Below are 57,671 nucleotides of genomic sequence, written 5' to 3' on the forward strand. Positions count from 1 at the left end.
CCCGGGTGCCACCCACCACCGTGTAGGTCATGACCAGCACGCCCACCAGCAGGATGTTGGCGTGGATGCTCCAGCCCAGAAGCACGGAGAGGACGAGGGCCGGGGCGAAGATCGTGATGCCGACCGAAAGGCTGCGCTGGATCAGGAAGAGGCCGGCGGCGAGGAGCCGGGTCTTCAGGTCGAAGCGGGCCTCGAGGATCTCGTAGGCGGTGGAGACCTTCAGCCGGTGGTAGAGCGGAAGGGCCGTCATCGACAGCACGATGGCGGCCAGCGGCAGGCCGAAGTAGAACTGCACGAACCGCATGCCATCCACGTACGCCAGGCCCGGCGTGGACAGGAAGGTGATGGCGCTCATCTGCGTCGCGATGATCGAGAGGCCGATGAGCCACCACCGATGGTCGCGCCCGCCGCCGATGTAGGCCTCGCCCGAGGTGGCGCCGCGGCCCTTGTAGAGGCCCCAGCACACGACGACCAGCAGGGCGCCGCCGAGAACGAGCCAGTCGAGCCGGCTCACGAGAAGGCCCAGGCGAGGAGGCGGAGGCCCAGGATGCAGAGCAGCAGCTCGCCGAGAACCATCAGGTAGAGGCGCTTCCAGGTTCTAAGGAGGGGCGGGGCGTCAGTCATGGGCATGCCCCAGGGCCAGCAGGTTGGCGAAGAGCCGGGTGGCGCCGGGCACGCCATCCGGCAGCTGGCGGAAGAAGGAGAGCCCCGTGTAGACGTAGTGCCCCTTCCCGTGCCGCGCCACGATCAGAGCCCCGGCGTCCTCGGCCTCGCCGGGATCCGCCATGCCCAGCAGGGGCGTGTAGCGGGCATCCCAGCCCTCGGCGTGGTAGAGGCTGCGTTCCTGCACCCAGCCATCGAAGTCCGCCGCCCTGAGCTCGTTGGGCCAGTGGAACACGGGATGGTCGGGCTTCAGGAGGCGCACGGGCACTGTCTCCACGGTGACGCGCTTCCGGCCCACCTTGAAGGGGTAGGGGCCGATGGCCTCCGTGACCATGGCGGCGTTGATCCCCGGGAAGCCGGTGTTCACCGTGTAGAGCACCAGCTCGGTCCCGCCCGCGGCGACGTAGGCGTGGAGCCGCTCCTTGAGGGTCTGGAGGGCCGGACGGGTGTTGAAGGCGCGGATGCCCAGCACGATGGCGTCGAAGCGAGCCAGGTCCTCGCGCGCCAGCGCCTCGTCCGTGAGGAGCTCCACCTCGTAGCCGATGCGGCGCAGCGCCTGGGGGATGTCGTCGCCTGCCCCCATGACATAGCCGATGCGGCGGCCGTCGTGCTTCAGGTCGAAGCGCTCCAGGCGCACCTTCGCCTCGGGGAGCAGCGTCTGCAGGGGAATGTGCGGGTGGTCCACCACCACGAGGCTGCGGGCGCCCGAGAAGCCTGCGCCCAGGTCCACCTCGGCGTGGAGCGCGCCGGACGCGGCCGCGACCGGCGGCGTGACGTGGAAGGTCAGTTCCTTCTTCTCGCCGGCATGGGCCAGGGCGAAGGTCTGCTCGGACGGGTCCACCGCCCAGCCCTCGGGCACCCGGAGGCGCACGCGCCCGGTGGCGGCCGCGCCGCCAGCCAGCACCTGCAGGCGAAGCTCCTTTGCGGCCTGCGTCTCGAAGGCCAGGACCGGGTCTGCGAAGGTCACGAGCGCGGCCGGCACCACCGCCAGCGGCTGGTACCGCTCGCCCAGGACCGGATCCCGGAACCGGTACTGCACAGGCACCGTGACCTCGAAGGAGCCGTCAGAGGTCTTCAGGCGGGCCCGGAGGCGGAAGGGCGCCGGGGATTCGGGCAGACCCGCCCAGGCCTCCGCGCCCGGCCCTCCCAGCCAGTGCGGCTGGCTCAGGGGCGTGTCCGCCGGCACGGCGAAGGAGAAGGCCACCTTCCGGGGTTCATTGTCGGGCAGGACTGCTCCCTCCCTCCGGGACTCCAGGGCCAGGCTTCCCGTCGGCGGCGCGGGGGCCTCGTCGGTGAAGAGGTAGTGGTTCCACAGCAGCCGCGTGGCCTGCCAGGGACGGAGGCCGGCCGCGATCTGTTCCGGGAAGCGGTGCGGATCGGCGGCGGCCTTGAAGGCCTCGATGGCCAGCAGGGCCGAGGCGGCGTGGTGGCCATGCCCTGCCCGCGCATCCGGCGGGAACCGCGTGAGGATGACATCCGGTCGGAAGGTGCGGATGGTCCGCACCACCTCGGCGAGGATCCGGTCGTGGCCCCACATCCGCAGGCTCTCCTCCGCCGTCTTGGAGAACCCGAAGTCCACGGACGAGGTGAAGTACTGCTCGGCGCCATCGACGCGGCGCGCAGCCAGCAGTTCCTGGGTGCGGATGGCCGCGAGGCCGTCGCCCAGCTCGGGGCCGATGAGGTTCTGCCCGCCCCCGCCCCGGGTGATGGCCAGGTAGGCCGTGCGGAGGTTGCGCCCCTTGGAGAGGGTGGCCAGCACGGCGGTGTTCTCGTCATCCGGGTGAGCCGCGAGGTAGAGGACGCTGCCCATGGTCTGGAGACGATCCAGCTGCTTCTCCAGCTCCGCCGCGTCCCGCACCGGCACCTGGGCCGAAAGTCCGGGCCCCAGTCCCACGCCCAGCGCCAGGAGGGGCGCCAGGAGGAGCGCCCGGCCCAGCGCTGAGGACGCGTTCCGCCATGCGGCGCAGTGGACAGGAAGGGTCGGGCGCAGGGCGGCAGGACGCGGCATGGGGCTCCTCGATCAGGACGGCCAGCATACCGCCGGGCCACAGAAGGGCGAGGACCCGGGGAATGGGGAGGGTGTTTTTCAGCCGAGCGACTAAACCAAGTACGACAATCTTCGTTGACAGCTACGAAACTTGTCGTATCTTTTCCGCATCCCCCTTCCGGAGCCCCTTCCCATGACCTCTGCCCCCAGGCCCACCGACGCTGAGCTCGCCATCCTCCGGGTGCTCTGGGAGCGGGGGCCCAGCACGGTGCGGCAGGTCTTCGAGGTGTTGGCGGCGGAGCGGGAGCTGGGCTATACCACCGTGCTGAAGATGCTCCAGATCATGCATGACAAGGGCCTGGTGGCGCGGGACGTCACGGACCGGACCCATGTGTTCACCGCCCGCGAGACCCAGGTCCAGACCCAGCGGCACCTGCTGGACGATCTGCTGGACAAGGCCTTCGGGGGCTCCTCCCTGAGCCTCGTCATGCAGGCCCTGGCCACCCGCCGGGCCAGCCGCGAGGAGCTGGCGGAGATGCGGAAACTGCTCGACCAGGCCGAAGGAGGGAAGCGATGAACCCCCTGCTCTCTGTCGTCCACGAGCCCTGGGCCCAGGCCCTGGGCTGGAGCCTGATCCACTTCCTGTGGCAGGGCGCCGCCCTGGGCCTGCTGGCCTGGCTGGCGCTGGCCCTGCTGCGGGGCGCCAGCGCCCGGGCCCGCTACGGCGTGGCCTGCGCCGCCCTCCTCCTGATGGCGGCCGCACCCGTGGCCACCTTCCTGGTCCTTCAGCGTCAGATCGTCCCGGCGGAGCCCCTCCGCCTGGGCGCGGAGGCCTCCGCGGTCCTGGTTTCCGAGGCGCCGCTGCCCCTGCGGCTGAAGATGGCCCTGGATCCCGCCCTGCCCTGGCTGCTGGGCGTTTGGGCCCTGGGCGTGGTCCTGCTCTCCGCCCGGTTCCTCGGCGGCTGGGCCCGCGTGCAGCGCCTGCGCCGCGAAGGGATCACACCGGCCCCTGCGGAGTGGCACCTGGTGCTGTCGCGGCTCTGCCGGGAGCTGAAGCTCTCCCGCACCGTGCGCCTGCTCCGGTCCGCGGCGGTGGAGGTGCCCACGGCCCTGGGCTGGCTGCGCCCCGTCATCCTGCTGCCCGCCTGCGCCCTGGCGGGCCTCGCGCCTCAGCAGCTGGAGGCCATCCTGACCCACGAGCTGGCCCACATCCGCCGGGGCGACTTCCTGGTGAACCTGCTCCAGTCCCTGGTGGAGGTCGCCCTCTTCTACCACCCCGCCGTGTGGTGGCTGTCGGCCCGCATCCGGCACGAGCGCGAGCTCTGCTGCGACGACGTGGCCGCCGCCCTCTGCGGCGATCCCCTGCTCCTGGCCCGCGCCCTCACCGATCTGGAGGCCTTGCGCGAGGCCGCGTCCCCCGCCCCCCACCTCGCCCTGGCCGCCAATGGAGGTTCCCTCATGCACCGCGTCCGCCACCTGCTCCAGCCCGCCCTTCCCGCCTCCAACGCCGCCCGGGCCGCGGCCCTGGCCCTGCTGGCCGCCTCGCTCCTGGGCGCCGGCGTGGTCCTCCAGGACAAGGGCAAGGAATCCAACCCCAAGGCCGAGCCGACCACCCGCATGAAGGTCATCGACGGGGACCGGAAGCTCGATCTCCAGATGAAGGGCGACGTGAAGCTCGATGCGACCGCCAAGGACCCCGTGGCCGTGCCCGGCGACGGCAGCTTCCGCGTGGAGGAGAAGAAGGCCGGAAAGACCCGTGCCTACAGCGCCTCCAAGGGCCAGCGCACCTACACCGTGGACGGCAAGGCGCAGCCCCTCGACGCCGAAGGCGAGGCCTGGCTGCGCGAGGCCGTGAAGGATGCCGCCAAGGCCCAGAAGGCCCGCGACAAGACCCACCGCATCGAGATCCAGACCCGTCGCCTGGAGGACCAGACCCGCGAGCTGGATATCCACCTGAAGGACCTGGACGCGCACCTGAAGGACCTGGACCGTCTTCCGGAGTTGAGCCCCGAGGAGCGCGCCAAGGTCCACGCCGACATCGACAAGGCGCGGGCCGAGATCGAGAAGGCCCGGGCGGAGCGCCGAAAGGTGCGGATGGAGGTGATCCGGAGGAAGTCCGAGGGGGGAAAGAACGTGGAGATCCTCACCGAGGACGTGGGCCCCGGCACCGTCGTGATCCGCAAGCGGGTGGACGGCAAGGACGTCATCGAGAAGCGCGGGAAGGTTCGAGGGGAGAAGAAGGGCGAGGGCGGCACCTGGACCTTCGTGGGCCCCGATGAGGAAGACATGGTCGTGGGAGTCCCCGGGGACATCGACATCCCCCCCATCCACATCCCCGAGATCCACATCAACCACCCGGGGGTCGAAGCTGATCCCCAGGCGGAGATCCGCGCCCTGCAGGCGGCCATGACGTCCATGCAGAAGCGCCTGGATCAGCTCCAGAAGCAGATGGCTGACGCGCCGAAGGGTGCCGCTCCCATCCCACCGCCGCCCCCTGTTGCACCGCCCGCGCCCCCGGCCCCGCCAGTACCTCCTGGGTCCTCAGCGAATTGACGCCTGAGCCCTCAGGGTGCCTCCAGCCATGCCCATGGCCGGGCAGGCCCCTCACCGTCATTTGGTGTGCAGCAAAGTCACCCCATCCCGATGGAGCCGGAGAACCTGCGCGCGATCCTGCTTCCACTCCGCCAGACCCTTTTCCCGGGCCTTGTCATCGAACAAGGCGGGCCGGAGTTCATGCGTGCACCTCAACGTCAGCTTCGAGGAGGACCCTTCTCTCTGGGCCTTCGCCGTCCAGTTGAGGGTCCGGAACGGGGAATCGAGGGTCAGCTCTGGAAGCAGCGGTTCGACCACCCATGGAAGCAGGTACGTGGCCTGGAACTCTAGCCTTCCTTGAAGGCGGGTCTGCACGGGGAGCATACGGGCCACGCCCACCTTTTGAATGATCTGGGGCACGGCGGGCAGTCCCCAGGTGACGAGGGTTTCGCCATTGGGCAGGGATCGGAGCGCCCCTGGCTGGGTGACTTTCGCAGTCACGACGAAGGGCTGGGAAAGATCGAGAGGATCCCCAGTTCGCTCGATCTCGAGGATCGCGGCCGGGACAAGCTCGAGGACGGTCGTCAGACGCTGCAGGATTCCCCTGGCTCCCTCCTTGAGCATGGCGCTCCTCAATCCGAACCGATCGCCAGTCTCCAGGAACCTCAGCTTGGCCCGGCACGTTCGTGAGGCGTCGACCTCCCCCTCCAGGAGGACCCGGGCGGAAGGAACCTCGACAGCGGATGCCGGGATGCGCACCCAGGCGGCCCCTCTCGAGGTGCAGATCATCACCCGCTGGTCCTGGAGGTAGGCCGGCAATCGGCCGAGTGGCGTGAGGCGGCTTGTCGGATCCACCAGGAGGAACCGCCCCTGGGGAGTATCCATCTCTGCCGGGAACCCGAGACTCTTCTCCAGCTTGATGGCACTGATGACATGGTCGAAGAGGTTGGGGTTCGGAACCTCACTGTCTTCGATGAACCCATGGCCGATGAGGGCCAATACCGGATGGACCTCGAGGTCCAGACCCTTGGCCTCGCTCAGCAGGCAGCAGGTGAGATCCTTGCAGTCGCCATAGCGATGACGCACGACCTCGGGCCCAGGATCGGGAAACCAGCCACGATCTGGGCTGAGGTAGACCTGCTTGTAGGTGAGCTCCTTCGCCATCCACCGGGAAATGGCCTTGAGCGCCTCCCCCGTCTCCATGCCACGGGTGTCCAGTGGCCTCGATGGTCGGAAGCGCGGCTGGTATTGCTGATCCACCCACTCGGCCAGCTTGTCCCAGTTCTCAGTGGACGGACCCTCGCGAAAATCGGGATCCTGGAAGCGGATCGTCACGGATGGAAAGGCATTCCTGGAATGGGGTGAGGCACCCTCATCCTTCGGGATGGCGGGGATGGACTCTGCCTTCACGAACCGACCCGGCATCACCTCCGGGTTCTTGAGCCAGGGATCCATATGCCGGACATCCAGCTGGACCGACACGTTCTGGGGGCTGCTGAACCACCCCCCCGGAGCAGCAGCCTCGAGTTCCCACCGACGGACCGGGTGCCTCTGCATGATCCCGGCCGTGGCCGTGGGACCCATCGGGTGCCGGAGCGATTCCTGGGATTCGAATGCCAGGACGCTACCCTTCATGACCCGGGGCAACCGGGCTCCCGTGGCGACAGCCGTGGTGATCTCTCCACCAAGGTCGGCGTCCAAGGTGACCACGGCCTCGGTGTCCAGTTGGGTGAGATCCCCGTCCGGGCGAAGGTTCCACCCCCTCAGCCGCCGAACCTTGCTCATGCCGCCTCCCAGGCCGAATAGGAAGTACGAGGCTTCTCCCAGGCCGCGATCATCCAGCACTTTGACGACCCGGAAGCGGTGGGTCCGGATCTCACCACGGCCGACATAAGAGAATTCGGTGCGATCGAGGAGTACCCACGCATCGGCCCCGGGGGGTTCAGGATCCCCCGAGACGGCCATGGCGGCGCGGGCAGCCCAGGAAGGCAGGTCCCGAAGGTCCTTCGTCAGCACACTGATCGGGAGGAGGAGGAGGAGAAGGCCAAGCCGACTCATCGAGCCTGCTCCAGACGGATGGTCTTGCCGAGCGATTCCCTGATCCAACCGCAAAAGGCCCGCAGCTCATCGTACGCATCTGCCTTCTCGAAGAACCCGGTCACATCCACCCGCAACACCACCCGCACCGAGCTAACACCATCCTGGGTCTCCAGTGCGGCGAGCCAGTTCACAGAACCAAACCGGTTCTGGCGCGTCAGGGGCGAAAGGGGCGCACATCGGTAGCCGGGGGGCATCCTGAAGCGTGAGACCGCGAGCAGGGTGCTCCGGTAAGGAAGGAGGATCGGCTCGGAACGAGACCCCGGAAACGCGTCGGGGATCTCCAATGGCTCGGGCAAGACCGGGAATGGATGGACTTCCCGCTCCCCTGTTGAATCGGATTCGCAGCGGCCTTCCACCCTCCAGGACAGGTTGTGGTAGGGATCCTGGGCATGCAGCACCTCGGTCTTCGTGAGCGCCAGATACTTGGTGGCATGCTCGAGGTCCTCCTTCAGCAGACGGTTCTGGCCCGGGCCATCGAGAGCGCGGAGCCGATTCCTGGCGAGGTAGTCTGGAAGCCCGGAGAATTCCGCCGTGGCCGAGAAGGACTCCCCCTCCTCGTCCAGGGACACCTGGTACTGGAACAGGCGCTGATTGGCCAATGCAGACTGGACTGGCAGGGTGTACGGCGAGGCCTTCCAGGTCCCAGTATCGATCAGTACGGCGCTCGTCCCCTGGTATTCGGGGGGAATGAGGCCCGGCGAGGCGAAGCGCAAGGTCGGATCCAGCCAGAGGATGCCCTTGCCGGGCTCCTCGACGCCGATCAGGTAGTGGGAATACTGATTCGTGTCCAAGATGTTGTAGTCGAACAGCAGGAGGTTCCGATCGGCCACGAGGCAGAGGAATGGTCTGATCCCCGCTTCCCTGAGCAGGTAGTAATACATGGACCGCATGCCGAACCGGGTGGTCACACCCAGCTCAGCGATCACATTCAGGTTCCAGGGTTTCCGGATGTTCCAGTAATCCAGCCAATCGCTGTAGTTATGAATCCCCTTATCTGCCGCCACTTCAGCGAATGTGCTCTGATCGAGGTTCCTGATGCGACCGTTCAGGCGCATGAGGAGGGCGCTCGCGCGGGCATGCGGCGTCGCGGGAAGATCCTTGAAGAGGGCCTCCCGGAGCGTATTGTAGACATCCCCCGTGTGCCATCGACGCTCAAAGACCGGTCGCAGGTCCTCCGTGGCGTGCTCGCTCCAGAATAGGTTCGCGCGGACACGCGGATCCTGCTCCTGCGCGGCTCCCTTCATGAGACTGCGCGCGACTTGCCGATCGAACACCACGATTCTCGGCAGGTCCAGGGCCGTTTTCAGTCCAAAGGGATCGTTCTGTTCGGGCGGAAGATCCAGGAGGACGAACTGTCTGAGCTTCGGCGCATCGATCACATTGGACCGGACTCCCTTGCCGGGCATCACCAGGTAGGAGCGGCGGACATCCTTTGCGATCTCGATCACCGCCCGTCGGACGGGAAACTTGCCTCCGAGATACTGGATGAAGCGGGAGGTGAGGAAGCCCAGCTCGGGCTCCTCCCAACGCGCCTCGAACACGCAATCGCCATTGATGCCTGGCGGGATGACCACGGTCCGTTTCGCTTCCCACCTGGTGGTCTCGATCTTCGACTTCACTTGGAAGTCCTTCAGGCTATCGAACCCGATGGACTTGCCATCCGGGTAACAGGTCCGACCTTTAATCTTCGGAGCGTCGCCCATGAACAGGGGCAGGCTGGCCGCCTCCCGGCCCCGATCGGCAAGGATCCTCACCCTATAGGTCCTGATCAGTTTCGACCTCTCGATGCCGTACTTGTCTTCGAGCACGATCGCGCCGGGTGCGCCAGCAACCGCGCCCTCCTTCATGGCCCAGACCTCGGCTGGAATGGGTTCCCAAGGTGCGGCCATGGCCCCTAGGGCAGTCAACACGGCGGCAAGCAGCAACAGAAGGTGTCGGATCAAGGAAGCCTCCTGCCAGGGCCTCCCGGGGCTTGAACCCCTTCGGCGAGGTCGCCGAAAGGGCACTTGGGATGGCCTGGTTTCATGGGATCTCGCGGGTTCGTCCCCCATGATCACCCAGGGGGCACCAGTGGGAAAGGCCTGCTGATTGGCGTTGGGCTCACACCCCCCGCAGGAACGCTTCCACCCGCTCCCAGTCCCGGGTCACCGGGAAGGGCGGGAGCGCGGCGCGGACCTGGGCGGCGTAGCGCTTCCCCAGGCGGTCCTCGCTGGGCAGCATGAGGCGCGGATCCAACACGGCCACCACGCCGCGGTCGCCTCGGGTGCGGATGAGGCGGCCGATGCCCTGCTTGAGCTTCAGCGTCATCTGGGGGACCTGGATGCCGATGAAGCCCAGGCCGTCGCGCTGGGCGTCCGCCTCGCGGATGCGCGCCTGGAGCACCGGATCGTCCGGGGGCGCGAAGGGCAGGGCCGAGACCACCACCAGGCTGAGCGCGTCGCCCGGCAGGTCCACGCCCTGCCAGAAGCTGGCCAGGCCCAGCAGCACGGCCGAGGGCGTGGCCCGGAAGCGGTCCAGCAGCTGGGTGCGGGAGAGGCCGTCGCCCTGCACGAAGAACGTGAGCTCCGGCAGTGCGTCCTCCAGCCGGGGGCGGAAGGCCGCCAGCATCTTGCGGCTGGTGAAGAGGAGGAGCGCCCGGCCCCGGCTGGCCCGCAGCATGCGCTCCATGGCGGCGAGCGAGGCCTCGATCCAGGCGGGATCGCCCACGCCGCCCCCGGAGGCCCGGCGCTCCGGCAAGTCCGGCGGGACGAAGAGCAGGCCCTGCGCCTCGAAGTCGAAGGGGCTTTCCACGTGCTCGGCCTGCTCCACCTCGGGCCGCGTGAGGCCCAGGCGCAGGCCCAGGCCGTTGAAGCCCCGGCCGTCCCGCAGGGTGGCACTGGTCAGCACCACGCTCTCGAAGCCGCGGCGCACATGCTGGTGGAAGAAGGGCCGCACGTCCACCGGGTTGGACTTGAAGTGGACGAGGTGCGAGCCCTCCCGGTTCACCGTGGACACCCAGCCCTCGGGCTGGGCGAAGATCTGCTCCATGCGCGAGAACGCCGTGCCCACGCGCTCCGCCAGGCGCATCCACAGCGGGTTCTCGGGATCGGCCCCCGCCAGGCGCCGCGCCTCCATCCAGAGGGGATGCCCCGCCTCCACCCAGGCCCCCACGGCGTCCGCCAGGGCCTTCATCTCCGGGCCCGGCGAGAGCAGGGGCAGCACGCCGCTTTCGAGGGGCACCCAGGTGAGGAGGTCCCCCCAGGCGCGTTCCCAGGGCTCCAGGAGCGCCATCAGGCCCGCACCCGATCCCTTGGCCGCGTCGCGCAGGTCCGTGAAGAGCAGCTGCATGGCGCGGCTGGACCAGGCCTCGGCGCAGCTCTCCGTGAGCTGCTCCTCCAGGTCGTGGGCCTCGTCGAGGATGAGCACCGGCGCGTCCGGCAGCACCTGGCCGAAGGCGGATTCGCGGAGCACGCGGTCCGCCAGCAGCAGCGCATGGTTGACGATGATGAGGTCGGCCTCGGCCACCTCCGCCCGCAGTTTCGTGAGGTAGCAGTCCTCGAAGCGGGGGCACTGGCGGCCCGTGCAGCGCTCGGCCCGGGCGTTGATCTTGTCCCACAGGGGCGACTCGCCCTCGCCGAAGCGGCCCAGGCCCTCCCGGTCGCCGTCCTGGGTCTCGCGGGTCCAGCGCTGGAGCGCCAGCCAGAGCTGCTGGTCGGCGCGGGTGAACTCCAGGTGTGCATCCGTGGAGACCGCCTCCCAGGCCGTGCGGCAGAGGTAGTTGGCCCGGCCCTTGGCGAGCACGGCCTTCACAGGCCGGCCCAGGATGCCCGAGGCCCGGGGCACATCCTCCTCCAGCAGCTGGCGCTGGAGCTGCTTGGTGCGGGTGGCCACCAGGATGGGGTGGCGGCCAGCGGCCAGGGCCGGCACCAGGTAGCCCAGGCTTTTGCCCGTGCCCGTGCCCGCCTCCACCGCCTGGATGACGGCCTCAGGCCGGTCCTCAGGCTCGCCGCCCTGGTTGCGCCAGGCCTGGAATCGGGCGCTGCCCTCCACCACCGCGTTGTGGACCAGCTCCGCCATGCGCCGCTGTCCGGGCCGGTCCTCGGCCCCGGGAAAGCAGGCGAAGATCCGTCCCTCCGGCGGGGCGAAGTAGCGGTCCATGGGATGCGCCATCTTCCCAGTGTCCCTCAAAGGCGGAAAAAGGGCGAATGGCCTTGCTCGTGTGGGTCGCAGGGATCGGCAATGCCTCGGCGCCCGGGACAGGCTCGCCGGGACCGGGCGCGGGGTCCAAGGGGGACGCAGAGGTGGCACAGCCGCCGGGCGGTCCCCCTTGATTATTTGTGATACTCCTTGCCGCGAAGGATCGTGAAGGCCCGGTAGAGCTGCTCCAGGAGCATCACCCGGCTCAGCTCGTGGGGGAAGGTCAGGGGCGAGAGGCTGAGCTGTTCTTTCACCTCGGCCTTGAGGGCCGGGTCGAAGCCGTGGCTGCTGCCGAGGACGAAGGCCAGGCTCTCGCCCCGGTCCATGCGCTCGCCCAGCCACCTGGCCAGGGCCTCGCTGTCCCGGAGTTTTCCTTCCGGCGTGAGCAGGACCGGACAGGTCACCGCCTTCAGCTTCGGCCGCAGGCGCTCAGCCTCCTCCCGGAGCCCCCGGACCGGATCCCCCTTCCCCTCCGCCAGTTCCGTCACCTCCATCCGGGCGTAGGGCCGCAGCATGTCCAGGTAGTGCCGCTCCAGCCCCCGGCAGGGTTCCAGGCGCAGGCGGCCGAAGGCGATGAGACCGATGGGATACACGATCCCATTGTGATGAATTTCCCTTGGCAGCGCAGTGGGAAGACTGCATCCTCACAATCATCCAGACCACCCCGTTCCGGAGGCTTATCCATGCGACGTACCCTGATGCTACCCCTTGCCAGTCTGCTCCTCGTGCCCGCGTTCATCAGCTGTGGCGGTGACGAAATCCCCACCACGCCCCCGCCCGCCGCCACCGAACCCGCCGACATCCTCTATCACCTGCAGTACCTGGCGGTGCGGAAGGACTACAAGCACGTGACCCTGATCGCGCCCATCACGCCGGACGTGGTGTTCCCCTCCGCGCGGCAGATGCACATGGACGCCAAGGCCCTGGGCCTCACGCTCACCCCCGAGGAGCTGAAGGGCCTGGGCGTCGAGCACCTGGCCGACAAGCTCGATTCCCTGCCGGGCGGTCCCGACCCCGTCAACTTCCCGGACTACACCATCAAGGACGCACGGCTGGCCTACAACGCCGGCATCTACCGCCTGACCAAGGGCCTCACCGCCAAGTCCTGGGGCAAGATGCGGCACATGGGCATCGTGGACAACACGGCCGCCCGCCAGTTCGGCTCCCAGACCATCGTGAAGGACATGTCCCTGGGCTTTGACGGCAACAAGATCCTCTCCGTCAGCTGCCTCAAGAAGCCCGATGGCACCTACGGCGTCTCCTTCATGCGCTACCTGGTCTCCCTCCAGGGCCTGAAGCAGTAGCCCCTGCGCCGGTCCCTTTCGCGCGGCCCCGGTCCCCCGGGGCCGCGCTATGCTTGGGGCGGCCCGGCGTCGGCCGGGCGCGAGAGGGGCACCCATGGCCGGGCAGACCAACCTCTTCGAGAACGTGAACCGGCAGTTCGACGAGGCCGCGGACATCCTGGGCTTCTCGCACGAGCTCCGCGAGCTCCTCAAGACGCCCTACCGGGAGATCACCGTGGCCATGCCCATCCGCATGGAGGACGGGACGCTGCGCGTGTTCAAGGGCTACCGCGTGCAGCACAACGGCGTGCGCGGCCCCCAGAAGGGCGGCATCCGCTTCCACCCGGACCTGGCCCTGGACGACGTGCGGGCCCTGGCCAGCCTCAACACCTGGAAGACCGCCGTGGTGAACATCCCCTTCGGCGGCGCCAAGGGGGGCATCCAGTGCGACCCCTCGAAGATGTCCCCGCACGAGCTGGAGATGCTCACGCGCCGCTACATCTCCAAGATCTCCATGGTGCTGGGCCCCACCCGGGACATCATCTCCCCCGACCTGAACACCAACGCCCAGATCATGGCCTGGGTCATGGACGAGTACGGCCGGAAGAACGGCCACCAGCCCGCCTGTGTCACCGGCAAGCCCCTGGAGCTGGGCGGCAGCCAGGGCCGCGAGGCCGCCACCGGCCGCGGCGTGGCCCTCTGCGCACGGGAAGCCTGGACGCGCGTGCTGGGCCGCGACCTGAGGGGCGCCCGGGTGACCCTCCAGGGCTTCGGCAACGTGGGGGGCCACAGCGCACGCTTCCTGCACGAGATGGGCGCCCGCGTGGTGGCCGTGGCCGATCTCGGCGGCGCGGTCCGGCGCCAGGAGGGCCTGGACGTGCCGGCCCTCCTGGCCCACGCACGGCAGAACCGGGGCACCGTGGCAGGCTTCCCGGGCGGCGAACCCTTCGATCCCGCCGAGATCTGGGCCCAGGAGGGCGACATCCTCGTCCCCGCGGCCCTCGGCGGGGTGCTCACCGAAACCACAGCCCCGACCGTGAAGGCCAGCCTCGTCGTCGAGGGCGCGAACGCCCCCACCACCCCGGAGGCCGACCGGATCTTCCGCGAGCGGGGCATCCTGCTGATGCCCGACATCCTGGCCAATGCCGGCGGGGCCACGGTGTCCTACTTCGAGTGGGTCCAGAACCTCCAGCACCTCTTCTGGGAGGAGGCCGAGATCTTCGAGAAGGAAGAAAAGGTCCTCCTCCAGGCCTTCCGCGACGTCGAGGAGCAGGTGCGCCGACACCACTGCACCTGGCGCACCGGGGCCCTGGTCCTGGCCCTGGACCGCGTGCGGAAGGCCAACGAATTGAGGGGATGGTAGGGATTCCCCGTCACAAGGGATCCGCATCCGGCGTTTGCGGGTGGCTTTTCCTTCGGCCGCCTGGGAAAATCCTCAGTTGGGCCGGGGGGCGTCCCGAACATCCGGCCAGGGAGGACCCATGTCCAAGAAGAACATCGTGCACGTGGTCGGCACGGGCACCATCGGCGAGCCGCTGATCGGCCTGCTGACCGAGTACAAGAAGGAGCTGGGCATCGATGACGTGACGTTCCACAAGAACAGCGTCAGCGACCGGCCCAAGGTGAAGGCCCTGCTCCGCCGCGGCGCGAAGCTGGTGGTGGACCCCGACAAGGCGGAGGGCTTCAAGGCCTGGGGCATCGAGCCCGCCATGTTCCACGACCAGGCCCTGAACGAGGCCACGGTCGTCATCGACTGCAGCCCCAAGGGCCTGGACATGAAGGAGAAGTTCTACACGCACTACGAGCACAACACCAAGGGCTTCATCGCCCAGGGCAGCGAGTTCGGCTTCGGCACCATGTACGCCCGCGGCATCAACGACGAGGTGCTCAAGCAGAGCGGCCAGTACGTGCAGGTCGTGAGCTGCAACACCCACAACCTCTCCTGCATCATCGACACCCTGGCCCTGGCCGAGGGCGATGACAACCTGCTGGAAGGCAGCTTCGTCTGCATGCGCCGCGCCAACGACATCAGCCAGGTGAAGGACTTCTGCCCCGCGCCCCAGGTGGGCACCCACAAGGACGGCAAGTTCGGCACGCACCACGCCCGCGACGCCTACCACCTGTTCCAGACCAAGGGCCTCGAGCTGAACCTCTTCAGCAGCGCCATCAAGCTCTCCACCCAGTACATGCACAGCCTCTGGTTCGACCTGCGCCTCAAGCGCCCCACCACGCTGGAGAGCCTCAAGGCCCGCATCAAGGCCAACGACCGCATCGCCATCACCGAGAAGAAGGACGCCAACACCGTGTTCTCCTTCGGCCGCGACCAGGGCCACTACGGCCGCATCCTCAACCAGACCGTGATCCCCCTCAGCACCCTCACCATGCCCAGCGAGACCCGCGTGGTGGGCTTCTGCTTCACGCCCCAGGACGGCAACAGCCTGCTGTCCAGCGTGGCCGCCGCCCTGCACTTCATCCACCCGGACGACTTCGAGGAGCGCATCCAGGTGCTGAAGCCGTACTTCTTCGATGAAGTCTGATTCGATGCGGGTCGCGCAGTGAAGCCCGGGGGGCTTCACGAAGCGGGGCCCCGCACGGATCAGAATCATGCCGGCGTGGGTCGCCACGCCCGCAGCCTCGAATCACTTCGCGGTTCGACTAAGGGAGAAAGGGCCCGCTTGCGGGCCCTTTCTCGTGGAATCCTTTTTCTGCTCGGGCCGCGCAGCGCCCCGAGCCTTCCGGGGCGCCCATGCAGATCACGGCCACCTACACCCTGACGCCCGATGAGGCCCTGCGGGGCACCCGCGCCTTCAAGCGCCTCTGGTACGCCCTGTCGGTCCTGTGCGGCGCCCTGCTGCTGATGGGGGGCCTCGGCCGGATCGGGCTCGCGCCCGGACAGCCGGGCCCAGGCCTCTTCCTGGCCTTCAACGGCCTGCTCCTGATCGCCCTTCCGGAGGCGGTGCTCCGCTGGGGACGCCGGCGCCGCGGCAGCCAGCCCTACCCGCCCATGGAGGTGCGCCTGGACGACGAAGGCCTCTCCCTGAGCACGGCGGCCACCGAGGGCGGCCTGCCCTGGGGCGCCTTCACCCGGGTCGTCCGCCGCAGCGGATTCTGGATCTTCCGGGTTGGCCCCTCCCAGGCCGTGCTTGTGCCCGAGCGGGCCCTGGAGGCCCCAGCCGCCGCAGACCTGGAGGCCTTCCTCAGGGGCCGCGGCCTGATGGGGCGATGAACCTCGCCGGCCCTGTCCAGGACGCGGCGCCCGGCCTCCTGGGCGCGCACCTCGCCCGTGAAGGCGTCGTCCTGCGCATCACGGAAGTGGAGGCCTATGGCGGGCCCGGGGACAGCGCCAGCCACGCCCGCCACGGGCGCACGCCCCGCAACGCGCCCATGTGGGGGCCACCGGGTCGGGCCTACCTCTACTTCTGCTACGGCATGCACTGGATGCTGAACGTGGTGACGGGCCCCGAAGGCGAGGCTTCCGCCGTGCTCATCCGCGGGGCGGAGGTGGTCTCCGGGCTCGGGACCGTGCTGGCGCGGCGTCGGACGGCCAAGGCCTCGCCCCAGCTCTGCGCGGGGCCCGGCAAGGTGGCCCAGGCCCTGGGCCTCGACCGCGCCTTCGACGGCCACGACCTCCTGGCCCCGGGCGGCCTGGAGCTGCGGCCCGGCCCGGCCCCTGCGGCCATCCTCGCGGGCCCGCGCCTGGGCATCGCCTTCGCCACCCCCGAGGACCGGGCCCGGCCCTGGCGCTTCGCCGACGGGGACAGCCGGGCCGTGCTGCAGCGGGCCGCCCTCCTCCCCCGCTGAGGCGCCTATCTTGGAGACGTCCAGGAGGCCGCCATGCCCTACGTGAACATCCGCATCACCCGCGAAGGCGCCACCGCCGACCAGAAGGCCCGGCTCATCCAGGGCGCCACCCAGCTCCTCGTGGACGTGCTGGGCAAGAATCCCCAGACCACCGTCGTCGTCATCGACGAGGTGGAAACGGACAACTGGGGCGTCGGCGGCGAGACCGTCACCGCCCGGCGGAAGCAGGGACACTGAAGCGGAGCCTTGTGCAGGCGCTCTCCCGCCCCCATACTCAGGATCCGCCCGATTCGCACCCTTGAGGGGGAACGAGACGACGGCACAGCCCTTCCTCGGGAGGTGATCACCACACACGGGGGTGACCGGTTTCGACAGGTCCCGACCATGTGGGTCGCGCAGCAAAGCCCGGTGGGCTTCGCGAAGCGGGGCCCCACAGGGAGGGAATCATGCTGGGAGCAGTCGCATCCGAGTTGAAGCAATCAGAACACACGGGGGTGACCGGTTTCGACAGGTCGTGATCCGGGTGCCTGGTGCAGGCGGGGGTTGGACGGCTGGCCCCCTCATCAAGCCGCCCAAAACAAACTGCCAACGATAACTTCGAACTGGCTCTCGCTGCCTAGGGCAACCTAGGTTCCGAGCGAGTCCCCGGGATCTCTGGGTACCGGGCTCGTTAAACCTCTGAAAGGGTGGCTTCGGCCTGCCGGACAGCGGCACCAGATGGGCCGCCGCGACGCCCCCTGACGGCGGCCGAGACCAGGGGGCACACGTCCCGAGCGGCTCGTCCGTTCCCCGCCGGGAGGTTCCAAGAGCGGACCAAGCCTGTGGAAGAGCCGCCATCCGGCATGTCTTGGACGTGGGTTCGAGTCCCACCACCTCCACCACAAAATGAGGCCCCATTCGGGGCCTCATTGTGTTTTGAACCATAACTTGGCCGAACGGACAGGTAATGGTTCAAAACACGAGTGGCCATTTTATGGTTCATAAACCCGGCTTCGCCGCCATTGGGGCATCCGGCGCTGAAGCTTCCAGAACTCGAACGATCCAGGTGACCCTCCGAAGGCCAGGAGGTCCATTCCTATCAGGCGCGAATGGTAGGCCGACTCCTTTGGGCAGATCCCGGCACTTTGGAGGGAGAGGAGATTCCTTCTCCCGACAGAGAGGATGTTGGTAAAATTCAGCTCACATCAATCCAATTCGTGATTTGTGAGGGATCTGCAGCGATGGACGGTCGGTTACAGCTTTACCGGGTTCTCGACCTTCAAGCATTGCTGTGTAGGGGGTTACATCATGCTTAGCCTCCTTGAACTTCGACATCTTTTCGAAACTCTTGGGACGCCTCCAGCCGGCAGAGCTCTCATTGAAGAAGCTCGCCGGAACGCACCGGTACGAAAGGTCCGCTCCAATAGCAACAACGTCATCACCCGCTTCGCGAGTCGAAAGATGGGCTGCTTCATCGACACCGAGAGTCGGACGGTGGAGTACCCGGCCGTAGTCATGTACGAGCATGACGACAAGGTCCTGGAGTACTACGCCCAGCCCGTGAAGCTCGATTTGAAGTGGCAAGCGCCTAGTGCCAAGAAGCCTTTCAGGGTCCAGCACACCCCAGACATGCTCGTGATCCGGAAGGATGGCTTTTGGATCGAGGAATGGAAGGAGGAGAGGAAGCTTCAAGAACTGCAGAAGAAGAGCCCGGAGCGGATCTTCAAGGAAAGCGGGGAATGGCGGTACCCGGCAGTTGAAGAGAAATTCCGAGATCTGGGCATCAGCTATCGCATTCGCACAGCGGATGAGCATCCCCGAACCTACATCCAGAATTTGACGTTCCTATCTGACTACCTCGACACGAGGTGGCCTAGCGTAGACGACAAAAAGCTGGCGGCGATCCTCGCTCAATTTCAGGACCAAGCCGCCATCCCGCTACTTCACCTTATCGAGAGGGGGAAAGCAGCAAGTTCAAACCTCGGCGAAGAGATCCTCTATACGTCGGATGAGATTTATAAAGCCATCGCAGATGGGGCCCTGAGCTTCGATCTGATGGGAGATCTCTTGTCCGATACGCACCGTGCCATGGTTTATCGAGACCCGAAGGCCCTGGAGCTGGGCCTCACGATCATCGATGTAGAGGTGATTGATGAACATCCAGCTGACCGAAGGGACGTCTCAATTGATTCCGGCTGCCAGGTGGACTACGACGGAGTGACCTACACCGTCGTCAGGGTAGGCGCTAAAACCGCCACCTTGCAGAGTCAGGACACAACCTTTGACCATGACGTATCCGCACTGGTGGACAAGCACCAGCGCGGGATCCTGACGGTCCATTCAGTCAACGCTGTCCCTTACAAGACGCTGGCTTCATTCGAACAGCTCACTCCAGCTCGAGTGGAGGAGATTTTGAAGAGACAGGCGATCCTCGATCAGGCTGACCAGGGCATTGTTCCGGTTGGCGTGTCGGAACGCACCCTCCGTCGTTACCGGGCCATGGTCCGAAAAGCAGGCGAGCACCCGGTGGATCAACGGATCGCGCTCGCATCGCGGGTCGGAGAGCGTGGATATCGTGACCGGAGACTCTCTGACCGAATGATTGAACTCGTGGCCGAGGTGGCACGCGATCACTACAACAACGCCAGGAATATGAATAAGACCACGGCGTATAAGTTCTTCGTGCTGGCGTGTGAACGCGAAAACCAGACTCCGTGCTCTATGAACACGTTCAACAAGGAGCTTGAACGGCTTAAGTCCGATAAGGCCCGAATGGGCAAGCGCCTGGCGTATCAGAACGAGCCCATCGTATGGTACTTGCAGCTCACGGAGCCCGTGCACGGCGTGCGTCCGTTCCAATATGTCCATCTTGACCACACTCAATTGGACCTACAGCTGGTGGGATCCGAGTCGCGAAAGAACCTCGGGAAGCCCTGGCTCTCGCTCGCCATTGACGCCGAGTCGCGGGCAATCCTCGGCTTCTACGTCACCTTCGAGGCGCCTTCGTACCGCTCCTGCATGATGGTCATCCGCGACATCGTGAGGCGCCATGGACAGATGCCAGCGATGCTCGTGTTGGACAATGGGAAGGAGTTCCATTCGAGGGCCCTTACCAGGTTGTGTGAGCTGTACGGATGCAGCATCAGGTACCGGCCTGGTGGGAAGCCCAGGTACGGATCCGTCATGGAGCGGATCTTTGGGACGACCAACACGCAGTTCATTCACTCGCTCGAGGGCAATACCCAGCTGATGAAGAACCCGCGTTCGCTAACGAAGGCGGTGCTCCCAGAAAACTTTGCGGCCTGGAACCTCTCCCAGATCCATGGTGCGTTTGAAAAGTTCTTCTTCTCGCTTTACGGCACCACGGAACATCCGGCCCACGGCATGACGCCTGAGGAGTACCTCAGGCGGAGGTTGGAAGAGACAGGAGAACGGCAACATCGCCTGGTTCGGTTCGACGATTTGTTCCGGATCGAAACCTGCCCGCCGCCTTATGACCGCCCCACCCGAGTTGTCGATCACCAACGAGGGATCAAGATCCGGAGCCTCTATTTCTGGAATGACATATTCCGGAGGCCTGACCTGAAGAACAAAGAGGTGGCGGTACGCATGGATCCATGGGACCCAGGTACCGCCTACGTCCTTGCCAAGGGGCAATGGGTGATCTGCGTGTCCAAGATCCAACCCATGCTCAGCAAATACACGGAGGTCGAGCGCCGCTACCTCTTCGAGGAGATTGCCAAGCGATCCGGCAGCCGGGTTGGCTCTTTGACCCCTCACCGTCTGAGCGAGTGGGTCAGCATCCTTGACCCGAAGAATTTCAACCCTGAACTCTCAGACCGGCAGGAGGAAAGCAAGGCCTTATACGGCGCATTGGGAATGACCAAAGCCGTACCAACGCTCCCGCCGCCCAAGCCAGAACCTGAGCCGGTCGCGGTTGTGCCCTTTAAGGCATTAAAACCTAGGCCGGTCGCTACAACCAAAGCCAGCGAGAACGTCACAAAACGTAGGCCTGCTGCCCCACCTGAGGAAGAGTTCGATGACTACTCACTTCTCTAACCAGGACATCGAGTCTCTCAACAAGGAGCAGGTTCTCCGCTTGTCTGAGGAAGATCGGCTAGCCTATTTCCATGCCGTGCGACTGAATCACCAAAAAGTCAGCCATGCGATTTCGGACCTCAAGCTGATGGCCAGGCCTGGGGCTGGCTCAGACATCACGCTCCTGGTCGGTCCAACTGGCGTGGGGAAGTCCACGGTTGTTAACGTGCTCCGTGAGCATGTCCTCAAGGAGAACCAGGCACGTATGAAGGAGGATCGTGCGTTGATCCCCATCGCCGTGGCAGAGGCGCCGGCATCGGGTGAGCGAGCCTTTTCCTGGAGGATCTTTTACCAACGCCTTGGCGAATCACTCCAAGAGCCTCTCATGAGCAAAAAGCAGGAGACAGTGACCAAAGACGGCCGAGTCACCGTGCGCCCGGCTTCAAACTCGGCGACGGTCGCAGCGCTCCGCACCTCCATCGAGAAGGCCTTGGTTTATAGGAAGACCTCGATCGTGGTGGTGGATGAGGCGGTTCATCTTCTGCGCAATATCCAGGGGAGCACGCTTGAAAACCACATGGATGCCATCAAGTCGCTGGCCAACATTTGCGGCGTGAACATGATTCTGGTGGGGTCTTACGACCTGGTCGGGTTGGTGAACCTGAGTGCACAAGTGGCGCGCCGGACCACGATTGTGCATTTTCCCCGTTACTTCGGCGATGAGGACCGGGATGTTCATGCCTTCCGGAAAGTTCTCGCGAAGCTCTCGGGCTATCTCCCTCTCGAAGGCGAAGTGGACCTATCTCAGTATGCCGATGACCTCATGCAAGCATGCGTCGGATGCGTCGGAATCCTCAAGGACACACTCTCCCGAGCTCTGGCACTTGCCCTGAGAGACGGAGGGAAGCTGACGGAATCTCACCTAGAGAAAGCGATCTTGTCGCCCATGCAACTGAAGGCGATTCTGCAAGAAACCTTGGAAGGCGAGAAGCTGATGCGGACACGTGCCTTTGGGAGCGGATCGTTCAAAGCATCCGCGGAACAGTCTAGGGACATCGAGCTATTGGTGGCTGGCGAGCCATGAATTGGCCCGTTCGGGAGTTTGCACTATGGAGGTTGTAAAGGTAGGGCCAATTCAGACAGTTCCTGATCGGAGCGTCCTGGTTCCTCTGGAACCTATCGGACTTGGGACCATGCACGTCGAGAGCCTATCCAGCTACTTCCAGCGCCTGGCCGACCATCACGACGTGTCCCCCAAGGTAATCGCCAGAGAGTTCGTACTACCAAGGCTGGGCTTCAACAATCGTGTCGGCGAGGTTCAAACAGACAGGTACTGGAGGTCGTCATTCTTTAGCGGGATGGGCGAGGTACCGGAGCAATGGTGCAGGATCCTGAGCGATCTCACGGGTGTGACCAGCTTACGACGATTGAGCCTCCTCCCCTTGCACGGCCTCATTGGTATGCATGGGAGTGCCAGTGAGGTGCGGCGCTGGTGTCCCCACTGCATTGTTGAGTCCGAGGCTAGGGATCAGCCCTACGGGCAGCTCCTCTGGGAGATCGGGTGCGTGAAGGCCTGCCCGAAGCATGAGGTTCTCTTGGTTTCGGGCCATGGCTGCGGACCAGGGGAGGCCATCCCCCCCCTGAGGATTAAGCCACTCCCCCATCTATGCTGGTCATGTGGACTTCGTTTGTCTCTCGCGGTCGACGATTGCATAGCCGCCGCGACTGACTCTGAAGTGAGGTTTGCCAGGGCCGTTGGGGAGGTTTTGGCGGGTCCGCTCTTCCAGGACGGGCCGCACGAGGTAGGCCGAACCATTGCGGACTTTCTCACGGATGCGATTCAGTCCGTCGATGGCGGGTATGGAAATCGGGCTGTGCGAAGGACCGGAGCGAGTAAAGCCGACATCAGCGGTTGGAAGAACGGGCGACACCTTCCAAGCCTTCCGCAAGCATTCATGTTGGCGAATACCTACGGCGCCCAACTCTCCGATGCCCTGGTTGGAAGGGGAGGGATCAGGGCGTACGGAGCCCTCGAAGGTGGCGCGCCTCGACGCGTCAGCTACACTCCATATCGGGACAGGTCGCTCAGCTGGGACACCGAAGCAAAACGTCACGAGATTCTGAGTTCTGCAGTACCGCCGTCAGCAGCTCAGGCAGCCGGAATGCTTGGGACATCAGCCAGGGAACTCCGAAGGCTCCACCCGGACTATTGCCACCAAGTCGCTGAGCGCCATGCTCAGTGGGTTAAGCGTGAAACTGACCGGCAAAGAAAAGAGCGGCTCCTGGTAGTGGAAGAGCTTGTGAGCCAGATGGTCTGCGAGGGTGCCATCCCTACCATCGCAAGACTGGAAGACCGCCTCGTCGGAATACCGAGGTCGTTTCTCTTCAAAGAGCGGGCGGCTTGCAAGAAGATTTGTGAAACGGCCAAAGCCAGTCTCGGGATGACGCGTACAACGGAGAGAGATCTAGTTGACGCGGATATGAACACGACTTGATGTCGCAGATTGCGATATCAAGTCCGGGAACCCTGATCTACATGCGGATGGAAGGTGATCCCCAGGAAACCAATCAGTGCAGCTGACCCGTCACAAAGTCGACCTAGCCTCTGGTGAATCGTCCCGATTCTCCACGCATTGGCCACCTTGAGGGTTTCACCCAGCTTGTTCTCTTCTCTGACTGAGCCCGGCAGGCTCCCCGACTCCCACTTCTACCAGACGTCTAACGTCATAATTATTTGATATTTAACAATCCGTCTCTGAGACAGGCGCACAAAAATGAAACGCATGGGCATAACGGAGTGCTCAAGCCATCAGCGGGTGACCCATATTCTGGGGCTTCACATCGCAAAGATGTGATACTTTCCTCCCATTAAGCATCTAAATTGAACCGGGGGAGGAACGATGGCCGCGAGGAAAGCCGGTAGTTCATTTGATGTTGAGCAGGTGAAAGCAATCTTCGATGAATTGTCGAAGGTGCCTTTCTACATGCCGCCATACAAGGTCCCCACCCCTCCCTCTACACCCCTTATGCAGGACCCGAAGACAGGTCATGTGATCTCTCGCTTCAGGTACTCGGATGCCACCTCCTGCATACCAGAGGAAGGGTGATGGGGAACTGGCACGATCTGAATACCAAGATTCAGAAATTAATGCAGCAAGGGCATTATCAAAAGCAGTCCGCATTCGATCAGGTTCGCCGAGACGCTTTGGAAGCCCTTCATAAGAAGACAGGACGCAATGTCATCGTTTACTACTCTGGATGGCTCCAGAAAATGGACCTCCAACGCAGCCATGGTCGTGAATTCTCAATCCATGACGGAGACAAGAACGGGTTCATGGCGGTTATCCACAAACTCGACAGATCAGTTGGACTGGATCTCTTATTACACACGCCGGGAGGAGACCTCGCCGCCACCGAGTCCCTCGTGGATTATCTTCATGCCAAGTTCGATGATATTCGGGTAATAGTCCCCCAAATTGCAATGTCAGCCGGGACCATGATCGCCTGTTCCGCAGACCGAATCATGATGGGTGATCAATCGAATCTAGGCCCAATTGATCCGCAGATCGGAGGCACTCCAGCACACGGGATCATCGAAGAATTTGAACAAGCCGCAAAGGAGATTAAGCAGGACCCCAGCCGGATTCCATTGTGGCAGCCGATCATCGCTCAGTATTCACCTAGCCTCATCGGAGAGTGTAAGAAAGCCACCCACATGAGTCAGGAGATGGTGAAGGAATGGCTAAGGAATCGCATGTTTGGCGATTTGGCAACCACCACCGCTGCCCGGAAAGCTAGAAAGGTCGTAAAGGAACTTGGTGATCACGCAACCACAAAGAGTCACGCAAGACACATCAGCAAGGCCAAGGCGGAATCCATCGGCCTTGTCATCGAGTCCATGGAAAAGGATGATGCGCTTCAGGACGCGGTTCTAACCGTGCACCATGCATGTGTTCACACTCTCACATCGACGCCGGCACTGAAGATAATTGAAAACCACAAGGGCGCAGCATTTGTCGAATTGGTTTTAGCACAGCAGGGATCACAAACAAGAGGTTGATAATTACTCGCTCGGCATTTCATTGATGGAAGCCTAGCGTCACTTTCCCCTGGGCACTTTTTTGTTTGCGTTGCGAAATCCATCGCCTCCTAAAGCGATCACGCATCGCCTGAAGTTGTGCTCATGGCCTCAATTGGATTCATCCCGTTCGACAGTGAGTCTCATGGTTCAGCGGGATGATTATTTCCGCAGGCTCTCAATGATCGCTCGGGATATATCAGAGAGCGAGATGCCGGCGGGGATATGCTCTACGTGAGCAGAATCCAGAATGACGGTTGTGGAGAACTCCGGGCTATCCCCAGCCCCGCTAAGTGCCAATTTGCTTTCGTGTCCAATTTTTCGTAAGAATCTTTGTCGATCTGCAGTGACTCGCGCAGCAGTCATGTTGCTCCCCTGATCGAGAATGGGGAAGTCGGGCGCGTGCCTCTTGATTAGTCTGACCAGTGATTCCCCAACTGATAGATCGTCCGTCCCCTGAACAAGCCTGTCGATGGTCGCATCATCGATGGCTTGCATGATCCTGTCGAGAATTTCTAGAGTATGGTGCTTCGTTCGTGCCTCATTAAGACAGCTTCTCTGAATTACCTCTCGGAGAGCGCCCCGCTGTCGGCATCTTTCGTCCTCCGGCGGGTGATAGACGACAGCTTTTGGTAGTCCCTCAATTGAGGCACGCAGTTGCCTATAGAGTTTGACTTCCTCGTAAACACCACCTGATACATCGCCCTCTTTCTTTGAAAATGGGCGAAAGACAGCAACACCCCCGGTACTTTGTGTAACGAGTTGTCGGTCTCTCCAATTGATTTGGTCCTCGATGCGATCCTGTAGCAGGTGCACTAATACCTGCGTCTTGAAGACCTGTTCATCAAGAATAACTGCGGCATTATCTGGATTGGATCGATCAAGCAGTTCGGGCTCTGCGATACGGATCTCCCGGTTCCCGGACGAGTCTTGGAATGGGGGCCACCTTGGAGTCACAGCGCTTCCATTAGCCGTCGGGTCTTTCGCGAACCGAAATTCGTCAATGGCTGTCGGTTCAATTAGGGCAATTGCGTCAACTTCGCGCAATTCCGCAGACAAAGATTGGACCGACTGAACAACTGGATCATCTGCCCTCATTCCGGCCTTTCGCGGTGCAGAAATCGGATGAGAAATGTATACAGGTCTGCAATCCGGGTTCGTGAGGAGGCGCTCAAAAGTCCGGAATGGGTGTTTCACGGCGAGATGAACGAAGGGCTTGCCTCCAACAGTTGTTGCAATGTCTTGAGAGGCGCGGTACTCAAACTCACGCCAGGTGGCAACAGTGAAAAGTTGTCGGATTCCTACGTGTGAGCCGCGCAACCCTGGTTCGAATTGGAAAAGTCGATCATCGCCACGTAAGCTCGCCACGATGTCATATATGTCATCGAGTAGGTTAACAACCCGATCTACTTCGAATTCAGCGACTACCCCAGCAAGAGCTGGATGATTGACAGGTGAGATGAAGGAGGAAGAACTAACCAATCGCCAGCAAGCATGCAGGCTTAGAACGATGTGCCGCTTGCCATTCGTGCGATGGGTATGAACTTCAGTCATTGCCGATTGCAGTGCCTTGGGCCACAGCTTGCGAAGAGTTGGTTCGGGAAGTTGAAGCAAATCCAGGAGGGTCACACGATCGATAGCCCCCCCGACATAGGCCTCTACCTCCTCCTGCCCAATCAACGTCAGATGATGTTCCACCTTTACGAATGCCCGATCGTCATGTCCACGAATAAAAGTATCCAGGGCAGACGAAACACCACAGCCAGGCATGCCGGTGACGATTGTGAACATGGTGGTGGGCCGAAATTAGGTCAGAGCTTCTATGGAGTAGTGCATGGCTATCGCCGCACTGATGTTTCCGAACCCAACAAAGTGCTCCACACGATCCGCAGAGCGGAGAACCAAAGATGGGCGGTATTCGGACTCACCAGGTCCTTGGCTCACCTCGGCCGCAATCTCAAGCCGAGAGATCAAATTCTGCACGAGACTTGAATCCTCTGATTCGTCTAGAAGGACCTTGACTTCAGGAAGCTCCCTGTCCGTGAGCCGATACCTTGCCGCCATGTGCCCCCCCTAACGAATGGAACTGTAAACCCAAGATGCTATCAGCCTTTCTATCGGCACATGGAGGATTCACAAGCACATAAAAAATCGATCTCCCGCGGAAAAAAGACGGTCGGGCATGTCCAAAACGGATGCAGAAGTCAGCCTTGCGGCTTACTGAAGGAAAATAGAGACCTAGCTTGGCAAGTCAATGGCGTGGGGACCACGTGCCACAGACGGGTGCCAGGACCCTAGTTGGCCAGACCTCTTGAGGGCTACCGCCCACCTCCACGATGCGAGAGGTCAGACATGTGGGCCCAACTACCCCCCCCTTGGCCGTCCGCACAGCCCATTAGCTGGAACTCCCCCTTTGTTCTCATCCAGCCTCCTACAAGCTAACAACGCGGTAACAGACTCCTCATTGGTTCGTTCCTACCTTGAGGGTGCGGCGAGTGGGGAATCGCCCCCACACCCAAAGCCCCCTCAGATAGGAGAGACCCAATGCACCAGGTGCACTCGATCCACGTGTTCATCAACAAGAAGAAATTCGAGCTCGACGACCCAGTGCAGCTCGGCGCGTCACTGAAGCAGCTCGCCAATATCCCCGATGGCGATGTCCTCTTCCTGCAGCGAGAGGGAGGGGATGACGTCATTGGGAATGATGTCAGGGTGACCCTCAAGAACGGAGATCACCTTCATAGTCAGCCTGCCGCGGACTACGGGCTTCAGCACTCAAAGGTCGTTGAGGAGCATCTCGCCGCCCACGAGTTCTCGCTTCACGAAGGCCCGGAGGGGTGGTCATTTCTCGTGATCGCTGACTACTCCCTCCCTTCAGGTTTCCGACCGGACAAAGTACAGCTCCTTGTGAAGCTGCCGCCCACATACCCAGATGCGGCTCCCGACATGTTCTGGGTTCACCCAGAAGTGCAGACGCCGAACGGGACTGTCCCGCGTAGTACTTCCTCCGAACGGATTCTTGAAAAGGACTGGCAGCGGTTCTCCTGGCACCTTGCGAATGGAGCGTGGAAACCAGGCGTCAGCGATCTTGGTGACTACTTGCGCTGTGTTCGGGCACGCTTCCTTCGGCTGGATTGAGGTCCATCATGATTCTTCGAGTTCTAGAATCCAGGTGGACACCCTTCATTAACGCCCTTCGTTCTCGGAGGGATGTTGAAACGGCGGGTATTGTCCTTGCTGAAAGACTACATGGTGGAGGAGTCCTTCTGGCTCGACACCTGATTCCAGTTCCGGAAGACGGTTACCAAATTCGCCAGATCGATCAGCTGCGAATTGACCCTGTAGCCATCAACCGTCTGGTGAGAAGCGCGCGTGATCAGGGCCTGAGCGTCCTCACTGTGCATACTCACCCAGGAACCAGAGAACCTTGGTTCTCTCTGGCGGATGATGCCGGTGATTCTCGTCTGATCCCGTCCTTGTTTTCACAGATGTCGGGCCCACATGGTTCGATCGTAATTGCCGGTGAAACAGGAATATCGGCGGGAAGAGTTTGGACCGAATCAGGCCATAAAATACCGCTCGGAATACGCGTCATCGGACAGACGCTCCACGTGACACCCGCGGTATTCGATGACCCAGTTCATGGGAGCTGGTTCGACCGCCAGCAACTAGCGCTGGGAAAGGATGGGCAAGCGGTCCTGCGTGACTTGAATGTGGCTGTGATTGGCCTCGGTGGAACGGGGTCCTTGGCATTCACCCAACTCGCCCACTTAGGTGTTGGGAAGATCACAGTCATCGATGGTGATTTAGTCGAGGACTCCAATGTAAGTCGCATCATCGGGACGACCAGTAATGATGTTGGCGTCACGAGTAAGGTCGAGATCGCGATCAGGTACGCACGCAATCTTGGGCTCGGCACCCAAGTTCGTGCGCTGACGGGCCGACTCGGGTACGAAGTCCTGACAGATGAGATCGAGGATTGCGACATTATCCTTTCGTGTGTCGATCGACACACCCCTCGTGCCTTACTGAACCGCCTCGCTTATGAGAGGGCAATTCCTGTCATCGACATGGGGAGCGCCTTTCGAGTTGATCAAGACGGCAAAATCGTTGCCGGTGCTGGTCGAGTGGTAGTTGTAGGCCCAGGCCGACCCTGTTTGGGGTGCTGGGGCCACATTGACCCAAAGCGATTGCGGATTGAAGCCATGACCATGGAAGACCGAGCGCGCGAGGTTGCAGAGGGCTACATTGAGGGCGCGGACATACCCCAGCCGAGCGTGGTCTCGTTCAATACGATGATCGCTGGGGCCGCCGTTATTGAGTTCCTGCGGGTGGCAACTCGGTTCGCGGGGGCCGACGATCCGCCGATGCGTCTCAGCTTCGATTTCGAATCAGGAACAGTTCGTAGGAACCGTCTAGCGGAATCTGGTGCTTGCACGATCTGTTCCTAATAATTGCAGATACGCTACAAACTCAATGCGATAACAAGGTTGTAAATGTAGAATATCCGCATCGCTTCATTACAGTGGTGACGAGGAATCGCGATTTCGCCTTGCATTGTTCAAAAGGGTCAACATGCAACTACCCCTCGCATATCTCGACGGTTCAGTGGTGGAGGAGGTCTCACTCGACCTCTGGCGAAAACTATTCCTAGTCGTCGGCTGGCCTGAATCTCTCAAAAGCAAAAAGAAGTCATTCAACCACGAAGAGGTGCTCGCGGCCCTTCAGGGTGATGACCTTTCTGATGACCTGCTACAGGCGGTGGAGGCTCTAAACGAGCTAGGGACTGAGTCCGGTAGAGAGGCCATCGAGATTGCGATGAAGGACCGCAGAGTGCTTCCGGAGGCACTGCAAATGGATGTTGGTGAGCGTGAGCTTCCCATCATTTTGTTTTTGGCTCAAAAGGGAAACGCTGCTCTCGCTGAGGTCTTCCTACGGGCACAGGCCCAAATCCAAGACGGCACAGACCGTCGGCGGTACCACGAATTCATGGGCAAGGAGGCCAAGCCAGTCAGCCATTTGGCAGAAAGTCGGGGCACCTTACTCGATGAGACCAAGCGATATTGCATTGAGCAAGGCCTTGGCGACCACGTGCAGGTCACAACCTTTGAGGATGATGGGGCCTACATCTTTCATGTTCTTCGTAGCCACCACATGAAGAAACCCCTGGCTGTCGTGCCAGGGCACGGGGCCAGGGCGACGATTGCATACCGACCGGTGCACGCAGACACCCTCAGGTATGACGCGTCTGTAGGACGTCTCAGAATTTCCGTGCGCGCCTCCTCCATGGTGGAGTACTACCGCAAGGCTCTTGCCAGGGCCCTCTTTGGCGATCCGATGTTTTTCAGTGGAGAGGCGGTTTGCAGCCTCAAGATTCTTCAACAGCTAGGAAGGGGGGCTCTCGAAGCTCACGCAGTTGCTGGCGTTGGACGCGTCCGAATGACTGAGTGCCTATGGGAACGAGGTGATGGGGATTTCCTTCACATCCGCTCATCCGACTGTTTCCGAAACATTGAGGAACTCAACCTCCCCCTAGAAGAAGGGAATATCCTACAGGCGAAGTTGAAACTTCAAGTTGTTGGCCGGAGCACGCGCCCTGTCACCGTTAATATTCGGGTTCCAAGTCGGATCGAGGTGAGCAACAAACACCAAGAGAAACTCGTCGATGAATTTCTCACTGCTATCAATATCCGCAATTCGAAGGAACGTGCAGCGCAGGCCAACTTGTGGTGCCTTTACCCCTGGCGCCATCGCATTGAGAGTTGGCGCGAGATCTTCGGTGCCGAGACAGACACGCTTATCCGCCGCGGAGTGCTCGTGCCGATTCGGCTCAGCTCTGTACAGGCTCCAGATCATGGCGGAGCAGGCAAAGTGCTACTAGCCCACCCGATTGAGAAGGGTGAGTTCTACGGCGTTAGTCAGACCCCAGAAATCCCCTCTCGGTCACTTAGTGCCACGGATCTGGATGGATTTGAAATGAAACCGGTGGAGCTTCGTTTACATCTTCGGACCCATCTTGGATTGAAGGGAAGCACGATCGACTGGGGCGACAGTGGGCTTCTTGATCTGGGTGTGCTTGAAGTTGGCGACACACAATTTCGACTCATATACGCTCTCCGCCGACCACAGGCCGGCACTGGCGATCGGATCCGGGCGAAGACAGCTGGGGCCCACCCAGTCCTGCTACTTCCAGTATCGGTGGATGCGGAGGCCGGCATGCCCACCGCTCCACTCCGCGAACCGCTCCCTTCATCGAAGGACGTAACTAGAGCAGTCATCGCTGCCTGTGGGCTCACGAACAAGGTTCCGGCTGTTTTCACGGCCCCCGAAGGTTCTCGGCTTGTGGTTGATTCCCGGGTCGGCAAGGTCTGGATTGATGGAGTTGAAATTACTGGTCTTCGTGCAGGTAGCCACCCATTCAGGTTGATGGAAGCCCTCGCGAGGGCATGCCCCGAGGGTGTACCAACAGATGCATTGGCAAAGGACTTGTCAGGAGCGCGTCTGGATGGTGATACTCCAGCGCGACAGGCAAAGACATTGGCTCTAAAAGCAATCGATCTGGCCATGGCAGCTGCTGGACGATCATTCGATGAGAAACCAATCGTGTCGGGCCCCTCGGGTTACTACCGATGCACCCTACCGGTTCATGTCGTGTGATAGTTCATCTCGCTGTCGCAACCATCGAAGTTGCTTCACCACATGACTAGTGACCGACTTCCTAGCATCTTGTTTTGGCCTTGGGAAATGGGCTCGTACGTGAAGGCCATTAATCTCGCTGTGACTAGTGGGCTGCCAGAAAGGACTAAAGTCGATCAAAGAACTGCAACCTTGAGAAAGTCGACAGCGCGCTTATAAAGGTAGCGAGGCATTTTCGGCGAATCTCCAGCTTAGGAAGTGGCGCCCGTGGTGGCACCTGTCATTTGCTACCAGGCGAGTTCCCTCACTTGGTCCATCGTCCACTGATGAAGGATTTCACCATTCTCATAGACCAGGTGCAGGGCCGAATTTGAATAGGGCTCCTTGGTGTATGGCAACGTCTGGAAGTAATCACCGTTCTGTATGAGGTCGAGCTTTCCGCGTCGGCTTGATTTGGCAGGATCAGTACTCGGAGCCTTGAAGACATCCCGGTCCACACCATCCACCGTCACGGAGCTGCACTTGTAGGCGAACTTCTGGGTGTCGCGGTCCAGCTGCTGGAGAAGGCCGCCACCCATGCCGAAGGCGATGTTGGTGGCGCTGTAGCCGTGCTGTTTGGCCACCTCCAGTATCTCCAGGATCGAGTCACGGTTGATACCATCCCCCTGGATGACCCGGACATTGTTCAGGACCTTGTAGCCCTTGGCGTTCGTGGTCACGCCGAACTTCGATTCCAAGACTTCCAGGGCACGGTGGACCACCGTAGCGGGATGCCCGGAATCAGGTCGCAGAACGACCGTGGCGCCCGACTCGATGACACGCTCCCGGAGTTCCTCCCCCCAGATGAGCTCCAGGGCGTTCCATAGATCGTAGGAGTCGGAGACCACAGCAACGACGGACCCGGGCTTGGCGAACCGCGCGAGCATGTTCGCATAGGCCTGGGCCTCGCCCTCCCGCCCCCATGCCGTGATCGTGCTGTGCTCGGCTGCAGGGATCGAGAACCCGCTCATCGGGTGGTTGTAGTAGTCGTTCGCGCACCGGACCCCGACGATGGTGTCTGACCCCTGGAAGTTCACCAGGTGGGCGGCGCCGCCGATGGCGGCCGATTCCTGGCTGGAGACCCCGCGAGAGCCGAAGTCGTGGAGCTTGAAGGGCAGTTCCGCCTCGGGGTTATCCGCGGTCTCCACGAGGTAACGGTGGATGAGCTTCTTGATGTGGTGGGAGTTCGTGGCGACGGTCGTCGGATACCACACCCGCATCAAGAGGGTTTCGAGCCAGGACACGATCCAGAAGGACTCCGCGTCTGTGCTCTCGACGGTCATCAGTGCCTGGTGGGTGGGGACGACGGTCCCTTCCGGAACGGCCCGGATCCGGACCGGCAGCCGGCCACCCAGCTCGTGGGCAATCCGCATCCAACCGGCGCGGTTGAAGGGAACCCCGTGCTGGGCGAGGAAGTGATCGGCCTCCCGGACCATGTCCGGGGTGATCCGCTGGGTGAGGTAACGCTTGAGGAGGTACTGAAGCCCGAAGAACACCGTCTCTGTGTCACGACCGCCCCTGGATTCGAGGTAGGAGAACATCCCCGTGGTGCTCGGGGGGAACTGCAGCCAGTGGCTGGTCTTGTAGGAGTCCGTGTCGAGGATGAGGTTGTTTTCGGTGTGCGTGAGCATGGTGTTCCTTTCCGTCCTTGGGGACGAAGCATCCGAAGCAGAGATCGGTGACCCGGACCTGATCAGGCCTTCTGGGTCAGGTGGATGATGATGTCCTGGTGATCGTCGAAGAACCGCGCCCCTTGGGCGTGAACCTCCGACAGGGGAAGCCAGAAGGCTTTGGCGGCATCGTCGTGGGGGTGAACCACCGGCAGGGGGCCGGGCTTGAGGCGGAAGCAGGCGAGGTGGGTGATGATCCGTCCCCGCTGAGACCGATCTGGATGATCGAAGACCTCCCGCTCCGCGAGAGACGCCAAGAGCTCCTCACGGCTCACTTCAAGAGCGGTCTCCTCCCCAAGCTCCCGCAGGGCCGCCTGGAGAATAGGTTCGTCTGTTTCCACGAAGCCGCCCGGCAGAGCCCAGAGCCCTTGCCCAGGGTTCCGCTTGCGTTCGACCAGGAGCACGTGCCCGGACTTGAGCACGAGCGCATCTGCGGTCACGAAGGTCACCGGATAGGGAGCAGACTTCCATGCCCCGCGATATCGCTGAAGGAAATGGTGCTCCTCTATGACGCCGGAAGCCTCGGGGGATCCCATCCAGGTTCTCAGCCAGGCTTGGACCGGTTCGAGAAGGTCAAGGCTGGCTGGATCCTCACCGTCGAATAGCCGCTTCCTAACTTCGGTGGCATGCAATCCCAGGACGGGTTCCACTTCAAGGAAGGTCCAATCTGGAAAGAGTCCGAGGTAATAGGAGCTGTGGTCCTTACGGTGCCCTACCAGGGCGATGCGGGTCGCGCCCGAGGCAACGGCCAGGACCTCACGCCGAAGGCTGGCGGCCCAGAGATCATCGTCGTAGAGCCGATCCTGGAGTGGCACGAAAGTGATGCGTTCGCATTCCTCTGCGGTCAGGCAGGCCGCGATCATGGCCTGGCGTTCCCCAGGAGTCCAGGGATTTCGGGGGCTTCGAGGACGTTGGGAGGATCCCAGCATCACCACCACCCCGTCCGCCCGGGAGAGGGCCAGACGAATGGCGTCCAGATGGGCCCTGTGGGGGGGCTGGAACCGACCGATGCAAATTGCGAGGTCGAGCATGGGAGCCTCTCAGCGAATCAGTTTGAGGCAGTCGGGGGCGAGAGTGACGACGGCACGCATGCCCCAGACGAACTCGAGGTGGTCCTGCTCGATTCCGTCCCCGAAGAGCACGCCGTCCTCGTTCATCTCGGAGGTGAGTTCCAGCGGGTGCTGCTGATCCACAAGCCCCTGACTGAGCGAGGTGCCAGTGGCCCGACTGGGCCAGGCCTCCCGGACGAAGAAGGCCAGCCGGTGATCCGTCGGCTTCGGAAGCGCGGGAGCCTCCTTTCGCTGCTGCACGATGGACCGCGCCCATCCCGTGGCTCCGGTACCCGTGGCCACGATGAGACCCGAAGAGGATTGACGCTCCTCGCGCTCCCCCAGGCGGATCCGGTATCGGGCGCTCTGGTGGGTGCGGTGGCCAATGAAGACTTCGTTCAGGGCCACGAGGCGCTGGCCATCGTCCAGTCTCGCCTCGGCCATCGTTCGCCCTTCGACCTTGGCGCGACCGGCCACCGCATCCTGGAGCAGATCCGCCGCAGCCGCGGGTGGGTGGGGCACCAGGACACCTTCGAATGCTTCCGGATCCGGATTGATACCCAGGACCAGCTGGCCTTCCAGATACTTCGCGACGTTGGCCACGAGACCATCCTGTCCCAGCGCCAGCACCAGGTCCTCTGGCTCGAAGACGAAGCTGGCCAGGTCCGAGCGGTCGATGCGACTTCGCCGCCACTTCAGGGGAACGGCCGAGAGGACGGCCTGTAGCGCGAGGTCGAACCGGGCGTGACGCGACTCGGCTTCCTCGATGCGCTGGCCACGGCTTTCCAGGAAGAACCGCGCCGCCTCCCGAGTCCCGTGGTGGGCCAGCAGGTTTTGGTAGTCCGTGGGCCGGGTCACCAGCACCACGCGAGGAACCTTCGCGGTGAGCATGTCAGGCCCGGCCTTCGAGGCGCTGGGTTCCCGCGCGAAGTAGGTCGACCAGCATGGGACCGAAGAGGTCCGGGCTGAGGTTCAGGTGTTCGATGCGCTGCAACTTGCTTCCCAGTTCCTTGGCCGCCAGGCCCATGAGCACCATGGGCGGCATGGTGCGGTAGACCTCCAGGGTGGCCCGCTCCAGGTCGGCCTTGGCCCCTTCGACCTGCTTCACGCTCGAAGCCTCAGCTTCCGCGCGAAGATGGATCCCGGCGCTCTCCGCCTCGGCTTCGATTCGTAGAGCCTCTGCCTTGGTCTGGACCTCCAGCCGGTTCCGGGCAGCACCGGCCTCGGCCTCGATCCGCTTGGCCTCGGCGTCCTCGGCCGCCTGCCGGCGAGTGTTCTGGCCCTGCTGCGAAATGAGCTGCTCCTCGCGCTTGGCAAGTTCGATGCGGTTCTGAAGCTCGTTCTCCTGGATGGCCCGCTCCTTCTCGACCGCCAGGGCGCGGCGCTGGAAGGCGGCCTCGTCAGCTTCCTGCTTGATGTGCTCCCGGACGGGCGCCTCCAGCGCCTTCTCGAGTTCGGGATTGGGCTTCACCGCGGAGACGCGCACGGAGACGACCTTCAGGCCCATCTCTCTCAGACTCGCTTCACCCTCGAGTCCCTGTGCGACCTGTTCCCTGATGCGTTCCTGACCAGAGGCCAGGAGATCCTTGAGGGTGCAGGTGGAGATGGTGGTCCAGGCGTGCTGCTCCGCGAGCTGGCTCAAGAGGGTGGCCAGCTTCTCCAAAGGCTGCTTCGTCCAGGCTCCCGTGGTCCGGTTGATGCCGAAGTCCACCCGGGCCGAGAGGCGCTGGGGATCCACGGTCCGGTAGGTCAGCACGAGCTGGGCGCTGAGGTCCTGGAAGTCTGAGGACCTACCATGGAGCATGACCGTGAGTTCCCGGTCCTCCATGGGGATCTCAACGAGGCTGTCCGACATGGGCCGAAAGAAGAAGGAAAGGCCCTTCCCACTGTGGACGAGCCGGTCGCGCCGGGTGTGCAGGACGTGCATGCTGGCATCGCTGTGCAGGTGCCGGATGAAGGGGAAATGACGGATCTCCGCCATGGGAGCCTCCTGGAAGTGGACCCCGGGCCACCCTGCCCAAGGGGCAGGAATCTTCAGAGCCTGCGACACAGGCCTAGGGCTTCCGGGCCGTGCCCGGGGTCAGGGAATGGGTAGAGCGAGGACGCTACACCGCGGATCGCGCCGAGAATTGGTAGAGGGCCGCAGGGCGGTGGTCCACGTCGGACTGGCTCTCCCCAATGGGGTCGAGTTCGCCCGTCGCGAGCATGCGGCGCCGAAAGGAGTCTTTGTTCAGGGGGCGACCGAGGATGCCCTCGTGCACTCGCTGAAGCTGGGAGATGGTGAAAGCCTCTGGCAGAAGCTGGTAGCCGACGGGGGTGTAGTTGAGCTTCCCGCGCATCCGCTTCACCGCCAGGCCGATCATCTCGGCATGGTCGAATGCCAGCGGCAGATCACTACCATCCTGGGACTGAGCCTGGACAGGCCCACCGGCTTCCCCCTCCCAGGGCACCAGGAGGCGAGCCAGGATGGTCTCCTGTCGGTGAGGCTTGAGGGTACGGAATCTGTCCTCGTGGACCAGGGCCATGTGGGTGACGCTGATGGAGCGGTCACGGGGATCCCGTCCAGGATCGCTGTAGGTGTAGAGCTGTTCCAGGTAGACCCCGGTGAGCCCCGCCTTGTCTTTCAGGACCCGCTTGGAGGCGGTAAGGAGGTCCTCCCGGCCTTGGATCGTCCCACCGGGCAGCATCCATTGCCCCTTGAACGGGGTCTCGTCCCGGTGGATCAGGAGGGTGTGCAGTTGGTCCTCGACGAGGGTGACGACCACCACGTCCACGGCCACCACGAAGCGTTCGGGAGAGCCTGAGGTTTGGTTTCGGGTGGTCATGGTGGACCTCTTTGATACATTAAGCATAAATGCACCATGCATCGAAGTCAACCCCGCCCAAAAACTTTTCTCAGTATCGTTTGGAATGGCCCACACCGACCAGACTCAGGACCGGGGCGATCTGAGCTCTTATGATCGCTATCTGCGCGGAATGGACACCTCCATGCGTCAGAAGGTGGCCCTGACGGCGGCCCACCTCCTGGGCCAGGGGAAGGTCGCCGACATGGGAATGGGTTCCGGGCTTGGCAGCCAGGCCCTGGCCTCTCTCTACCCAAATCTGGAAGTGGTAGGAGTCGACCTTGACCCGACCATGGTGGCCCTGGCCCATGAGCGTCACCGACTCCCCAACCTGACCTTCGTCGAGGGCGACATCGCCAGGGCGGTCTTCTCTCCCCAGAGCTTGGATGGGATCTTCGATTCCTCGGTTCTGCACCACGTCACGAGCTATGGCGGCTATCGCTACGCCAATGCTCTGGAGGCCTTGGAGGCCCAGGCCGCACAACTGAAACCGGGTGGGGTCCTCATCGTGCGGGACTTCCTGGCACCCGGAACCCAGGATGTCTTGCTCGACCTGCCTGCCGACGATGGGGAAGCCACGTCTGATCCCCGCAGTTGCTCCACCGCGCACCTCTTCGAACGCTTCGCCACCGAGTTCCGGAGCCTATCCCCTGGGCCTGGGTTCCCCTTCCAAACCCTCGGGGCTGTGCCGGATCGCCCCGAGTGGCGCCGCTACAGGGTTTCTTTGCATCACGCCACGGAGTTCATCCTCCGCAAGGACTACCGCTGGGACTGGGAGGCCGAGGTCAAGGAGGAGTATGGCTACTTCACCCAGGCTGAGTTCGAGGGCCACTTCGCCCGCCTGGGCCTCCGGATGCTGGCCTCGACGCCCATCCGTAATCCATGGATCCTCCGGAACCGCTGGGAGGGCAAGTGCCTCATCCGGGATCTGGACGGGACACCTCGTCCCTTCCCAGCCACCAATTACCTGATCGTAGGTGAGCGGGTCCCCTCAAAAGCTGGTGTGGCCTTCCGGGATGGTGGAATCGCGCAGTCAGGCCGCTTCCTGCATATGGCCCACTTCCGCCATCGGGAATCTGGAGCGGTCTTCGACCTGGTCCAAAGGCCCTTTCCAACCCTCGATGTGCTGCCCTGGTTTCGAAAAGACGGCGACCTCTACGTGCTGGCCCGCATGAGCTATCCACGCCCCATCCTCGGTGCGATGCCAGATGCTTCGCCAATACTCGACGAGCGTAGACCCTCGAGCTATCTCACCGAACCCCTGACTGCCATCCAGACTGACCAGCCAACGGGATTCACAGTAGAGGCCATGCTCCTGGAACGGGCCAGCCTCGCCCCGGACCAGTTGATGACCTTCCGGGAGGGCGCCACCTACTATCCCTCCCCCGGCGGCATTCTTGAGGAGGTACGGTCCACACTCGTCGAAGTGGCACCTACCTTCATGCAGGATCACTTCGAGCACCAGTCGGGTTTCAGCACCAGCGGCCGTGTCCATGCCATCGAGGCTCGGCAGTTGCTCCGAGCTGCGCAGGTGGGGGGACTGTCTGATGCTCGTCTGGAGCTGAACGTCTACGAGCTCCTACTCCAACTAAGCGAGGGATTCGGCGACTGGATTGGAGAGGAGATTCGTCTAGGAAACATTGAGAGTCCGCCCGAGCTAACCACCTGGGAGGCCCTCCTGGCTCGACCTCATCGGCGTCAATTCGAGCCCGCTCGACCGGATGAATCACTCGGCTACCTCAATCTCAACGCGCGCACTTTCGAGGAGGTTGATGCGTTCGGCGAGGTCCTGAACACCTCAGTGCTGGAATACGTGGTCCCGGCGAAGGCCTCCACGAACACCCTCGCCGCGGTACTCATCTTCCGGCATCAAGGCACCGTCTACCTTGGCCTGGAGGACCGGGACCTCCCTGGCCCCCAGGGGTTCACGGGGCATAGTGACTTACTCACGGCACCGGCCTGGCGTCTGCCTCAGGCCGTAACCTCCATGCCCGTCGCGCGGGAGTGGCTACGCCAGGAACTGGCTCGCCACTGCATCCAGGCCGGTTCCATCTGGGACCTGGGTGGTGCGTACCATCCAACTCCAGGACTGACGCCTGAATGCGTTCATCCCCTTGCTGTGGAAATCATCTCCATGACTGACCGCACTGCGGCCTACCACTGGATCCCCCTCAATGCGTGGCCTGAGGTTCGACATCAGATTTGCGATGGACACCTACGCATCCTCGTCAGTCGACTACGGCATGCGCTGCAATCCATTGCAGTAGACAGTCGAAGCTAGAGGAAGTAGGTGATTGTGTATGGGAGCCCTTCTGCGCTGAGCTGGGAGACTGGGCCTGATTTCCACAATATTTCTGGCTTGGTTTTCGGGTTTTGGGTCAGACAGATGGTTATGAACCTGATGACCCGGTGTCCGCCTCGGTCCTACACCCGCAGGGACTCCATCCAGCCTCGTCCGCATGAGACGGGTACGGTCTCCATTCCGGGTCCAGAGGTCGAAGGGCCCAGCCACGCAATCGCGCCTTCACCTGGACAGGTCAATGAGGGAATAACGCGGATGACCAGCTTCGGCTAGCACCTCCTCATGGCTGGCGTAGATGATGGTCCGTCCGTCCAGCATGGGCGACTTCAGAACCTGCCTGCGTTTTGGCCAATCCAGGCTAGAAAGCGCCTCATCGAGAAGCAGGATAGGCTTGGCGGAGGCCAGTATCCCCGTGATGGCGATCAACTGCCGCTGGCCGCCCGAAAGATTATTGGCGCCGTTCACGACCAGGGTCTGGTACCCCATCGGTAGCGATCGCGCCCACTCGTCGAGGCCTGTCCCGACGGCGGTCTCGAAGATGCGCTCCTTCCTCGCATTTCCCGACAGCAGCCTCAGGTTGTCCAATATAGTCCCGCTGGATAGGCGGGCCGACTGTGGCAGGAAGCCGACGGAGCCGGCAATCGGCTGGCCGGTGGTGCTACCGAAGTTGATGGACCCGATTTCTGGCTCGTACAGTCCCGCCAGGATCCGAAGCAAGGTGCTCTTGCCCTTGCCGGAAGCGCCCTTCAGGTGACAGAGGGAGCCCGGGGCCACCGAGAAGGTCAATCCAGAGAGAACCCACGGCCCCGTGTCGCCGTACCTGAACCAGAGGTCCTCTACATTTATCGGGTCCTTACCCGAAAGGGCGCTGGCGGGACCGGTCCTCTTGGCGCGCGGGGCGGAGAACACCTCCTGCGTCCTGAGGAGCTGGGGCCTCGCCAGGGCAAAGGCCGCCCCCGCTTGGGCCAGATTGGACATGGATAGGAGGTAGGACGCCGACAGCTGGGAGAAGGCCATGAACTGGCCGATAGTCATCCGCCCGCTGAGGGCCTCGGATCCTCCCCAGAGGAGAACGAAGGCGAGACCCCCGTAGTTGAGCGAATCGTTCAGGAGACCCTCGATGAGCGAAAACCTTTCGACCTTGAGGCTCTTGCGTAGTTGATGACGGAGGTGGCGCTGCCATCTCCCTAAGCCCCATTTTTCGCTCCCAGTAGCCTTCAGGATCGGGATCCCCATCAGGAGTTCCCCCACCGCGTTCCTCTCCGCCTGTCCCAAGCCCACCAGTTCCTTCGCCCCACGCATTTTCGCGTAGGCCACCACGGTGTAGGCGAAAAGGTATGCCGCCACGCCGAGGGTCAGGAACAACGCCGCGCCGGGCCTGATGCTGGCCAGGTAGAGCAGGAACACGACCGCGCTGCAGGCATCCAGAGCGGCTGAGAGGCCCCCGTTAAACGCGACGGACCTCGTCATCCGGATACCGATGAAGGCCTGGATGAGTTCGCCTAGGGTCCTACCTTGGATCTGCCGGAACGGGAGCGAGAGAAGATGTCTGAGGAGGCCCTTTTCCAGGCCCACATCCACCCGAGCGTAGAGGGAGGCGAGGGTCAGGTCTCGAAGCAGGCCCACGAGGGCGCGGGAAATTGCCGCAGAAGCCATCCCGATGCAGATAATCAAGAGCAGGTCTGCGGAACCTCGAGGAAGGGCACGGTCGATCGCCTGGGTGCTCATCCAGGGGATGAGCAGCAGTAGGACCTGAACGGAGATCGAGCAAAGAAGCGCGACTAGGGCGTACCTCCGCTGATCGTAGAGCAGGCGCGAGAGCCGGCGCCAAAGTCCGCCGGACTCCACGCCCATCGGCTTTGTCTCAATCGCGATGCCCAAGGATGCATGCAGCAGCCGCGCGCGCGAGAGCCGGACGAGGCCGCGCTCCCCGGCGACAAGAAACTCGCCGTCGGCCTTCCCCCTCACGACCAACCAGCCGCCCTGCTGGTCTCCGACCAAGGCCGGCAACTGAAGGAATGGCAGGTCGTCGGGGTACAGGCGGATCAGGCGGGCATCTATGCCGCGCGCCTCCAGGCTTTCGATCGTCCAATCCGCATCCAGGGTTCCTTCGGGTTCACGGTCTAGCCCGCGGGTGGTGGATTCTCCCCCTAGCCAACTAGTGATTAACTGCACCGCATCGCCCGACTGGAGGCTCACGGGCGGATTGGCATGGTCCGGGTGGTCAGAGTGCCGCCGCAGGGCCGCAAGCAAGCTTTTCCATATCGCGCTAAGGGTGGTGCTAGCCATGCCCGCCCTCCATGGCCGCGATGATCCTCCTGAGCGGCCCCTCCTCCCGGGACAGGTCCCCAAAACTCCCCACCTGGACGATGGCGCCCTCCTCCATGACCACCACACGGTGTGCGTCCTTGATCGTCTCTAGGCGGTGGGCGATCACGATGCGCGTACACCCCAACTCGGCCAGGTTGGCGTGGACAATAGCCTCAGTCTCAAGATCGAGCGCGCTTGTGGCCTCGTCCATGAGGAGGATCGGCGGCCTCCTCGCGATGGCCCGCGCCAGGCAGACACGCTGCCGTTCGCCGCCGCTGAGAATGTTGGCGTTCTCGCCTAGCGGGGTGCGGTACCCCAGGGGCAGCCTCCGCACCACCTCATGGAGGTGGGCGATGCCAGAGGCCCATTGGACGACCCCCTCCGGCAGGTTCTCCTCCTGCCAGGCGATGTTCGCGCTGATGGAGTCGTTCAGCAGGAAGCTGTCCTGCAGCACCACACCCACCTGCGACCGCATCTTGGAGAGGTTGATCTTCGCTAGGTCGACGTCATCAAAGCGGATCCGCCCTTCCGTGGGGAGGTGCATCCCCAGCAGCATCCTGGCCAAGGTACTCTTGCCCGCCCCGCTAGGACCCACCAGCGCGATCTTCTCGCCCGGACGTATGGTCAGCGAGACGTCCCTGACGACCCATGGCGAGCTTGCGGCGTACCTGAAGCTAACGCCCTCCAGGACGATGCCACCCTGAAGCCTTCCGGGATCAACCGTCCCGCTCCTTTCTCCGGGGCACTCCATGATGTCGTCCAGGCGGGCCATGTGGCTCAGCAGGTACTGGAGGTCCGTCATGGCGTTGAAGGTCGACTCTAGGGGACCCACGAAGAGCGAGTAGAGGGATAGGAATCCGAAGAAGGCGCCCAACGTCATCGCGCCCTTGGCGACCTGTGCCCCGCCTACCCAGAACAAGCCCGCGAGGGTGACCCCCTGGAGGGCGTTCATGGCGTGGGTAGACGCGGTGGCGAGCCTGCTCCGCTCCACAAGGGCGTTCGCCCGGCGGATGGCCCTCGACAGCCAGTGGAGGGCAACTTTCCGCTCGGATGACGCGGCTTTCACCGTCTCGATGTTGACCAGTACGTCCAGCAAGAGGCCCGTCTCCTGCCCCGCGAGCGCAAGCTCCGTGGACATCAGCTGCTGATTCCTCTGGCGCAGCGCCAGCAGAAGGGCGGTGCGCAGCGCAGAGGCGGCAAGGACCAGGAGAGCCATCCCGCGGTGGAGGACGACCATGGTGGCGGCGATGCCGATAAGCATGACGCTGTCCACCAATGTCGCCAGGCTGCGGCTGGAGAAGAAATCGCGGATGTGGGAGTTGCTGTCGACCCGCTGCATCAGGTCGCCGGGCTGGCGCTGGAGAAAGAAGCCAATCGGGAGGGATACGAGGTGGGTGACAAACCCCTCGATCAGCCGCCTGCCCATCTGGTTCTGGAGGTTCTGGACGACGTAGCTACGGGCCAAGCCTAGGGCCAGCCTGCCCACCAGGGAAAACACGAGCGTGAGGACCAGCACCAAGAGGAGGGACCGATCGTGCGGGACCAAGATCCCGTCTACGAGGAGCCTATTTGCGGCCGGGAAAGCGAATGAAAGCAGCAGGAGTAGGAGCGATGTCGCGAGGACGAGGGCGAGGTCCGACCGCGCCTCCCGAATGAGGGCCAGATACCTACTTAGGCTTGGGAACCGGTGCCTTCGCCTCGCGAACCCGTCGCCGGGCTGGAACATCAGGGCGACGCCGGTAAACGATAACCGGAATTCACACATCGACACGAAGCATCGCCCGGAGCGGGGATCGACGATGTGAAAGCCCTTTCGACTGACCCTCTCAAGCACGACAAAATGGTTGAAGTCCCAATGCAGTATCGCCGGCATGGGCAGTCGGTGGAGGTCCTCAACCTCCACACTTGCAGCTTCCGCCTCCAGGCCATACTCGCGTGCTGCCCGCAGGATGTTGGTCGCGGTGGAGCCGTCACGGGACACCTTGCAGCGCTCGCGGACTTCGGAGGGCGGGGCATGATGTCGCCAATAGGCGAGGACCATGGCAAGGGCCGCCGCGCCACATTCGACCGTCCCCATCTGGGGAATGTAGGGGACCCTGCGCGCCATGATGTCACTCGTCTCGACGAGTCAGGGTGCCGAGAGCGAGGTCGAGGAGGCGCCGCCTGCCGGCGGCGTAGTGGACCTGGACCACGGTCCCGGCTGGGGGCGCGGCCTTCGAAAACCATGAATTGTGGTCAACTAGGTCCACTGCTAGCCGGAAGAGCGGCTCCCCCTGGCGCGACGCGGGGCCGAACGCCTCGGCTACCTCGTATGAGGCGGCCGGGAGCCCCGCTGTCTCCACGACGCAGCCCCGCATGAATCCAAATTTGGATGGCGGGAATCCCTCCACCTCCACGCTGAGTGATTCGCCAGGTCTGAGGCGGGTAATCTCCCTCCAGGGCAGGAAGGTCACGACCCGCAAGGGGGAGTTCTCGGCAATGACCACCCCCAGAAGGCTTCCTTCTCGTATGTGGCCTCCGACCTGAGGCGCGAAGGCCTGAATGACGCCGTCCTCAGGGGACGAGACGACCCGTGCGCCCGCAGAGGAAGCCACAACGAACAAGGGCTGACCACGTCTAACTCGATCCCCATTCTGGGCCATGGCCGCTGCTAAGATGCCATCCCCCTCGGACAGGAGAAGGGGGGTCTCCACCGAAGGCCGCAGAACCCCGCGGACTGTAGTCGACATCTCCACGCTCCCGAACGCGAGATATCCGAGCAGAAGGATGGCCCCCAGGCCCACTAGGGCGGATAGCGCCCACGTCCATGGCGGCGCGATCCGGAGCGCTTCCCCCTCCTCGCCATCCCTGGCGAGCTGCTCAAGGGCCTCCCTCCTGAAGAGGGGAGGCTCACTTTGGAACCCATCTCTCACGGTGCCCCCGTAGGCTCTACTTCTACACAGTGAACTGGGCTTTAGCCCTGGTCGAACAATGTCGCCGGGGCCATGCGCGAGGCACGAAGGGCGGGCGGCAGGCATGCCCCCATGACAGCTAGGGCCAGGAGCAGGCCCGAGGCCAGGAGGGAAAGGGGATCGATCGCAGCCAACGAGGCGACCTGGGTGTGGAGTAGCCTCACCATAACCGCCGTCCCGGCCATTCCACAGAGCATCCCAAAGGCCAGGAGCCTCCCCCCCAGCCCCACGACCATGAAGAAGAGGTCAGATGGTTCGGCCCCGATCGCGGAGCGGATCGCAAGCTCCCTGCGACGCGCCCGGAAGATTTCATCAAGCAAGCCGAAGAGGCCGAATGCGGAGAGCGCAGCCGTGCAGATCGCCAGGATTGCGAGGGGGATCGCTGTTCGCTTCTGGCCGGCGGTGCTGTCTGCAATGATCTGGTCGAAGGGCTGCAGGGTTCGGACGCCCAAATCCGCGTCCAGGTTGCGTAGCGCGGCGTCGAGCTGCGCCCGCACGGTTGCGGCATCGGCGGCGCTCCTGATCACGATGTCCATGGATGGCAGTCCCACGTCTCGGGGGATTGCCTGATACACCTGAGGACACAGGGGGTCGTCAAGCCCGATCTCGCGGGAGCCCTCCACCACCCCGACAACGGTCTTAACCTCCCCTGTTGCTAGGAGGGTCCTGCCGATGGCTTGCCCATCTGGGAACAACTCCTTCGCGAGCGGGCGGCTGATCAGGATGGCCCCGATCTCGCCTGCAACGGGGGTGCGCCCCTCGACCATACTCAGGCCGAGGGCCTTGACGATGTCACCCTCCATCCGGTGGAACCAGACCTTGACCTTACGTTCCCCATTCTCTGTCTGGGTATACCCGTAGCCACCGGCGTCAAGGATAGGAACCGGGCCGCCCACACAGATTCCCTGCAGCCCGGGAGCCCCGTGGAGCCGTCCGATCAGGTCCGTGGCCCACCCCCACGCGAGATTCCGCCTATCGCGCGGTAGGGGCAGGCTGCACACGTAGAGGTGGTCCGTTCTGAACCCCGGGCCCCTCCTGATTTGACTGAACAGTGTCCGCAGCATGATGGAGGAGGCGGCAAGGAGCATGAAACTCAGCGCGATCAGGAGCCCCGCAAGCGCATTCCTTATTCCCGGGGTCCTCGTGGCGCGCCCGCTGAAGCCCGCCAGTACCCTAGCCGGCTGACTTCTATAAGCCTTCACCGCCGGGAGCAGGCTTGATGCGAATCCGCTGGCCGCCCCTAGGCTCAGTGCGATTGGAATTATCCAAGGCGAACGGGGAGGTGCTTCCGCGAGCCCCAGCTGGTACGAGAGAATCAGGCGTAGCGGGTATTCAATCACCAATCCCAGGATCGCGCCCAGACACCCGAGGAACACACCCTCCAGAACGATCTCCGAGGCCAAGCGGAAAGGAGGCGCCCCGAGGGCCGACTTCACCGCCAAGATCCCCTCGCGGTCCACCAGGCGGGCGAGGAGTAGCGCCGAGGCATTTGAGCAGGCGATGAGCAGCAAAAGGGCAATGGCACCCTGGATGAGGACCAGCCGGGCCTTTACGGGTCTTACTCGCTCCTCCGCGAGGGGGGCGACGCGCATGCTAGCGATCGTCCAGCCGAGCCGCTTCGCGATAGCCCTAACCTCCTGGTCTGCACCAACCAATCCAATTCCCTGGCGCATCCTGCCGATCACGTCGAAGTCAGAACCAGCGCCCGGCTCGAGTTCCTCGGGACTGAATTTGGTTGGAAGATAGGCCTCGGCATGGGCGTAGGAACCGGAGGCAAGGGTGAACCCTGGGGGGAGTACCCCCACCACGGAGAAAGGACTCCCGTTGATCTTCAAACTCCTGGTGAGGATAGATGGATCGGCCGCGAACCTAGACTTCCACATACCGTGCGAAATCACGATCACGTTGGGCCCCCCGTTCCGCTCCTCCTCGGGGGTGAAATAGGCCCGGCCCAGGTAGGCGTTGGTCCGCAGGACCGTGAAGAACTTCGCCGAAACCCTCGCCGCCTTGAAGAGTTCCCTGCGCTCTGGCCCCTCCAGGACAGCGTCAACGCCCCCTACGAGGGCGGTCTGCTCCATCGTCTGGGTGGCCTGTTCCAGGGATTGGTACTTGTGGGCGTTGAACTGGGCCCTTGCCTCCCCCTGAAAGGTTCGCCAGATGGACACAAGCCGGCCAGGCTCCGAGTAGGGTACCGGCCGTAGAACGAGCGTGTCCATGACCGAGAACATGGCCGAGGAGGCACCTATCGACAGGGCGAGCGCGATCAGCGCCAGCAATATGGGACCCCGGTTGAAGCGGTAGGACCTGATTAGGGATCGGATCACACAATCTCTCGGATGATGTGAGAAGGGGAGTGGTGGTGGAGCCAGAGGGGTATGGACGGTTGATCCCAATCTCAGCGGAGCCGGTTCGAGGTCGCCGGTGCCTTCGGGCACTTCAGGTCAGGGTAGTGGGGTTTGTCGCCCCCGTACACCTTCACGATGTCCCGCCAACATCTTCCGCGCACCGAATTGCATTCCCGGAAGGTCCCGCAAGTGCGGCAGGGGCCGTCCGGAACGGCCCCCTGGTCGGGGTAGATAAGCGACCAAGCCTCTTTCGAGTTCCACATCTCCATGACGGACTGCCGAGAAAGGTCTCCGATCAAGAAGGCGGGATGGTCGTAAAGCTCTTCACAGACGGTCACCTTCCCGTCTGGCAGAAGGACGAACCCGTCGCGGTTTCCTGTACAGTACCCGCGGTATTCCCAGGCTTCCTGGTGGGAGGCGGGCTCGGATGGCACTTCGTGCCCAATATCGACGGCCACAATTTCCATGGTGGGATATCGCGCCCTCCTCAACTCCACCGCCTCTCCGATCTCCGCCGCATCTCTGTCCGAGATGAACAGGGAGTCGCTATGGCAGCCCATCGAGCGGCCGTACGGGGTGAGCGATAGCCTGCGGACATGGCCCAGACCCCCTAGGAAGTCGATCAGACCCCCCAAATGGGGGACGTTCTCCGGGATGACTACGCAATTGACCACGACCGAAATTCCGGCCTCCCGGGTCGCCTCAAGGGACCTAAAAATGCTCCTGTGGTGGTTCTTTACGCCGATCATCCTGTCGAGCATGGATGCGTCAGCGGAATCAACGCTGAGTTCGAGTTGGATGCCGAGATCCCTCAGTTTTCGCGCCTGCTCTACGGAGATTCCCATCTTCGTCGGGATGCTGGCCGTCATCCCAAATCTGTTGAGGAGGCCAAGGATGTCGAATATGCGCGGATGAAGCAGCGCCTCGCCGCCGCAGATGCGCACGAACTCAAACTCAAGGTCAGAGAACTCCTTGAATATGGCCTCCAGTCGGCCCAGGCTCAGGAGGTTTTCCTCGATCGTCCTTGAGACCTTGGCATAGCAGTAGACGCACTTGTGCGGGCAGAACATTGTCGGCAGGTAGGTGACGTGATGAGGCTTCCTCAGCCTGCGTTCGGTGAGGTTGACCTTGTCCTTGGCGATGATGAACTTCTCGAAGGAATACCCCTTTAGATCGCGAAGACTGACGGCATCGGCCGGAATCAAGATCTCTCTTGTCTTCCAGCTCTTCTGGCGATAGGCGTTCGCCATCGAAAGCACCTCCTCGACTCCGGCGTCCTCGGTCCGACCGGTAAGCTCCGCCCAGACCCTGCCAACCTCCCGGATGGACCTGAAACCGTCCATCAATGCGAATAGGATGGCCTCGCTTGGCGAGATCAGGACGTAGGAGGCGTGAGGGACCACCCTGTTGAGAAGCGCGACCCTATCGACGTCATTCTTCATGAGGTAGGCAGGATTTAAGACCACTCGGTCATTCATGCTGAACATAGTCGGCCTTCTGTAATAGCCATCTGGCGGGCATTGGACGATCTATTGCCGGACGCTGCCGACATGCCTCATATCCTTCGGGCGCCTTCGGGCGCCTTCGGACAGCGCAGGTCGGGGTAGTAATGCTTATCCCAGCCGTAACCTTTCAGCGTGTCCCGCCAGCAGATGCCCTGGCCGGAATGGCATTCTTCAAAGGTGGAGCAAGTTCGACAAGGACCTGATGGGACAGATGTTTGATCGGGGCGGATGAGGTTCCATGCCTCTGCCGAATCCCACATTTCCATCACGGACTGCCGGGTGAGGTCCCCGATGATAAATTCCGGATGGTCGTAAAGCTCCTCGCAGACGGTTACCTTCCCGTCCGGCAGAATGACAAACCCATCCCGGTTCCCTGTGCACTGGCCACGATTCTTCCATTCCTCCACCCGCTGGTGAGGATCCATTGGCGCAACCGCCCCATTGCCGCCCACGGCGATAAGCAGGTGGGGATATAGGCCAGCCCTTCTCTCGACCTGCTCTTTGATGGTCTTGATATCGTCATCGCTCAGGAAAAGCCCTTCCTGGTGATGCCAAATGGACCTCGCATAGGGGGAAAAGGTTAGCCTGAATATATTCTCGTACTTGCCAATGAAGTCGATTAGCGGGCCGAGCGTGCTTAGGTTATGTGGCGTCGCGACGCAGTTAATCCGGACCCTTATGTTGGCCATCCTCAGCTCGTCGAGGCATTGCAGAACTCTTTTGTTATAGTTCTTAACGCCCACCATGAAGTCCAGCGTCTCCGGATCCGAGGAGTCCAGGCTCACTTGGATCGTGTCGATCCCGAGGTCGTAAAGCCGTTTCGCTTGGGCATACGAAACGCCCAGCTTGGTGGGCAGATCCACACCCATGCCGAACCCGACAATCATCTCCAGAATATCGAAGATCTGCGGATGCGCCATTGCGTCACCGCCGGACATCTGAATCCGGTCCACGCCGAGGGCTGCCAGCTCGGCAATGATTTCGCGGAGGCGATCGATGCCCAGCAAATTTTGCTCTCGTGTGGGGTACGTCTTCGCGTAGCAGTAGACGCATTTCTGCGGGCAGAACATGGTCGGCAGGTAGGTGACCTTATAGGGGACGCGAAGGCGCCTGTCTGAGAAGTTCAGCTTTTCTTTTGAAATCACGAACGTATTTGGATCGTACTGGACCACCTTGCCTCTATTGCTTTCGCTTACGGAGACCAGTAGGTTCGCTTCCTTGAAGCTGTTAGTGGTGAGTTTCGTGACCAGCGCCTCGACCTCCGAATGACCGATATCCTCATCCCTTTCCGTCAGTTCTCCCCATAGCCTGCCAACATCACCTAGCGTCCGCTGGCCATCCAGAAGCGCTATGATGATTGCTTCACTGGGCCTTAGCATGCATGAGATGCCTGACCGTACTGCGACAGGCCTGGTGAGGACAACCACCCGATCAACATCGTTTTTTAACACAAGTTCCGGATCAAGGGCGACACAAGATTCTCTGGAATAAAGCATTTGGTCTCCGCGGCTGAGGTATTGCGAAAATGGGCTGACACCCGATGCGGCCGGGTGTCGGCCCATCCTGATCAACTGCTAACTCACTGGCCGGTGCTACCGATTGGCCGTACCCGACGAGCAGCAAACCGCGCACCCACTATTGCACTCGTCGCACGGCTGGATAATCCCGCCGACCACCTGATCCAGCACCTCGGACTCCAGCCCCCGGATGCCCGCCTTTTGTAGCGCGGCCTTCAGAAGGTCCTTGTTTGTTTCGCTCATAGCGAACTCCTGTAAAAATTGCCCACCATTGGGCATGCACAGGAGTGTGGAAGGAGACCTCGGTGACGAATGTCACAATTTTGTCAATGTTATGACATGGCTCATGTTGTTCATCTGTGTTTCATGAACACTATTGACGAATGGCATAGGTCGAGACTGGTTGGAAACTGACAACTCCTTCAAGCGGCTTCAATTCTTAGGTAAAACATTCATGATGACAGTTGCGATACAAGGCATTTGATGGACATCCCGCTCCAAGCCCGGCCTAAAAGCCGCCGCATGATCCTTGGCGTCAGCCTGGGCATCGCATTCCTGGCAGGAATTGCCGGACTAGCCCGCCTGAAGCCCGCAGCGCCCACGGTGGAACGCCAGGGCACGCTCATCGACGCTGTGAAGCGTGGCCCCATGGTCTTCCAGGTCCGCGGCACCGGCACCCTCGTGCCCCTGAACGTGCGCTTCCTTGCGAACAGCTTGGACGCCAGGGTGGAGCGAATCCTCGTGCTCCCCGGCAGCGTAGTGAAGGCCGACACGCCCATCCTCGAACTGAGCAATCCAGAACTGATGCAGTCCGCACAGGACGCCGAGTGGCAGTGCAAGGCTGCTGAGGCGGATTACCAAAGCGCCAAGGCGCGGCTCCAGATCCAGCTTCTAGATCTTAAGGCCTCGCTGGCCTCCATAAAGGCGAGCAACGCCAACGCCCAGTTCGGTCTGGAGGCGAACGAGCGCCTGGCGAGGGAAGGCCTCGTTTCCAGCCAGGACCTGCTAAAGTCCCGTGGTCAGGCGGAAGAGCTGAATACACGTTATGGCTTGGAGCGCCAGCGCCTCCAAGTCGCCGAGGATAGCCTCAGGGCCCAGCTCGCCTCCCAGCAGGCGAAGGTCGAGCAAGCCCGGGCGCTGTGGAGGCTGAAGCGCACCCAGATGGACGCACTGAAGGTGCGCGCCGGCATGGACGGCGTGCTCCAGCAACTGCCCGTGCAAGTGGGCCAGCGGCTCATGCCCGGCACCACGCTCGCGAAGGTCGCGGAGCCGACCCAGCTTAAGGCAGAACTGAAGATCAACGAGACACAGGCCAAGGATCTCGTCATCGGACAGCCGGTATCCATCGATACCCGCAACGGTCTTGTTCAGGGGCACGTACTGCGAATCGACCCGGCGGTTCAGAACGGCACCGTCACTGTGGATGCAAGCCTCGAAGGCCCGCTCCCCAAGGGTGCGCGGCCGGACCTCAGCGTGGAAGGCATCATCGAGCTTGACCGTGCCGCAGACGCAATCTATGTGGGTCGCCCAGTCCAGGCCCAGCCTCAGGCTGCAGGCACGATCTTTAAGCTGAGCCCCGATGGCGGCGAGGCCCAGCGCATCCAGGTACGCTTTGGCCGCGCTTCCGTCTCCACCATCGAAGTCATTGATGGCCTCCAGCCCGGCGACCAGGTGATCCTTTCGGACACTTCCACCTGGGATAGCGCCGACCGCATCCGCCTGAAGTGACTGGAGTGCTGCATGACCGCCACGTCCCCCGATAAGCCGCTGCTGAAGCTGGAGGGCCTAAGGAAGGTCTTCCTTACAGATCAGGTGGAGACCCATGCCTTAAGCGACATCCACATGGAAATCCGCGAAGGGGAATTCGTCTCCATCGCTGGCCCATCCGGTTGTGGCAAGTCGACGCTGCTCTCCATCATTGGCCTGCTGGACACGCCCACGGCCGGCGCATACACCCTCAGCGGCCATCCGGTGGAGAGGCTCAAGGCCTTGGAGCGCGCGCGCATCCGCAACCGTGAGATCGGCTTCATCTTCCAGAGCTTCAACCTCATCGGCGACCTCACGGTCTTCGAGAACATCGAGCTACCGCTGGTCTACCGCGGCCTTCCCGCGAGTGAGCGACGCCAGTGCGTGCTTGACGCGCTCGAAGAGGTGGACATGGCGCATCGCCTGAACCACCTGCCTGGCCAGCTCTCCGGCGGCCAGCAACAGCGCGTCGCTGTAGCACGTGCCGTGGCGGGTCGGCCCAGCCTCCTTTTAGCGGACGAGCCCACGGGCAACCTCGACTCCATCAATGGTGAGGCGGTCATGAAGCTGCTCCAGCAACTTCACCATCGCGGCGCCACCATCTGCATGGTCACCCACGATGCCCGCTTTGCTGGAGCCGCGGACCGGACCATCCACCTATTTGATGGGCGAATCCGTGAATAGACCATGATCACGACCTGATTCACCTTCGGGGCGTAAGTGGTCAGACACGCCGCCGATTTCCGGTGATTCTCTCAGGTTCCCTGCTCACTTGGTCTCCCTAACATCAATGAATCCGATGCATTCGAGATACTCGCGATAGGGCCAAGCTACGGCCACAGGGCCAGGGTGGCCGAGGCGAGGCAATTCCGGGGAAGCGAATCCATCCGGGAGAAGGCCCTTGGGACGGGCACCACTCCTGTGGCGATGGCGGACGTGGTTCCCAAAGAGCTGTTCGCCGGAATCGATGAGGAGTAGGTTTGGGCTGCGCACATCGTCGCGGACACCCAGCGATAGCGACTATGTCAACGAACGGCCCCTTGGGGGGAGTGTCTAATGGACGTCAAGTTCGAGGGAATGTCCTTCTGCTTCACCGGCGGAATGTTGGAGCTGAGGTCCTTGGCAAACCCTGACTCACCTTGAAAGAGCCGGGAGAGCATTTCAGTTCCTTCCTCGAGGTCCATCTGGATGCCGAGTGGGCGCTTTCGACACCAATCACGGCGATGTAGGTGGCATGAGGCCTAGCAGGGCTGCCAGCGCTATCGGCGACACGCGGTAAGGCGACATGAGACCCTCGAAGAAGCCGTGTGCCTCGATCAAGTGAACAATCAGGCCCGGGCCAGTGAGATGGCTTCCCAAGCGCGAGTCGAGGATATCCCAATCGATTGACGCGAAGCGAAATGCGTCGGGCGTGCATGGCGCGCCATGAGGATCGGGCGCGAACGGGCATATCTGTGGACCTCGGAATGCACGCACACACACGACGTAGCCGCCACTGTGGCTAATTCCCATGCGGTTAGCTAGCGCGGTGGCCAGCAGCACGCGTAACGGCGCGACGAGTTGCTCACGTGATAGTCCGAGCGCAGCTAACGCTTGCGCATCGGCCTTGAGCACATCTTGCAGGCGCTCATCCGGGCCAAGGAAACCCACCTGTGAATAGCAGCCAGGCCGCATGCGGCGTTCTATCTCATCAAGGGTGGGCGCTGTGAATGGCATCGCTGACCTTCTGGCGACGCAGCCTCTGCTAGCGGGTCGGTGATGGCCGGCTGCGCTGCTTGGGCTTGCGTGCGAGTGGTGGCGTCAACGGTGTCTTCGCATCAGCCAGCGCGCGCGCGACATAGATCAACTTGCGTCGCACGTGGCTCTTGGGATCGCCCACTAGGCCCTTGATGATGTACGCCGGCTGCAAGAGCCTCTGCGAACTGTGCCAGCCTTCCTCGAAGTAGCCGAAGTACACTTCTTCCACTGTCACCACGCCGCGCTTGGACCGCAGGTGCTCGGCCATCTCCTGCACCGCCTCTTGCGCGCTGTGGCAAGCCTGGTCGCGACGGCGCGCGGCGCCGATCTGGCGCCACAATCGCTCAATGCAAGTTGGGCGTCCTTTATGGTCGAGGTAGACCACAATCTTGCCGCCGGGCCCATCCACCGGCACCTTGTCCACCATACGTTGGAGCGCGACCGCGACATCGATGACTCGGTCTGAGGCCTCACGGCCTTGCGCGGTGGCCGACCCCACGTGCAGGCGCGCAGCCTTGAGAAAACGTGCTTCGCTACTGCTGGTGGCTAGTCCCATCCGCTTCAGTAGCTCCCGCGCTGTGCGCAGCGCGGCCTCATCGCTGAGGTCTAGGTTGGCCTGCCCGTCATCGATCTGCCAGCGCGCGCGGTCGATGAATCGGAATCCGCCCGATGCGCGATACATCTGCAACTCGAAGGAGGCCGACGATAGAGTGAGCTTGTGCTCGTCGGAACTAAGTCGCATCAACTTTGGTTCGATGAGCATACCCAGGCTCTTCGCCAACGCACGGATCGTGCGCTCGTTGACCACCGGTGCCTTGAGCTGGTAGACGGTCGCTGAACGCTTCGGCGCCGACGGCAGATTGGTAGCGATGCGAATCTCGGCCATTACGATCTCCCTTCAGGCATCACTCGCCTCAGGTGCGGTACTTCCACGCCAACCAATTCGTCTGACGCACGTTGGAATCGCGCCAGTCGAGGTTCTCGTGGTCACGACGGCTGACCGCCTCACCCTGGTCCGCGCCAGCCGCGATGGCGATCGAGTCGTCGCCCGTCCAGAACGAATAGGCACGCGAAACCCAGGCACTGGCAATGGCATCGCCATCGCAGATGTCGTCTGCGAAGTCCTCACCTAGGTCGCTGGTCCACCATGAGTCGGCCGAGGTGCCGATGTAGCCGCAAACGATGTGCACGCCCTGCATCGGGCCGCCCCACACGGCGACAATGTGGTCGGCATTGGTGTTCAGCACCGCGTCGCAACCGAGCGCGGCGAACCACTTCAGGTTCTTGGCCCCAAGCCGCATCTGCGTGGAGTCCACCGAGCACCGGTCATGCTTGGCCGCAAAGTAGAAGCTTGCAACGTTGTCCTCGTTACCACCATGATCGCAGACCATACAGAAGTGGACATCGTCGCTCCAATTGAGCGAGTCACCGCCGAACGAAGGATGGCGGAAGTCTGTCTCCCACGCGTTATCGTTGCCCCAGTCGAACACTTTCACGTGCCCGCGGTCACCCATTGTGTTGAAGAAGCCTTCGACCTGATCGTCGCAGTAGCTGAGTTCGTTCTGCGAGCAACTATCGTCATGGAAGTTATTAATCCATTCGACGCCGGTCCGTACCGTCACGTGAATGCCCATAAGCCCTCCCTGCTGGGATACCAAACGTGCTGGCGGGCGGTCATTATGCGCGCATGTACAACACGCGTTTCCCCCTTTTTTCGGTTAATATTTATTGAAAGTAAATTATTGAATTCATTTAATTTCACGATTGGACAAGATATGCTTTTGAACCTGCACGATTGGACATTTTATGGTTTTCGTCCCAACAAAAGCACCCTGTTTTCGACCGTGTTCTTCGTCGAAGAGAGAGTGATTCGAGTCCATCTCGGACACTTTATGGTTCATAACCCGGACAGGAATTCCTTCAAGGCACACTCATTTTGTGGTGGAGATATAAAGGCGGGACTCGAAATCGCTGAAATGCTGGCAGGTAGCCGTAGCCGGAGGCAGTCCGGGGGACTGCCGAAGGCGTTAAGCGGCGTGCCAGCATTTCGCGCGGCCGGAGCGTCACCCCGCAGGGGTGATGCGGAGGGAGTCCCACCACCTCCACCAAGCAAAAGCCCCCGCAAAGCGGGGGTTTTTGCTTGGTGGAAACGATAAGGCGAGAGTCGAAATCGCTGAAATGCTGGCAGGCTGACTCGGGCCCATCCTGGGCCCTCGCCCTCCGGGCCGTCGCTTTTAGCGCCGGTCCTATTCGCCGGTTCCGGCGAATGGTGCCGTAGCCGGAGGCAGTCCGGGGGACTGCCGGAGGCGTTAAGCGGCGTGCCAGCATTTCGCGCGGCCGGAGCGTCACCCGCAGGGGTGATGTGGAGGGGGCCCCACCACCGACCGCTGCGGCCAGGGAGCCGCCCACCTCCTGGTCTTCAAGCTCCCAGCCGGCTCAGGTGCAAGATGATGTCCTGGTGGTCGTTGAAGAACCGCTCGCCGTGGGCCTCGACTTCCGCCAGGGGCAGCCAGAAGGCCTGGGCGGCGTCGTCCTGGGGGTGGACGGCCGGCAGGGGCCCGAGGCCCAGGCGGAAGCAGGCAAGGTGGGTGATGATGCGGCCCCGTTGGGAGCGGAACGGATGGTCGAAGACCTCCCGCTCGGCCAGGGCCGCCAGCAGCGCCTCCCGGGGCACTTCGAGGGCCGTCTCCTCGGCCAGCTCCCGGAGGGCGGCCTCGAGGACTCGCTCTCCGGGGTCCACGAAGCCGCCGGGGAGGGCCCAGAGCCCTCGTCCAGGGTGGTGCTTCCGCTCCACCAGGAGCACATGATCCGCCTTGAGCACGAGGGCATCGGCGGTCACGAAGTTCACCTGGTAGGGCGCGGCCTCCCAGGCCTTCCGGTAGCCCTGGAGGTAACGGTGCTCCTCCCGCACCCCGGCCGCCTCCGAGGTCTCCATCCAGATCTCCAGCCAGTCCTGGACGGGAGCCGGCAGGTCCAGGCCGGAGGGGTCGCCGCCTTCGAAGAGGTCCCGCTGGATTTCCGCCGCCTCCGGCCCCTCCAATGGCGGGACCTCCAGGAAGGCCCAGTCAGGAAAGCGGGGGTCCGGGAGCGGCGCCACCAGGGCGAGGCTCAACGCCCCGGGAGCCGCCGCCTGGATCGCACGCCGCAGGCTGGCAATCCAGAGGTCGTCGTCGTAGAGGCGGTCCGGGAGCGGGAGGAAGGTGATCCTCCGGAGCTCATCCGGCGACAGGCAGGCCGAGGTCATGGCCTGGCATTCGCCGGGCGTCCAGGGATGGCGAGGGCTGCGGGGGCGCTGGCACGACCCCAGCACCACCGCCACCCGGTCCGCCCGCGCGAGCCCGAGGCGGATGGCGTCGAGGTGCGCCCGGCGGGGCGGCTGGAACCGGCCGAGGCAGATCGCGAGATCGAGCATGGGGCCCTCCGGGACCCAGTCTGAGGCATCCAGGGGCCGAGAGGACGCGGTCTACGGCCTCCTTACCGCCCCGCCATCAGGCGATCCAGGTAGCGCGACTTGACCTGCTTCGTGGCCAGGGCCCGCTGGAGGGGCGGGAGCTTGAGCACGGCGCCGAGGATGGCGGCCACGGCCCGGTGTCCGTGGCTGGATTGCCCGTCCACCAGGAGCTCCGCCAGCTTCCCGCGCTCGAGGGCCATCACCACGGTGCGGTGGGCGGTGTTGGCGGGGGTCAGCACGCGGGCCTTGCGGGGCCTGAGCCGGATCGCGGCCGGGGCGCAAGTCCGCACGCACACGCCGCAGCCCAGGCAGCGATCCTCGTCCAGCCGCGCCCGCCGTGCGGTGGGGCGGTGCGGATCGTGGGCCGAGACGAGGGCGAGGGCCTCCACGGGGCACGCGGCCACGCACTTCCCGCAGCCGTTGCATCGTTCCCCGTCCAGCTCCGGGAGGAAGTTCGTGGTGTGGACGGGCTTCATGAACGCGAAGCGGCGGGCCGCGACCATGGCCTCGCAGCAGCAGCCGCAGCAGTTACAGATGAAGCTCACCTGCTCGCGCACGTTCTCGCCGAACTGCACCAGCCCCCGCTCGCGGGCCTGATCGAGCAGGTCGAGGCACTCCGCGGCCTCCACGCGCCGCGCCACCTGGTGGCGCGTGAGCGAATCGGCGCAGGTGCCGAAGGTCATGCAGATGTCCATGGGCGCATCGCAGGCCTTCCCCAGATGGGCCATCTTGTGGCGGCAGTAGCAGGCGCCGATGCCGATGGCCCCCGCGGTGCGCACCACCTCGCTGGCCCGCTCGTGGTCGAGCACCACGAGGGCGTCCTCCCGGGGGAGCGCCGTCTCGTCCACGAAGACCCGCCCCAGCTGCGTCTCCCCCTTCGCGAACAGGGCCCGGAGGAAGTCCTCCTCCACATTCAGGTACTGGTGGAAGAGC

At 62.8% G+C, this 57,671-nt stretch carries 39 protein-coding genes, 1 other RNA gene and 1 pseudogene (2 of these 41 cut by a window edge); 19 read left to right on the forward strand and 22 right to left on the reverse strand.

Features of this window, described 5'->3' with window-relative positions; genetic code table 11:
- Nucleotides 1-514, reverse strand: the 5' portion of a protein-coding gene (locus tag MLJ35_RS08250; RefSeq protein ID WP_243383925.1) for a sodium:solute symporter family protein. It extends 1,199 nt beyond the left edge of the window; 514 of the gene's 1,713 nt are visible here — the first part of the coding sequence; its start codon is at nucleotides 512-514; its stop codon lies beyond the left edge, outside the window.
- A 102-nt stretch (nucleotides 515-616) separates the two neighbouring features.
- Nucleotides 617-2,671 carry a PIG-L family deacetylase gene (locus MLJ35_RS08255; protein ID WP_243383926.1) on the reverse strand — a complete coding sequence of 685 codons (2,055 nt, stop codon included), beginning with the start codon at nucleotides 2,669-2,671 and terminating at the stop codon, nucleotides 617-619.
- 172 nt (nucleotides 2,672-2,843) lie between these two features.
- Here MLJ35_RS08255 and MLJ35_RS08260 point away from each other — a divergent pair, with 172 nt between their 5' ends.
- Together MLJ35_RS08260 and MLJ35_RS08265 are read left to right on the forward strand one after the other, a co-directional pair.
- A complete protein-coding gene (locus MLJ35_RS08260) occupies nucleotides 2,844-3,227 on the forward strand; it encodes a BlaI/MecI/CopY family transcriptional regulator (RefSeq protein WP_243383927.1) in 384 nt (127 codons plus the stop codon).
- On the forward strand, nucleotides 3,224-5,203 hold the full coding sequence (locus MLJ35_RS08265) for a M56 family metallopeptidase (protein ID WP_243383928.1): 1,980 nt from the start codon (nucleotides 3,224-3,226) through the stop codon (nucleotides 5,201-5,203). The genes MLJ35_RS08260 and MLJ35_RS08265 overlap by 4 nt, the downstream gene beginning before the upstream one ends.
- Before the next feature lie 57 nt (nucleotides 5,204-5,260).
- Here MLJ35_RS08265 and MLJ35_RS08270 read toward each other — a convergent pair whose 3' ends face one another.
- The 4 genes from MLJ35_RS08270 to MLJ35_RS08285 form a co-directional block, all read right to left on the reverse strand.
- Entirely contained in the window at nucleotides 5,261-6,967 is a 1,707-nt protein-coding gene (locus tag MLJ35_RS08270) for a hypothetical protein (protein WP_243383929.1), read from the reverse strand.
- A gap of 269 nt (nucleotides 6,968-7,236) precedes the next feature.
- Nucleotides 7,237-9,129 (reverse strand): hypothetical protein, encoded by a 1,893-nt coding sequence (locus MLJ35_RS08275; protein ID WP_243383930.1) that lies wholly within the window; start codon nucleotides 9,127-9,129, stop codon nucleotides 7,237-7,239.
- A gap of 253 nt (nucleotides 9,130-9,382) precedes the next feature.
- Complete coding sequence (locus MLJ35_RS08280) at nucleotides 9,383-11,431, reverse strand: ATP-dependent DNA helicase (protein ID WP_243383931.1); 2,049 nt, start codon at nucleotides 11,429-11,431, stop codon at nucleotides 9,383-9,385.
- 161 nt (nucleotides 11,432-11,592) lie between these two features.
- Nucleotides 11,593-12,051, reverse strand: a complete 459-nt coding sequence (locus MLJ35_RS08285) for a 23S rRNA (pseudouridine(1915)-N(3))-methyltransferase RlmH (protein ID WP_243383932.1) — start codon at nucleotides 12,049-12,051, stop codon at nucleotides 11,593-11,595.
- A gap of 90 nt (nucleotides 12,052-12,141) precedes the next feature.
- Here MLJ35_RS08285 and MLJ35_RS08290 point away from each other — a divergent pair, with 90 nt between their 5' ends.
- The 11 genes from MLJ35_RS08290 (at nucleotide 12,142) to MLJ35_RS08335 (ending at nucleotide 24,619) form a co-directional block, all read left to right on the forward strand.
- Entirely contained in the window at nucleotides 12,142-12,762 is a 621-nt protein-coding gene (locus tag MLJ35_RS08290) for a hypothetical protein (protein WP_243322609.1), read from the forward strand.
- A gap of 94 nt (nucleotides 12,763-12,856) precedes the next feature.
- The gene (locus tag MLJ35_RS08295) at nucleotides 12,857-14,104 is read left to right on the forward strand and encodes a Glu/Leu/Phe/Val family dehydrogenase (protein WP_243383933.1); all 1,248 of its coding nucleotides are present in this window, start codon (nucleotides 12,857-12,859) and stop codon (nucleotides 14,102-14,104) included.
- A 118-nt stretch (nucleotides 14,105-14,222) separates the two neighbouring features.
- Nucleotides 14,223-15,278: a hypothetical protein gene (locus tag MLJ35_RS08300; RefSeq protein ID WP_243383934.1), complete on the forward strand. Its 1,056-nt coding sequence runs from the start codon at nucleotides 14,223-14,225 to the stop codon at nucleotides 15,276-15,278.
- A gap of 209 nt (nucleotides 15,279-15,487) precedes the next feature.
- Nucleotides 15,488-15,967, forward strand: a complete 480-nt coding sequence (locus tag MLJ35_RS08305) for a YcxB family protein (protein WP_243383935.1) — start codon at nucleotides 15,488-15,490, stop codon at nucleotides 15,965-15,967.
- Entirely contained in the window at nucleotides 15,964-16,542 is a 579-nt protein-coding gene (locus tag MLJ35_RS08310) for a DNA-3-methyladenine glycosylase (protein WP_243383936.1), read from the forward strand. The genes MLJ35_RS08305 and MLJ35_RS08310 overlap by 4 nt, the downstream gene beginning before the upstream one ends.
- A 33-nt stretch (nucleotides 16,543-16,575) precedes the next feature.
- On the forward strand, nucleotides 16,576-16,779 hold the full coding sequence (locus MLJ35_RS08315; RefSeq protein ID WP_243383937.1) for a tautomerase family protein: 204 nt from the start codon (nucleotides 16,576-16,578) through the stop codon (nucleotides 16,777-16,779).
- 253 nt (nucleotides 16,780-17,032) lie between these two features.
- Nucleotides 17,033-17,423, forward strand: a transfer-messenger RNA (tmRNA) gene (gene ssrA, locus MLJ35_RS08320).
- Between the two features lie 406 nt (nucleotides 17,424-17,829).
- Nucleotides 17,830-20,580 carry a DDE-type integrase/transposase/recombinase gene (locus MLJ35_RS08325; RefSeq protein ID WP_243383938.1) on the forward strand — a complete coding sequence of 917 codons (2,751 nt, stop codon included), beginning with the start codon at nucleotides 17,830-17,832 and terminating at the stop codon, nucleotides 20,578-20,580.
- Nucleotides 20,561-21,643, forward strand: coding sequence for a TniB family NTP-binding protein (locus MLJ35_RS08330; protein ID WP_243383939.1), 1,083 nt, complete (start codon nucleotides 20,561-20,563; stop codon nucleotides 21,641-21,643). Before MLJ35_RS08325 ends, MLJ35_RS08330 begins: the two co-directional genes overlap by 20 nt.
- A gap of 25 nt (nucleotides 21,644-21,668) precedes the next feature.
- The gene (locus tag MLJ35_RS16215; protein WP_420843029.1) at nucleotides 21,669-23,054 is read left to right on the forward strand and encodes a TniQ family protein; all 1,386 of its coding nucleotides are present in this window, start codon (nucleotides 21,669-21,671) and stop codon (nucleotides 23,052-23,054) included.
- Nucleotides 23,055-23,665: 611 nt separating this feature from the next.
- Nucleotides 23,666-24,619 carry an SDH family Clp fold serine proteinase gene (locus MLJ35_RS08335; RefSeq protein WP_243383940.1) on the forward strand — a complete coding sequence of 318 codons (954 nt, stop codon included), beginning with the start codon at nucleotides 23,666-23,668 and terminating at the stop codon, nucleotides 24,617-24,619.
- Between the two features lie 180 nt (nucleotides 24,620-24,799).
- Here MLJ35_RS08335 and MLJ35_RS08340 read toward each other — a convergent pair whose 3' ends face one another.
- Entirely contained in the window at nucleotides 24,800-26,428 is a 1,629-nt protein-coding gene (locus MLJ35_RS08340) for a hypothetical protein (protein WP_243383941.1), read from the reverse strand.
- 753 nt (nucleotides 26,429-27,181) lie between these two features.
- Here MLJ35_RS08340 and MLJ35_RS08345 point away from each other — a divergent pair.
- The 3 genes from MLJ35_RS08345 to MLJ35_RS08355 all read left to right on the forward strand — a co-directional run bounded on the left by MLJ35_RS08345 (nucleotide 27,182) and on the right by MLJ35_RS08355 (nucleotide 31,294).
- A complete protein-coding gene (locus MLJ35_RS08345; protein ID WP_243383942.1) occupies nucleotides 27,182-27,775 on the forward strand; it encodes a multiubiquitin domain-containing protein in 594 nt (197 codons plus the stop codon).
- Nucleotides 27,776-27,783: 8 nt separating this feature from the next.
- Nucleotides 27,784-29,088, forward strand: coding sequence for a ThiF family adenylyltransferase (locus MLJ35_RS08350; RefSeq protein WP_243383943.1), 1,305 nt, complete (start codon nucleotides 27,784-27,786; stop codon nucleotides 29,086-29,088).
- A gap of 124 nt (nucleotides 29,089-29,212) precedes the next feature.
- Nucleotides 29,213-31,294: a hypothetical protein gene (locus MLJ35_RS08355; RefSeq protein ID WP_243383944.1), complete on the forward strand. Its 2,082-nt coding sequence runs from the start codon at nucleotides 29,213-29,215 to the stop codon at nucleotides 31,292-31,294.
- A 266-nt stretch (nucleotides 31,295-31,560) separates the two neighbouring features.
- On the opposite strand, the gene MLJ35_RS08360 is transcribed toward MLJ35_RS08355, so the two are convergent.
- The 6 genes and pseudogenes from MLJ35_RS08360 to MLJ35_RS08380 form a co-directional block, all read right to left on the reverse strand.
- Nucleotides 31,561-32,943 (reverse strand): nicotinate phosphoribosyltransferase, encoded by a 1,383-nt coding sequence (locus MLJ35_RS08360; RefSeq protein ID WP_243383945.1) that lies wholly within the window; start codon nucleotides 32,941-32,943, stop codon nucleotides 31,561-31,563.
- A gap of 62 nt (nucleotides 32,944-33,005) precedes the next feature.
- Nucleotides 33,006-33,422 carry an NUDIX domain-containing protein gene (locus MLJ35_RS08365; protein ID WP_243383946.1) on the reverse strand — a complete coding sequence of 139 codons (417 nt, stop codon included), beginning with the start codon at nucleotides 33,420-33,422 and terminating at the stop codon, nucleotides 33,006-33,008.
- 390 nt (nucleotides 33,423-33,812) lie between these two features.
- Nucleotides 33,813-34,013 (reverse strand): annotated as a pseudogene (locus MLJ35_RS16220) (adenylyltransferase/cytidyltransferase family protein); the annotation flags it as partial.
- Nucleotides 34,014-34,022: 9 nt separating this feature from the next.
- Nucleotides 34,023-34,922 (reverse strand): diacylglycerol kinase catalytic domain-containing protein, encoded by a 900-nt coding sequence (locus tag MLJ35_RS08370; RefSeq protein ID WP_243383947.1) that lies wholly within the window; start codon nucleotides 34,920-34,922, stop codon nucleotides 34,023-34,025.
- A gap of 1 nt (nucleotide 34,923) precedes the next feature.
- Complete coding sequence (locus tag MLJ35_RS08375) at nucleotides 34,924-36,012, reverse strand: SPFH domain-containing protein (protein WP_243383948.1); 1,089 nt, start codon at nucleotides 36,010-36,012, stop codon at nucleotides 34,924-34,926.
- A gap of 124 nt (nucleotides 36,013-36,136) precedes the next feature.
- Nucleotides 36,137-36,856 carry an NUDIX hydrolase gene (locus MLJ35_RS08380; protein ID WP_243383949.1) on the reverse strand — a complete coding sequence of 240 codons (720 nt, stop codon included), beginning with the start codon at nucleotides 36,854-36,856 and terminating at the stop codon, nucleotides 36,137-36,139.
- Between MLJ35_RS08380 and MLJ35_RS08385 the strand changes: the two genes are divergently transcribed.
- Nucleotides 36,855-39,155, forward strand: coding sequence for a class I SAM-dependent methyltransferase (locus tag MLJ35_RS08385; protein ID WP_275976452.1), 2,301 nt, complete (start codon nucleotides 36,855-36,857; stop codon nucleotides 39,153-39,155). The genes MLJ35_RS08380 and MLJ35_RS08385 overlap by 2 nt on opposite strands.
- A gap of 243 nt (nucleotides 39,156-39,398) precedes the next feature.
- Here the strand turns inward: MLJ35_RS08385 and MLJ35_RS08390 are convergent, their stop codons facing one another.
- The 5 genes from MLJ35_RS08390 to MLJ35_RS08410 all read right to left on the reverse strand — a co-directional run bounded on the left by MLJ35_RS08390 (nucleotide 39,399) and on the right by MLJ35_RS08410 (nucleotide 49,783).
- The gene (locus MLJ35_RS08390; protein ID WP_243383951.1) at nucleotides 39,399-41,465 is read right to left on the reverse strand and encodes a peptidase domain-containing ABC transporter; all 2,067 of its coding nucleotides are present in this window, start codon (nucleotides 41,463-41,465) and stop codon (nucleotides 39,399-39,401) included.
- A complete protein-coding gene (locus MLJ35_RS08395; RefSeq protein WP_243383952.1) occupies nucleotides 41,458-43,593 on the reverse strand; it encodes a peptidase domain-containing ABC transporter in 2,136 nt (711 codons plus the stop codon). Before MLJ35_RS08395 ends, MLJ35_RS08390 begins: the two co-directional genes overlap by 8 nt.
- 846 nt (nucleotides 43,594-44,439) lie before the next feature.
- Nucleotides 44,440-46,713, reverse strand: a complete 2,274-nt coding sequence (locus tag MLJ35_RS08400) for an ABC transporter permease (protein ID WP_243383953.1) — start codon at nucleotides 46,711-46,713, stop codon at nucleotides 44,440-44,442.
- A 119-nt stretch (nucleotides 46,714-46,832) separates the two neighbouring features.
- Complete coding sequence (locus tag MLJ35_RS08405) at nucleotides 46,833-48,269, reverse strand: radical SAM protein (RefSeq protein ID WP_243383954.1); 1,437 nt, start codon at nucleotides 48,267-48,269, stop codon at nucleotides 46,833-46,835.
- A gap of 68 nt (nucleotides 48,270-48,337) precedes the next feature.
- Entirely contained in the window at nucleotides 48,338-49,783 is a 1,446-nt protein-coding gene (locus MLJ35_RS08410; RefSeq protein ID WP_243383955.1) for a radical SAM/SPASM domain-containing protein, read from the reverse strand.
- Nucleotides 49,784-50,287: 504 nt separating this feature from the next.
- Here MLJ35_RS08410 and MLJ35_RS08415 point away from each other — a divergent pair.
- Together MLJ35_RS08415 and MLJ35_RS08420 are read left to right on the forward strand one after the other, a co-directional pair.
- Nucleotides 50,288-51,532, forward strand: coding sequence for an efflux RND transporter periplasmic adaptor subunit (locus tag MLJ35_RS08415; protein ID WP_243383956.1), 1,245 nt, complete (start codon nucleotides 50,288-50,290; stop codon nucleotides 51,530-51,532).
- A 12-nt stretch (nucleotides 51,533-51,544) separates the two neighbouring features.
- Entirely contained in the window at nucleotides 51,545-52,234 is a 690-nt protein-coding gene (locus MLJ35_RS08420) for an ABC transporter ATP-binding protein (RefSeq protein ID WP_243383957.1), read from the forward strand.
- Nucleotides 52,235-53,294: 1,060 nt separating this feature from the next.
- On the opposite strand, the gene MLJ35_RS08425 is transcribed toward MLJ35_RS08420, so the two are convergent.
- The 4 genes from MLJ35_RS08425 to MLJ35_RS08440 all read right to left on the reverse strand — a co-directional run.
- On the reverse strand, nucleotides 53,295-54,173 hold the full coding sequence (locus MLJ35_RS08425; protein WP_243383958.1) for a hypothetical protein: 879 nt from the start codon (nucleotides 54,171-54,173) through the stop codon (nucleotides 53,295-53,297).
- 28 nt (nucleotides 54,174-54,201) lie between these two features.
- Nucleotides 54,202-54,921, reverse strand: coding sequence for a DUF6345 domain-containing protein (locus MLJ35_RS08430; protein ID WP_243383959.1), 720 nt, complete (start codon nucleotides 54,919-54,921; stop codon nucleotides 54,202-54,204).
- Nucleotides 54,922-55,706: 785 nt separating this feature from the next.
- Nucleotides 55,707-56,699 (reverse strand): bifunctional nicotinamide-nucleotide adenylyltransferase/Nudix hydroxylase, encoded by a 993-nt coding sequence (locus MLJ35_RS15905; protein WP_275976453.1) that lies wholly within the window; start codon nucleotides 56,697-56,699, stop codon nucleotides 55,707-55,709.
- Nucleotides 56,700-56,761: 62 nt separating this feature from the next.
- Nucleotides 56,762-57,671: the 3' portion of a 4Fe-4S dicluster domain-containing protein gene (locus MLJ35_RS08440; protein ID WP_243383960.1), read on the reverse strand. 374 nt of this gene lie beyond the right edge of the window; only the last 910 of its 1,284 coding nucleotides appear in the window; the start codon falls outside the window, past its right edge; the stop codon is at nucleotides 56,762-56,764.

It is taken from the genome of Geothrix alkalitolerans (assembly GCF_022808885.1).
Lineage (GTDB): Bacteria > Acidobacteriota > Holophagae > Holophagales > Holophagaceae > Geothrix > Geothrix alkalitolerans.

What these genes read in the sequence shown, in the direction of transcription:
- MLJ35_RS08255 (WP_243383926.1), bottom strand. Translation starts at nt 2,671, where the DNA reads ATGCCGCGTCCTGCCGCCCTGCGCCCGACCCTTCCTGTCCACTGCGCC.
- MLJ35_RS08260 (WP_243383927.1), top strand. Translation starts at nt 2,844, where the DNA reads ATGACCTCTGCCCCCAGGCCCACCGACGCTGAGCTCGCCATCCTCCGG.
- MLJ35_RS08265 (WP_243383928.1), top strand. Translation starts at nt 3,224, where the DNA reads ATGAACCCCCTGCTCTCTGTCGTCCACGAGCCCTGGGCCCAGGCCCTG.
- MLJ35_RS08270 (WP_243383929.1), bottom strand. Translation starts at nt 6,967, where the DNA reads ATGAGCAAGGTTCGGCGGCTGAGGGGGTGGAACCTTCGCCCGGACGGG.
- MLJ35_RS08275 (WP_243383930.1), bottom strand. Translation starts at nt 9,129, where the DNA reads ATGAAGGAGGGCGCGGTTGCTGGCGCACCCGGCGCGATCGTGCTCGAA.
- MLJ35_RS08280 (WP_243383931.1), bottom strand. Translation starts at nt 11,431, where the DNA reads ATGGCGCATCCCATGGACCGCTACTTCGCCCCGCCGGAGGGACGGATC.
- MLJ35_RS08290 (WP_243322609.1), top strand. Translation starts at nt 12,142, where the DNA reads ATGCGACGTACCCTGATGCTACCCCTTGCCAGTCTGCTCCTCGTGCCC.
- MLJ35_RS08295 (WP_243383933.1), top strand. Translation starts at nt 12,857, where the DNA reads ATGGCCGGGCAGACCAACCTCTTCGAGAACGTGAACCGGCAGTTCGAC.
- MLJ35_RS08300 (WP_243383934.1), top strand. Translation starts at nt 14,223, where the DNA reads ATGTCCAAGAAGAACATCGTGCACGTGGTCGGCACGGGCACCATCGGC.
- MLJ35_RS08305 (WP_243383935.1), top strand. Translation starts at nt 15,488, where the DNA reads ATGCAGATCACGGCCACCTACACCCTGACGCCCGATGAGGCCCTGCGG.
- MLJ35_RS08310 (WP_243383936.1), top strand. Translation starts at nt 15,964, where the DNA reads ATGAACCTCGCCGGCCCTGTCCAGGACGCGGCGCCCGGCCTCCTGGGC.
- MLJ35_RS08315 (WP_243383937.1), top strand. Translation starts at nt 16,576, where the DNA reads ATGCCCTACGTGAACATCCGCATCACCCGCGAAGGCGCCACCGCCGAC.
- MLJ35_RS08325 (WP_243383938.1), top strand. Translation starts at nt 17,830, where the DNA reads ATGCTTAGCCTCCTTGAACTTCGACATCTTTTCGAAACTCTTGGGACG.
- MLJ35_RS08330 (WP_243383939.1), top strand. Translation starts at nt 20,561, where the DNA reads ATGACTACTCACTTCTCTAACCAGGACATCGAGTCTCTCAACAAGGAG.
- MLJ35_RS16215 (WP_420843029.1), top strand. Translation starts at nt 21,669, where the DNA reads ATGGAGGTTGTAAAGGTAGGGCCAATTCAGACAGTTCCTGATCGGAGC.
- MLJ35_RS08335 (WP_243383940.1), top strand. Translation starts at nt 23,666, where the DNA reads ATGGGGAACTGGCACGATCTGAATACCAAGATTCAGAAATTAATGCAG.
- MLJ35_RS08340 (WP_243383941.1), bottom strand. Translation starts at nt 26,428, where the DNA reads ATGTTCACAATCGTCACCGGCATGCCTGGCTGTGGTGTTTCGTCTGCC.
- MLJ35_RS08345 (WP_243383942.1), top strand. Translation starts at nt 27,182, where the DNA reads ATGCACCAGGTGCACTCGATCCACGTGTTCATCAACAAGAAGAAATTC.
- MLJ35_RS08350 (WP_243383943.1), top strand. Translation starts at nt 27,784, where the DNA reads ATGATTCTTCGAGTTCTAGAATCCAGGTGGACACCCTTCATTAACGCC.
- MLJ35_RS08355 (WP_243383944.1), top strand. Translation starts at nt 29,213, where the DNA reads ATGCAACTACCCCTCGCATATCTCGACGGTTCAGTGGTGGAGGAGGTC.
- MLJ35_RS08360 (WP_243383945.1), bottom strand. Translation starts at nt 32,943, where the DNA reads ATGCTCACGCACACCGAAAACAACCTCATCCTCGACACGGACTCCTAC.
- MLJ35_RS08370 (WP_243383947.1), bottom strand. Translation starts at nt 34,922, where the DNA reads ATGCTCACCGCGAAGGTTCCTCGCGTGGTGCTGGTGACCCGGCCCACG.
- MLJ35_RS08375 (WP_243383948.1), bottom strand. Translation starts at nt 36,012, where the DNA reads ATGGCGGAGATCCGTCATTTCCCCTTCATCCGGCACCTGCACAGCGAT.
- MLJ35_RS08385 (WP_275976452.1), top strand. Translation starts at nt 36,855, where the DNA reads ATGGTGGACCTCTTTGATACATTAAGCATAAATGCACCATGCATCGAA.
- MLJ35_RS08380 (WP_243383949.1), bottom strand. Translation starts at nt 36,856, where the DNA reads ATGACCACCCGAAACCAAACCTCAGGCTCTCCCGAACGCTTCGTGGTG.
- MLJ35_RS08390 (WP_243383951.1), bottom strand. Translation starts at nt 41,465, where the DNA reads ATGGCTAGCACCACCCTTAGCGCGATATGGAAAAGCTTGCTTGCGGCC.
- MLJ35_RS08395 (WP_243383952.1), bottom strand. Translation starts at nt 43,593, where the DNA reads ATGGCGCGCAGGGTCCCCTACATTCCCCAGATGGGGACGGTCGAATGT.
- MLJ35_RS08405 (WP_243383954.1), bottom strand. Translation starts at nt 48,269, where the DNA reads ATGTTCAGCATGAATGACCGAGTGGTCTTAAATCCTGCCTACCTCATG.
- MLJ35_RS08410 (WP_243383955.1), bottom strand. Translation starts at nt 49,783, where the DNA reads ATGCTTTATTCCAGAGAATCTTGTGTCGCCCTTGATCCGGAACTTGTG.
- MLJ35_RS08415 (WP_243383956.1), top strand. Translation starts at nt 50,288, where the DNA reads ATGGACATCCCGCTCCAAGCCCGGCCTAAAAGCCGCCGCATGATCCTT.
- MLJ35_RS08420 (WP_243383957.1), top strand. Translation starts at nt 51,545, where the DNA reads ATGACCGCCACGTCCCCCGATAAGCCGCTGCTGAAGCTGGAGGGCCTA.
- MLJ35_RS08425 (WP_243383958.1), bottom strand. Translation starts at nt 54,173, where the DNA reads ATGGCCGAGATTCGCATCGCTACCAATCTGCCGTCGGCGCCGAAGCGT.
- MLJ35_RS08430 (WP_243383959.1), bottom strand. Translation starts at nt 54,921, where the DNA reads ATGGGCATTCACGTGACGGTACGGACCGGCGTCGAATGGATTAATAAC.
- MLJ35_RS15905 (WP_275976453.1), bottom strand. Translation starts at nt 56,699, where the DNA reads ATGCTCGATCTCGCGATCTGCCTCGGCCGGTTCCAGCCGCCCCGCCGG.